Here is a 55,835-nt window from a genome sequence, read left to right on the forward strand (position 1 = left end):
CGGCCGCTGGCCGTCACGCCATTGCCCCCGCCGCTGCGCTCGCCGAGCATGGCTCGGCGCTACCTGACCACCGCCACGGTAGTGACGGCCGCTGGCCGTCATGTGCCCCGCTTACAGCGGCGGCATCCTGTCGATGTCGTCGGCCACCAGTTCGATGGCCATCACCAGCGCATCCTCGCGACCGTCGGCAGCGGGGTAATAACGCGGACGACGACCGATCTCGTTGAATCCTTCGCTGTGGTACAGCGACAGCGCCGGCGTATTGGTCGGCCGGACTTCCAGGAACACGCGCTGCACGCCACGGTCGCGGGCCAGGCGCACGATGGCGCGCAGCAACTGCCGCCCGCGACCGCGTGACTGGTTGAGCGGGTCCACGCAGATGTTCAACAGGTGCGCTTCATCGGCGGCGATGCTCAACAAGGCATAGCCGACCAACAGGCCGTCCTCTTCCATCGCCAGGCCCGGATAGCCCGCACGCAGGCAGTCCAGGAAGATGCCACGCGTCCACGGATACGGGTACCCCCGCTCCTCGATCACCATGACCGCATTGAGGTCGCTTTCACGCAACGCGCGCACGCTGGCCTGCACGGGACGGGCCACAGCGCTCATGCGCCGCGCCCTTTCGTGCGCAACGCACGCAGCACGGGCCACAGCGCACGCTTGGCGGCCGGATCGGAGCGCAGCGTGTCCAGTGGCCAGCTGTCCATCAAGGCCTGTGTTTGCGGATCATTGGGATTGCAGCCCGAGGCACGCAGCAAGGCGATCTGCAGGCGGTCCGGCAGACGTACCGACGGACGGCGCACCGTGCCCGTGCGCGGCGCGCTATCGCTGGCGGAATCGATCGTGTCCACGGCAGCCGGACGCGGTGCAACCGGCGCGCGCGGGGCCGCCGGCGCCTGTCGCGGTACCGCCGGGCGCGATGCCACCGGGGCGACGCTCAGTTCAACCGCAGGAGGCTCGATCGCCTGCGCCATGGCGGCCGCGGCCTCCAGCTCGGCCGCCAACGCGCTTTCATGCAGCACGCTGTAGCCCATCGCCTGCAGCCAGGCCTGCTGGGCCGGTGTCCACAGCACGGGCAGGTCGGCACTCACGCCGCGTCCGGACGCTTGCGCAGGCGCTGCATGGTCCACATGACCAGCCCGGACAGCGCGTAGATGACGCCTACCGCCAGCAACACGCGCGGCAGGTCGATCACCGCAATCGCGATGCCGATCGGCAGCAGAGCCAACACCAGGAACGGCACGCGGTCGGCGCGCGGTCCCTTCGCGCCGCCGCCCTTGAAGCTCCAGAAGCGGATCCGGCTGACCATCAGCAGGGCCGACACCAGGGTCACCCCCAGCGCTACGTAGCGCAGCTGCTCACCGGTCCAGCCGAGGGTGCCGTCAGCGAAAGCCCAGACGAAGGACATCATCAGGCCGGCCGCAGCCGGGCTGGCCAGGCCGACGAACCAGCGCTTGTCCACCACCGCCACCTGGGTATTGAAGCGGGCCAGGCGCAGCGCGGCGCAGGCCGCGTACAGGAAGGCGACCGCCCAGCCGACGCGGCCCAGCAGCTCACCGTCGTACTTCAGCGAGGACAGGGCCCAGTGGTACATCACCAGCGCCGGCGCCATGCCGAAGCTGACCAGGTCGGCGAGCGAGTCGTACTGCACGCCGAACTCGCTGCTGGTGCCGGTCAGGCGCGCGACCCGGCCGTCCAGCCCGTCCATGACCGCAGCCACGAACACCGCGATGCTGGCGTACACGAAATCACCGTTCGCCGCGGCGATGATCGCGTAGAACCCGGCGAACAGGCCCGCCGTGGTGAACAGGTTGGGAAGCAGGTAAATGGTGCGCGAACGCGGCGGCGGCGGTGTGATGGGATCCATCCCCCGAGTTTAATCGACTTGCCAGCCGACGGCTGCGGTGCTGCAATCACGCTTTCCCGCCGGTCAGGCCTGGAGTCTCCATGCGTACCCTGTTCTGCTTGAGTTTCCTGCTGCTGGCCAGCGGGTCGGCGTTTGCCGGTCCGGTTTACAAATGGAAGGACGCCAACGGCGTGACCCAGTATTCGGAGAGCCCGCCGGCCGGCAAGGCCTTTGAAACCCGGCAGCAGACCCGCGACCCGGGCAATCCGCCGGCAGCGGCGGCGACCGAGGCCCCGCTTGCCCCGCAGTGCGTCACCGCGCGGGCCAACCTGGCGCTGCTCGCTGGCAGCGGTCCGGTCATGCAGGACACCAATGGTGACGGCACGGCCGAAACCGCGCTCGACGAGACCCAGCGCGCCAACCAGCGGGCGCTCGCCGAAGCGGCCGCCAAGGCTTACTGCCCGCAGGCCTGAAACCCGCCCGCCGCCCACGACAGGCGCCGGGCTGGCAGAATAACGGCTTCCGCCGTTAGATGATGCCGACGATGCGCCTGTCCCAGTTCCACCTGCACACCACCAAGGAAACCCCCAGCGACGCCGAGCTGACCAGCCACCGGCTGATGCTGCGCGCGGGGATGATCCGCAAGCTCGCCTCCGGCCTGTATATCTGGTCGCCGCTGGGCCTGCGCGTGCTGCGCAAGGTCGAGCGCATCGTCCGCGAGGAAATGGAAAATGCCGGCGCGGTTGAACTTCAGATCCCGACGATCCAGCCGCGCGAGCTGTGGGAAGCCACCGGGCGCTGGGAAAAATTCGGCCCGCAGCTGCTGAAGATCAAGGACCGCAAGGAGCAGGAGTTCTGCTACAGCCCCACCGCCGAAGAAGCGCTGACTGATTTCGCGCGTCAGGAACTGTCCAGCTACAAGCAGCTGCCGGTCAATTTCTTCCAGATCCAGACCAAGTTCCGCGACGAGATCCGGCCCCGCTTCGGGGTGATGCGCGCGCGCGAATTCCTGATGAAGGACGCCTACTCCTTCCACCTGCACGACGAAGACCTGGTCCGCGAATACGAAAACATGAAGGCTGCCTACAGTCGGATATTCACCCGACTGGGACTGGATTTCCGCATGGTACAGGCCGATTCCGGCGCGATCGGCGGTGACGCCTCGCAGGAATTCCATGTCATCGCCGATTCCGGCGAAGACGCGCTGGTGTTTTCCACCGGCTCGGATTATGCGGCGAACATGGAAGCGGCCGTGGCCGCCGAGCCCCCCGCCCGTGCGGCCGCCGGCGAGGCGATGCGCAAGCTTGAAACCCCGACCCAGAAGACCTGCGAAGAGGTGGCCGCCCTGCTCGGACTGGCACTGCAGCGCACGGTCAAATCGGTCGCGCTGATGGCCGGGGAGACCTTCGTGCTGGCGCTGGTGCGCGGTGACCACGAGGTCAACGAGATCAAGCTGGCCAAGGTGCCCGGCCTGTCCGACCACCGGTTTGCCACCGAGGCGGAAATCAGCGAGTACCTCGGCTGCGTGCCCGGATTCCTGGGCCCGGTGGGTCCGGCCAAGGCGATCCGTGTCGTGGCTGACCCGGAGGTGGCCGCACTCGCCGATTTTGTCGTCGGTGCCAATGAGGCAGGTTTCCACCTGGCCGGCGTCAACTGGGGCCGTGACCTGCCGGAGCCGGAAATCGCTGATATCCGCAACGTGCAGGCCGGTGACCGCGCCCGCGACGGCGGCGAGCTGAAGATTGCCCGCGGCATCGAAGTGGGCCACGTTTTCCAGCTGGGCCGCCAGTATGCAAAAGCACTCAATGCCACCGTGCTTGATGAGAATGGCAAGGCCGCGGTGCTGAGCATGGGCTGCTATGGCATCGGCATTTCGCGCATCGTCGCCGCCGCCATTGAACAGAACCACGACGAGGTCGGCATCGTCTGGCCCGAGGCAATGGCGCCGTGGCAGGCAGTGGTGTGCGTCATCAACCCCAAGGGCGACGCCGCCGTGTCCGCCGCCGCTGCCGAGCTGCTGGAATCGCTGCGTGCCGGTGGGCTGGATGCCGCGCTGGACGATCGTGGCCTGCGCCCCGGCGCCATGTTCGCCGACATGGAATTGATCGGCATTCCGCACCGCGTGGTGGTTTCCGAACGCGGCCTGGCCGCAGGTACTTTCGAATATCGCTCACGCAGCGCGAGCGAGGCCGAGAGCCTGGATCGCGACAGCCTGATGCGCAAACTGCTCGGATAAAAGAATAAAAGCCGGGTTAATCCCGGCTTTTCTTTTGCTGTTCACCCCAGAAGTGCTGTTTCCTGTTTGTGCTTGCAGTAAATGCACATTACTCTTGGGCCCGAGCCAAGGACTGGCAGACCCTTTCCATATTGTCTGGAGCACTGCATGAGTATTGATCTGACCGGTCTGTCGGCCCGTGAACTGGGTGCACTGATCCGCACCGCCAAGAAGCAGCAGACCATCGTCGCCAAGCGTCGCCCGATCACCAAGGTCCGCGCCCAGCTGGAAAAGCTGGCCAAGGTCGAGGGCTACAGCATCGAAGAACTGTTCGGCGGCGCACCGGCACCGCGCGCCCGCAAGGCCGCGACCAAGGCACCGTCCAAGACCGCCGGCCGCAAGCTGGGCAAGGTTGCCCCGAAGTACCGCAACCCGGCCAACACCAAGGAAACCTGGACCGGCCGCGGCAAGCAGCCGCGCTGGCTGGCCGAGCTGACCAGCAAGGGCAAGAAGGTGGAGGATTACCTGATCAAGAAGGCCTGAAAACCCTCGCGATCCTGAAGAACGCCGGCTGCGAAGCCGGCGTTTTTTTGTGCCCGCAACAGCGTGACGACCAACGGTCGTCACCCACCACAGCACCCTCTTTTATTTCAACGCGGACCGGCAGCCCCCGGAATGTGTCAGGGCGTCGGGCGGGTGGGGTTTGCAGGACGCTGAGCCGCAGGGATGCGGCGATGCAGCCTACAAGGACGTACTTGCGGCGTGTCCTGCAGACCCCACCCGCCCGACGCCAACGCCGACGCCCTTCGCCAACAACAAACCTACAACGTCTTCCGCGCCGGAATCAGCAGGTTTCCGAACAACAACCCCGCCACCAGCGCCATCACCACGTTCAACACGGTCAGGAACACCCCCTGCCCCGCCCCGACATCCTGCTGCTGCACCAGCGTCAGCACCCCGCGCAGGCTGGTACTTCCCGGCACCATCATGATGATGCCCGGGAGGCGGATGATCGCCCCCGGCCGCTGCACCAGCCGTCCAAACAGGTTGCCCGCCGCCGTCAGCAGCATCGCCGAAAGGAAGATACCCGCCGGCGCACCCCACGCGTGCCCGGCGAATTTGGAAATCGCATAGCCGGCCACGCAGGCCGCCAGCACCCACGGAAAATCGCGTCGACTGGCCTTGAACAGCATCGCGAAGGCGACCGCCGCGATCAGCAGCGCCGACCACTCCACCCACGCGCCCTGCGGCCGCGAGGCGCGCACCACCGGGTCCAGCCCGATCACATCGGCCAGCGTCACCGCGATCATCGCGCCCACCGTCAGCTTCATGATGGTGGTCAGCGCCCCCGCCACCCGCGCCGTGCCGGACACCCAGTGCTGGCTGGCCAACTCGTTCACCGCATTGGTCAGGGACATACCCGGCAGCAGGATCACCAGCGAGGCGATCACCACGGTATTGAGGTTGAGCGCGCCCACGTAGGTGGCCACCAGCGTAGCGACCAGCCCCGCCAACAGCGCCGCCAGCGCTTCACTGGCCTCCTTGGTCGCCGCGCGTTGGCCGGTCCAGCGCCCCAGCAGGCCGATCAGCAGCCCGATCGCGCCAGCGGTGGCGATGTCCAGCCACGGCAGTTTCCACAGACCGGCCACGCCGGCCGCGCCCAGGCTGTAGGACAACACTTCCTTGACCTTTCCGCGCAGCCCGGGATCAGCGTCCAGCTGGCGCAGCGCGGTGTGCCCCTGGGCCAGGCTCATCCGGCCGTTGGCGACATCTTCGGCGATGCGATCTGCGACGCTGAGCTTATGCAGATCGTTTTCGCCAGGTGCCAGCCGGATCACGCGGGTGATGTCGCTGGAGCCAATCGCTTTGGCCGGATCGCTGAAGCTCAGGATGATCCCGGTCGGATTCGACCAGGGCTCGCAATCCAACCCCAACTGCTGGGCCAGGGCCACCACGGCAGCCTCCAGGCGCTGGGCGGTGGTGCCGTAACTGTGCAGGCGCCCGGCGATCTCACAGACGAACGCCACGCGCTGCGCATAGGTGGCGGGGGGCGAGGCTATCGGGGAGGCGTCTACAGGCATGCGCGGTAGTATTACCCAGCCCCGGCCCGTGCAGAAGGACATTCGGACAGGACCTACGCTGCATGCGACATGCACACGCTATGCTGCATCCTTGATGCCGACCATGACCTCCGACCAGAATCCCCGGATCGAACGCGATGCCAATGAACCGGGCCGCATCCGCCTGTCCGGTCGTTGGACACTGCACACCGCCCTGCAGGCCGCCGAGGTGCTGCGCGAGGTCCCGGAGGGACTGACCGCCATCGACGCCACCGGCATCGAACAGCTGGATTCGGCCGGCGTGCTGCAACTGCTGCGCGTGGCCCACCGCGCCGACCTGGGGCAGGACGCGCTGCAGTTCCGCGAAGACCACCAGGCGCTGGTCTGCACCATCGAAGAAGTCGCCGACGACCGGCCCAAGGCGAAACGGGATTTCGGCGTGCTGGCCGCGCTGGACCGGCTTGGCCGCAGCATGCACGCGACCGGCCAGAACATCGTGGCGCTGGCCAGCTTCCTCGGCGAAAGCCTGGTCAAGGGCGCGCGCCTGCTGAAGGAGCCGCGCCGTTTCCGCCTGACCGCCACCGTGCACCAGATGGAGCAGGTCGGGCTGGATGCGGTGCCGCTGGTGGCCCTGCTTTCTTACCTGGTCGGTGCGGTGATCGCCTTCCTCGGTTCGACGATCCTGCGCGACTTCGGCGCGGAGATCTACGTGGTCGAACTGGTCAGCATCGCCTTCCTGCGCGAGTTCGCCGTGCTGCTGACCGCGATCGTGCTGGCCGGCCGTACCGCCAGCGCGTTCACCGCGCAGATCGGTGCGATGAAGGCGCGCGAGGAAATCGACGCGATGAAGACGCTCGGCCTGGATCCGATGGACCTGCTGGTGCTGCCGCGCATCGTCGCGCTGCTGGTCACCCTGCCGCTGCTGACCTTCATCGCAATGGTCGCCGGCCTGGCCGGCGGCATCACGGTGGGCGCGTTCGACCTGGATATCCCGCCGCAGATGTACATCGCTCGCATGTACGACACGATGGAAGTACGCAACATGCTGGTCGGCCTGGCCAAGGCACCGGTGTTCGCGCTGGTGATCGGGCTGATCGGCTGCCTGGAAGGCCTGAAGGTCGAGGGTACCGCGCAGTCGGTGGGCGAGCGCACGACCTCCAGCGTGGTCCAGGCCATTTCCCTGGTGATCATCCTCGACGCCTTCGCTGCGTTGTGGTTCATGCAGATGGGCTGGTGACGGTGAACGACGAACGCACCCACGAAATCCACGACGCCCCCGGCGAGGACGAAGCGAAGCTGGCCATCCGTGTGCGCGGGCTGGTCAACCGTTTCGGCAGCCAGACCGTGCACGAAGGCCTGGACCTGGACGTGCGGCGCGGCGAGATCCTCGGCGTGGTCGGCGGCTCGGGCACCGGCAAGTCGGTGCTGATGCGCTCCATCCTCGGCCTGCGCAACCCCGATGAAGGGCAGATCGAAGTGCTGGGGCGCGATGCGCGCGGTGGCGACAGCGAAAGCCGCCTGCACATCCAGCGCAATACCGGCGTGCTGTTCCAGGATGGCGCGCTGTTTTCTTCCCTGACCGTCGGCGAGAACGTGCAGGTGCCCCTGAAGGAACACCATCGCGAGCTGCCCGAGCGCTGGCATTACGAGCTGGCGTTGCTGAAGGTGAAGCTGGCGGGCCTGCCCGCCGATGCGATCAACAAGCTGCCTTCGCAGTTGTCAGGCGGCATGCGCAAGCGCGCCGGGCTGGCCCGTGCGCTGGCCCTGGACCCGCCGCTGCTGTTCCTGGACGAACCCACGGCCGGGCTGGACCCGATCGGCGCGGCCGCGTTCGACCGCCTGATCAAGACCCTGCAGGAAGCGCTGGGGCTGACTGTCTTCCTGATCACACACGATCTGGACACCCTGTATGCCATCTGTGACCGGGTGGCCGTGCTGGCCGACCGCAAGGTGGTCGCCAACGCGCCGCTGGCCGACATCGAGAAACTGGACCATCCGTGGATCCAGGAATATTTCCACGGACCCCGCGCACGTGCTGCGCGCGGCGAACAGACCGAGAGTGCCTGAGTCATGGAAACCAAAGCCAACTACGTGCTGATAGGCGCGTTCACCCTGATCACCGGCCTGGCCCTGCTGGCCTTCGGCCTCTGGGCAGCCAAGTATTCGTCCGACCGCACCTGGCAGGAATACCGCGTGGTGTTCCGCGAGGCGGTCACCGGCCTGACCGTGGGCAGCCCGGTGCAGTACAACGGCATCGCGGTGGGGTCGATCATCGAGCTCAATCTGGTCCCGGATGACCCGCGTCAGGTGGTGGCCAAGATCCGCCTCAACTCCACCACGCCGGTCAAGACCGATACCCGCGCCAAGCTGGCGATCACCAGCCTGACCGGCCCGTCGATCATCCAGCTCAGTGGCGGTACGCCGCAGTCGCCGACGCTGACCTCGGTCAACCGCGATCCCGCGCCGATCATTCCGACCACGCCTTCGGCCCTGCAGAACATCACCGACGTGGCCAACCGCATCGTCGAGCGCATGGACCAGGTGCTGAGCGACCGCAACGTGGCCGCGATCAATGCCACGTTGGCCAATATCGAATCGATCAGTGGCGGGCTGGCCGACCAGAAACAGGGCACCCAGGCGCTGCTGCTCAGCGCGCGCAATGCCGCGCGTAGTCTGGACGAGACCCTGAAGACCACCAACGGGACCATCCAGCGGCTGGACCAGAACCTGGTACAGGAGCTGCCGGGCATCATCGAAAAGCTGGACGCCACCATGACCAAGATGGATTCGGCGGCCGGCAATGCCAATTCGATCCTCGGCGAGAACCGGGCGGCCATCAACAGCTTCGCCAGCGACGGCCTGGGCCAGCTCGGTCCGACCCTGACCGAACTGCGCGGCCTGATCCGCGACCTGCGCCGGGTCAGTGACCGCCTTGAGAACAACCCCGCGCGCTACTTGCTGGGCCGCGACGCACCGAAGGAGTTCGAACCCGAATGAAGCGCATGCCCTCCCTGTCCGTGACGCGCCTGCTGCTGCCGGCTGCTCTGCTGGCCAGCCTGGCCGGTTGTTCGATCCTGTCCAGCGGCGACCGCAACGCAGTGACGATCTACTCCCCGGCCGTACAGGTGAAGGTGGATCCGTCCTGGCCTACCGTGGCCTGGCAGCTGGTGCTGTCCAAGCCGAGCGCCACGCGCATGGTCGACAGCCCGCGCATCAACGTGCGGCCGCGTCCTTCGGAGCTGGAAATCTACGCTGGCGCGACCTGGGCGCAGCCGGCCACCGACATGATCGAAGACGCCCTGCTGCGCGGTTTCGAGGATTCCGGCCGTATCGCCGGCGTCGGGCGCGCCGCTGCGGGTATCCGCGCTGATTACCGCCTTGCGACCGACATCCGCCGTTTTGAATCGGATTACCGCGGCCAGCCCACGCCGACCGTGGTCATCGAGATCAACGCCAAGCTGATCCACGTGGTGGACCAGCGCGTGGTGATCGACCGGACGTTCCGCCAGGAACAGCCGGTGGGTTCGACCGACGTGCCGGCGGTGACCGCGGCCTTCGAGAAGGGGCTGAATGCCCTGACCGCCGATGTGGTGGGCTGGGCGCTGAGCAGTGGGCAGAAGGATACGGACGGCGGTTCACTGCGCTGATTGGCTGGTGATTCGGTAGTGCCGGCCGCTAGCGCGGTGTAATCAGGCGGAAAGTCAGGTTGATCCGCTCGACCTGTACCCGGGCGCTCTTCGGCAGGGCATGCTGGTAGTGGGCTTGCGTACTGCCGGCCATGACCAGCAGGTCGCCATGGCCGAGCAGGTAGTTGGCCTTGAAGGCGTGGTCATCGCGCCTGCGCAGCAGAAAGCGGCGCGCAGCGCCCAGGCTGAGTGAAGCAATCACCGGCTGCGGCCCCAGTTCCGGCTCGTCATCGCTGTGCCAGCCCATGCTGTCCGTACCGCTGCGATAGCGGTTGAGCAGCACGCTGTTGAGGCGCGTTCCCAGCTCCTCCTGCAATCGGTCACGAACGGGCATCAGCACATCCGCCCACGGATGCGGCAGAAAGTCTGCGCCGGAGTAACGGTAACGCGCATCCGCGTCGCCCATCCAGCAACTCAGCCGCGGTGAATCCACCAACCGCCCGAACATCCGTATCCGGTGCACTTCCCATGGAATGTCCCGCAGCAACGCTGCCTGCAGGGCCGCTGCCTGCGCAGGAGGCAGCCACCCTGCAAGGTGGCGCACATCGGCATCAGGCAGGTCCTGCGGGAACAGCGCGGCCATCAGCTGCGCTTGAACGCCACGCCGGTCTTTTCCACCAGCTCTGCTTCTTCAACGCCCGGTGCGGTTTCCACCAGCACCAGCCCGTCGCCGGTCACATCGAACACGGCCAGATCGGTAATGATGCGATCCACCACGCCGACACCGGTCAGCGGCAGCGAGCATTCCTTGAGGATCTTGTGCTCGCCGTTCCTGGCGGTGTGCTCCATCAGCACCACCACCCGCTGCACGCCGGCTACCAGATCCATCGCCCCGCCCATGCCCTTGACCATCTTGCCCGGCACCATCCAGTTGGCCAGGTCGCCGCTATCGGTCACCTGCATCGCGCCGAGGATGGCCAGGTTGACGTGGCCGCCGCGGATCATCGCGAAGCTGTCATCGCTGCCGAAATAACTGGCGCCCGCACGCGCGGTAACGGTCTGTTTGCCTGCGTTGATCAGGTCTGGGTCGATCTCCGCCTCGGTGGGGAACGGGCCGATCCCGAGCAGGCCGTTCTCCGACTGCAGCCAGACGTCCACGCCCTCGGGAATATGGTTGGCCACCAGGGTCGGCAGGCCGATGCCGAGGTTCACATAGGCCCCATCGGTGAGCTCACGCGCGGCACGGGCCGCCATTTCGTCGCGGGTCCAGGCCATCTCAGTTCGCCTCCTGGCGCACGGTACGTTGTTCGATGCGCTTCTCGGGTGTCGGGTTATGCACGATGCGGTGCACGTAGATACCGGGCAGGTGCACCTGATCCGGGTCGATGCTGCCCACCGGCACCACCTCTTCCACCTCGGCGATGCAGACCTTGCCGGCCATCGCGCAGGCCGGATTGAAGTTGCGCGCGGTACGCCGGAACAGCAAGTTGCCCGCTTCGTCCGCCTTCCACGCTTTGACCAATGCCACATCAGCGCGCAGCGCGGTTTCCATCACGTAGTGGCGGCCGTCGAACTCTCGCGTTTCCTTTCCCTCGGCCACCACCGTGCCGTACCCGGTAGCGGTGAAGAACGCCGGAATGCCGGCCCCACCGGCGCGCAGGCGCTCGGCCAGGGTGCCCTGCGGGTTGAATTCCAGTTCAAGTTCGCCGGCCAGGAACTGGCGCTCGAACTCCTTGTTCTCGCCCACGTAGGAAGAGATCATCTTCCGGATCTGGCGGGTCGCCAGCAGCTGGCCAAGGCCGAAACCGTCCACGCCGGCATTATTGGAAATCACCGTCAGGCCGCTGACACCGCTGTCGCGCAAGGCGGCAATCAGCGCCTCGGGGATGCCACACAGGCCGAAACCGCCAACGGCCAGGGTCTGACCATCGGCGACCACGCCCTGCAGGGCGAGCGCCGCGCTGGCATATCGTTTATCGCGCTTGCTGCCGGTACCGGAACTATCCATTGCGTTGCTGTCCCACGGTAATGATGACGGCATTCTAACGGCACCCCGCCCCCCCGCTGGGGTGCGGCGCAGCATTTGCCGCAGTGGGCACAGCTCGTAAACTGGCGGTCCCGGTCACGCCTGCATCCCGATGTGCGGCCAGATGCCGCCCCGTTGGAAAGATCGCCGATGTCCGTCCTGTTCGATGAAAATGATCTGTATCGCTGGCTCGACGAGCGCACGATCCACAAGGCGGCCGGCTACCTGGCCAGGGTGTATGACCTGCGCATGGAAAGGGACCTCCTGCATGCCAAGGTAGAGGGCACTGCCACCCAGCCTTATCGGGTAACGATCAACCTCAAGGCCAGCCTTCGTAGCCCCCACAGTCGCCTCAACGGCCGCTGCAGCTGCCCGGTGGGCGACAATTGCAAGCATGTGGCCGCGGTCATGATGTGTGCCCTGCACGGGCCTGATGAGGATAGCGAAGACGAGGAAATCGAGGCGACGGTACCGCAGCACGCGCAACCGGTTCGCGCCGAGCTGCTCACCCGTCTGTCTCAATGGCATGCTCAGCACGCTGCACGCACGGGGTCGAGCAAGGGAAAGCAGAACCCGAAAAGCGTTGCGTTCGTGCTTTCCGTATTCCAGTTCCGCCTCGGCATCCATGCGTACAGGATGCGGAAGACGGCCGACGGCGCGCTGGAGCGCGAGAAGCGGTTTGACATCACCCCGGAGCTGGTCATCGACCCGCCCGGCTACGTGTCGCAACAGGACATCGCCGTTCTCGGGCAGCTGTGGTTGCGCCAGCAGCGCAAGGGCGGCCGGCGTGTAGCCGTGCAGCCGTTGCTGGACATGATCCTGGCCTCCGGCCATGGCTGGGTACAGCACCCCGGCACGAGGCAGTTGCTGCCCCTGCGCGCGGGCCCCGCTCGCGCAGGCCACCTGGAGTGGAAGGCGGCCGACAGCCAGCTGGGCGTATGCTCCCTGCCGGTGCTGCAGGTGGACGGGAACGCCGACGGAGCGGTGGAAGATCAGTGCGCCTGTTATCTGGACGAGAGAACCGGTGAGACGGGTCCGCTGCAACTGGCGGTGGCAAGCCCCGACGCCGATGCTTTCCTTGGGCTGCCGCCGTTGCTGCCCGACGAGCATTCCCTTACCGCGCAGATGCTCCAGCGGCTGGATCCTGCCCTGCCCCTGCCGCCGGCCACCGCCGATGCGATGCCCATCGCCCAGGTGGATGGCATGGTCCCGCACCTGATGCTGCATACCGAAGAGCAACCGCAGACGTGGGGCGCGCGAAGAGGTGAGATGCAGCGGCTGGAATTCGCCACGGTCTCTTTCGCCTACGGCGACCATTTCAAGCACCTCGATGACCCCTCGCGCTTCGTGCGGGGTGCGGACGGAACGATCGAGCTGCTGCCACGCGATACGGCCGAAGAGGCCAAGCGGGAAAACGAGTTGCGCAGCAGTGGACTTCACCGCCATCCGCAGTCGGCAGCGCTGCTCAGTGGGGCCGGGCCCCACTTCCACCTGCGCTCCTACGACTGGGGCAGCTTCATGCTGCGCGAGCTGCCCCGGCTGCAGGAACTGGGGTGGGTGGTCACCGTCCCGGAGGATTTCCGGCACCGCATCACCGTGGTGGACAGCGTGCTCTGGGACGTGCAGCCCGATGACACAGGCGCTGGCTGGCTGGACGTAGCGCTGGGCATCGAAATCGATGGCCAGACGGTGCCGCTGGCACCGATGCTGGCGCAATTACTGCAGACCGATCCGCGCTGGACGCGGGGCGCGCTGGATGCCATCGACGACGAAGAGCGCATCCTGATCGCCTCCCCCACGGCAGGAGCGCTGTCATTCCAGGCGGGGCGGCTGAAGCCCGTCGTGACCCTGCTCGGCGACCTGTTTGGCAACGGCGCTGGGCCCCTGCGTGTTTCCGCACGCGACAGGGGACGCCTGCAGGCGCTGCAACAGTCCGGAAGCCTGCAGCTGCGTGGCGCCACCGATACCCGCGCGATGGTGCAGCGGCTGGTGCAGGAACCCACGCCACAACCGGTTGCGGCACCCGTCGGGCTGGCTGCCGCCTTGCGGCCTTATCAGCAGGACGGGCTGGCGTGGCTGCAGTACCTGCGCCAACAGGAGCTGGGCGGCATCCTGGCCGATGACATGGGCCTGGGCAAGACGCTGCAGACCCTGGCGCACGTGCTGCTGGAAAAGGAAGGGGGGCGATTGGACCGGCCCGCGCTGGTGGTCATGCCGACATCCCTGCTGTTCAACTGGCAGCAGGAGGCCGCGCGTTTCGCTCCCGGTCTGCGCGTGCTGGTCCTGCATGGCCCTGCCCGAGAGGCGCTGTTCGAACAGATTCCCGCCCACGACCTGGTGCTGACCACCTATCCGCTGGTGTGGCGGGATGAGGCCGCGCTGCAGGCGCATGCCTATCACCTGCTGATCCTCGACGAAGCCCAGCAGGTAAAGAATGCCAAGGCACGCGCGGCGATCAGCCTGCGCACGCTGCAGAGCCGGCACCGGCTGTGCCTGACCGGCACGCCGCTGGAAAACCACCTGGGCGAACTGTGGACGCATATCGACTTTGTCCTGCCGGGCCTGCTTGGCAGCGAGAAGACCTTCAACCTGCATTGGCGCCATCCGATCGAGCGCAGCGGTGACGGCCAACGCGCGCAGCTGCTGGCCCAGCGCGTGCGTCCATTCCTCCTGCGCCGACGCAAGGACCAGGTGGCGGCGGAGCTGCCGCCCAAGACCGTGATCACCCGCCACGTGTCATTGGAGGGTGGCCAGCGCGACCTGTACGAGACAGTGCGATCGGCGATGCAGGAAAAAGTGCGCGAGGCCGTCGCCGGCAAAGGAATGGCCAAGAGCCACATCGTCGTGCTCGATGCACTGCTGAAGTTGCGCCAGGTCTGCTGCGATCCACGCCTGCTGCCCGGCGAGGCCACGCCGCGCACGCAGGGTTCGGCCAAGCTTGACCTGCTGTTGACGCTGTTGCCGGAGATGGTGGAGGAAGGACGCCGCATCCTGGTGTTCTCCCAGTTCACGCGCATGCTGGAGCTGATCGCGCAGGCCTTGGACAAGAGCGGACTGGCGTTCGTCACCCTGACCGGCGACACCCGTGACCGGGCCACTCCAGTGCGCCGGTTCATGCAGGGAGAGGTGCCCATCTTCCTGATCAGCCTGAAGGCGGGCGGTGTCGGGCTAAATCTGACAGCCGCCGATACGGTCATCCATTTCGACCCGTGGTGGAACCCGGCAGCCGAAAACCAGGCCAGCGACCGGGCGCACCGGATCGGCCAGGACAAACCGGTCTTCGTCTATCGCCTGATCGCTGCCGGCAGCATCGAGGAGCGGATCAGTGAACTTCAGCAGCGAAAGGCAGCGCTGGCCGATTCGATCCTGGAGAATGGCGGTGCGGCGGGACCCGGCTTCAGCGAGGAGGACCTGCAGGCGTTGCTGGAGCCGCTGCCGGGCGTGTCGGCGAAGAAGGGTAAGGCACCAGGCAAACGCGGGGGAAGTTGACCGACTTCAAATCAAGGTGTGAGCTCCCCGATTACCCGCTTGAGCCCTTCCTGCCAATCCGGCAGCAGGATGTCAAAATCCTGCTGCAGTTTGCTGTTGTCCAGTACTGACCATGACGGTCGCTTGGCCGGCGTCGGGTATTCCGAGCTGGCAATCGCTTGCACGCTCGGCACCCTGGGCAGAACGCCACGCGCGAGGGCTTCTGCGAAAATCGCCTCGGCAAAGCCATGCCAGCTGGTCTGGCCAGAAGCGGTGAGATGCCACGTGCCGGACAGGCCACCCGCATGCTGCAGTGCCTGCGCGGTGACGTCAGCAATCAACGCTGCGGGTGTCGGCGTACCAATCTGGTCGGCCACGACACGCAGTGCAGGACGCTCGGTCCCGATACGCAGCATGGTCCTCAGGAAATTGTTGCCGTGTGCGGCATACACCCACGCCGTGCGGAAGATCAGGTGGCGACCGCCGGCCGCACGCACCCGGTCTTCGCCATCACGCTTGCTTGTGCCATATACACCCAGCGGGGCCGTTGGCTGGTCTTCGCGATAGGGTGCGGTGCCTTCACCATCGAACACATAATCGGTGGAGTAATGCACGAACGGCACACCGGCCCGCGAGCACCAGCGCGCGATCACGCCGGGTGCCTCGGCGTTGGCACGGAAGGCAGCTTCAGCGTCCTGTTCCGCCTTGTCCACCGCCGTGTAGGCGGCGGCGTTGACGACGATATCGGGGCGCACGCGGCCCAGCAGCGCAACCAGTGAATCGGGCTGATCGAAGTCCGCAACCTCACAGGTGCTATCGTCCGTCAACGTGCCGCTGCGCGTGGTGGTCACAACCGTGCCCAAGGAAGACAGCGCACGTAGCAGCTCTCGGCCGACCTGGCCGTTGCCGCCGAACACGAGGATCGTCATGCGGCGAAAACCGGCAGCCGCTCTTCCGCGATATCGGCAAGGAAGGGCGCGGATTCATCCTTGGCCGACAGCTGCGGAACGCTGACCGGCCAATCCACTGCGATGTCGGCGTCATTCCAGCGTACGGTGGCGTCGGCGTCGGCGACATACACCTCGGTGCACAGGTAATGGAAAAGCGCGCGCTCCGAAAGCACGGCGAAGCCATGGGCAAACCCCTCTGGTATCCAGAACTGCCGCTTGTTCTCGGCGCTCAATACCACCGCCTCCCATTGGCCAAAGGTGGGCGATCCACGTCGGATATCCACGGCGACGTCGTAGACCTCGCCCTCCAGAACGCTCACCAGTTTTCCCTGTGGACGCGGCCACTGGTAATGCAGGCCGCGCAACACGCCACGCGACGACGATGAGATATTGCTCTGCACGAAGTCCATCGGAAGGCCTTGCGCAGAGAAACGTTCGCGATTCCAGCCTTCGAAGAAGAATCCGCGTGCATCTCCATGCACGTGTGGCTCGATTACCACACAGCCCGCCAGGCGGGTCTCGATGACTTTCATGGAACCGAACCCCTGAGTGCGAGCTGGTGCAGGTATTGGCCGTAGGCATTCTTGATCAGTGGCGCGGCCAAGGCTTCGAGCTGGGCCAAATCTATCCACCCATTGCCCAGTGCGATCTCTTCCGGGCAGCACACCTGCAGGCCCTGGCGGGTCTGGATGGTCTCGATGAAATTGGACGCTTCAAGCAGCGACTGGTGGGTGCCGGTGTCCAGCCACGCATAACCGCGGCCCAGCGGCTCCAGCCGCAATGCACCCTCATCCAGGTAGCGCTGGTTGAGGTCGGTGATCTCCAGTTCGCCACGCGCGGAGGGCTTCAACTCAGCCGCATATTGGCTAGCCTTGCCGTCGTAGAAATACAGACCGGTCACCGCATAGTTCGAACGTGGCGTGGCCGGTTTTTCCGCCAGCCCGATCACCCTGCCGTCCTTGTCGAACTCAGCCACGCCATAGCGTTCCGGATCGTTGACCCAGTAGCCGAACACGGTCGCGCCATTCGCGCGCGCGTCAGCACGCTTGAGCACTTCCGTCAGGCCGTGGCCATGGAATACGTTGTCGCCGAGCACCAAGCAGCTTGGTCTGCCGTCCAGGAATTCGCGTCCGATCAGAAACGCTTGGGCCAGGCCATCCGGGCTCGGCTGGGCGGCGTACTGGATGTCCATGCCCCATTGCGAACCGTCGCCCAGCAGCTGCTGGAACAGCGCCTGCTCATGCGGGGTATTGATGATCAGGACTTCACGGATGCCCGCCAGCATCAGCACGCTGAGTGGGTAGTAGATCATCGGCTTGTCGTACACCGGCAGCAGCTGCTTGCCGACGCCCTTGGTGATCGGATACAGCCGGGTGCCGGAGCCCCCGGCCAGGATGATGCCTTTACGCTGCGTCTGCGTCATGGGTACGTGGTCCTTTGTGGGCTCAGGCGGTTGTGCCGATGCGCTGCAGGCGGTAACTGCCATCCAGCACGCCGTTTACCCATTCCTGATTGTCAAGGTACCAGTCGACGGTGAAGCCGATGCCCTGCTCGAACGTATACGCCGGCTCCCAACCCAGTTCGTCCTTCAGCTTGGACGCATCGATCGCATAGCGACGGTCATGGCCCGGACGATCGGCGACGTAGGTGATCTGGCTGCTGCGCGGCTGGCCGTCTTCGCGCGGGCGACGCGCATCCAGCAATGCGCAGATCGCCTGCACCACTTCGATATTCTGCTTTTCGGAATTGCCACCGACATTGTAGGTTTCGCCGACGCGGCCCTTGGCCAGCACGGTGCGGATCGCTTCGCAGTGATCGGACACGAACAGCCAGTCACGCACCTGCTTGCCATCCCCGTATACCGGCAACGGCTCGCCGGCCAGCGCCTTGGCGATCACCAGCGGAATGAGTTTCTCCGGGAAGTGGTACGGCCCGTAGTTGTTCGAGCAGTTGGTGGTGAGCACCGGCAGCCCGTAGGTGTGGTGGAACGCGCGCACCAGATGATCCGAGGCCGCCTTGGACGCCGAGTACGGCGAGTTTGGCGCGTACGGCGTGGTCTCGCTGAACTTGCCGGTCTCGCCCAACGTGCCGTAGACCTCGTCGGTGGACACGTGCAGGAAACGGAACGCCGCGCCCTTGTCGGCCGGCAGCGCCTTCCAGTAGTCGCGCACCGCTTCCAGCAGGCCGAGCGTGCCGACCACGTTGGTCTGGATGAAGGCGCCCGGGCCGTCGATGGAACGGTCGACGTGGCTTTCGGCGGCAAAGTTCAGGACCGCGTCCGGCTGATGCTCATCCAGCAGCCGCTGGACCAGCGCACTGTCTGCTATGTCACCTTGCACGAACACATGGCCGGGATGGCCTTCCAGGCTGCTTAAGGTCTTGAGGTTGCCGGCATAGGTGAGGGCATCGAGATTGACGATCTTCGCTCCGCGGGTCACTGCGTCGAGGACGAAATTACCGCCAATGAATCCGGCGCCGCCGGTGACAAGCCAAGTGGGCACTACCTAGTTCTCCTGATCCGTGCACTGACTGTGCGTTGAGCCGCAGCCTATTCAGCGCAACAGCATACAACGCGCCCCGCCACGGTCTGGGGATGGACCGTGAATGGGATGCCTGTACCCATGCGGCGCTGCAGCAATGAATTGGCTGCACCATACGCATTCGCATGGTCGGCAATCGCCAGTTAGAATCGGGGTCCCACCCCCGAACCGGTTGCTGTTGCCAGGACCGGACGACCCTCGATATTGAAGGACCCGTACCAGATGAAAATCCTCGTCGCGTACAAGCGCGTGGTGGACTACAACGTCCGCATTCAGGTCAAGCCGGACGGCTCCGGCGTGGTAACCGACGGCGTCAAGCTGTCGCCCAATCCCTTTGATGAAATCGCCTTGGAAGAAGCCCTTCGCCTGCGCGACAAGGGCATCGCCAGCGAAGTCATCGTCGCCACCATTGCCCCGGCCGACGCCCAGGCACACCTGCGTAACGGCTTGGCCATGGGCGCCAACCGCGCCATCCACATCGTGACCGACGAGGCCATCCAGCCGCTCACTGCCGCGCGTGCCCTGCTCAAGCTGATCGAAAAAGAACAGCCGGAGCTGGTCATCCTGGGCAAGCAGGCCATCGATGACGACGCCAGCCAGACCGGCCAGATGCTGGCCACGATCTGGGGCCGCCCGCAGGCGACCTTCGCCAGCAAGCTGGAAATTTCCGATGGCAAGGCCACGGTGATCCGTGAAGTCGATGCCGGCCTGGAAACGCTGGAAGTGGACCTGCCTGCCGTGGTCACCACCGACCTGCGCCTGAACGAGCCGCGCTTCATCAAGCTGCCCGACATCATGAAGGCCAAGGCCAAGCCGCTGGAGACCCTGCAGCTGGCGGACCTGGGGGTTGATGCCGTGGATACCCTGAAGACCACCACCTATGCCGCACCCGGCAAGCGGAGCAAGGGCGTGATGGTCAAGGATGCCGCCGAACTGGTGGCCGCACTCAAGCAGAAGGGGTTGCTGTAATGAGCACGATTCTCGTCATCGCCGAGCACCACGACGGCAAGCTCAACGCCGCCACCGCCAAGACCGTCAGCGCAGCGTCCGCGATCAGCGGCGCCGAAGTGCACGTGCTGGTGCTGGCTGCCGATCCGGCCGCCGTTGCGGCCGAGGCGGCAAAGATCAGCGGTGTCAGCAAGGTGCTGACCGTGGCCAATGCCGCCAACGCGAATCCGATCGCGCAGGTGCTGGCACCGCAGATCGCCAAGGCCGCCGCCGGTTACAGCCACGTGTTCGGTCCGTCCACCACCTTCGGCAAGGACCTGATGCCCTGCGTGGCCGCCCTGCTGGGCGTCGCCCAGGTGTCCGACCTGATGACCGTGGAAGGCAGCCATACCTTCAAGCGCCCGATCTACGCCGGCAACGCGATCATCACCGTGGAGGCCCCGGCCGACCAGACCGTGGTCGCCACCGTGCGCAGCGCCTCCTGGCCTGAAGCCGCCCAGGGCGGCAGCGCCAACGTGGAAGCGCTGAGCATCGATGGCACCTTGCCGACCCACACCCGCTTTGTCGGCCTGGCCGCCGCCAGTAGCGACCGTCCTGACCTGCAGAGCGCCAAGCGCGTGGTCTCCGGTGGCCGCGGCGTCGGTTCGGAAGAGAACTTCAAGGTCATCTACCAGCTGGCGGACAAGCTGGGCGCTGCCGTCGGTGCCTCGCGCGCCGCCGTCGATGCGGGCTATGTACCCAATGAGCTGCAGGTCGGGCAGACCGGGAAGATCATCGCACCGGAACTGTATGTGGCGATCGGCATCAGTGGTGCCATCCAGCACCTGACCGGTATCAAGGATGCCGGCACGATCGTGGCGATCAACAAGGATCCGGATTCACCGATCTTCGAGATCGCCGATATCGGGCTGGTGGGGGATCTGTTTACCTTGCTGCCGGAGCTGGAAGCCGCACTGAGCTGAGCGAGGCACCCAGACGCTGGATAATCAATGGGTTATCCAGCGTCATTGGTCGCGGGACATCTTTCGCAAGCATACGGCCTGTATCACCCGTCCTTGCGGAAGCTATCGTTATAATCACGGGTCAACTCCGTGAGGACTGCATTGATGACCCTTCCGTGCTTCAAAGCCTATGACATCCGTGGTCGCGTTCCGGATGAACTGGACGCGGCTCTCGCCCGCCGCATCGGTGCCGGCACGGCCGCCCTGCTGGGCCCGGGTCCCGTTGTCGTGGGTCATGACATCCGACTCAGCAGCCCGGAGCTCCACGCTGCGGCGATCGAAGGGCTTACCGCCAGCGGCCGCGACGTGGTCGACATCGGGCTGTGCGGGACGGAGGAAGTCTATTTCCAGACATTCCATCGCAAAGCAGCCGGCGGCATCATGGTCACCGCCAGCCATAACCCGATGGACTACAACGGCATGAAGCTGGTCCGCGAGGACGCCAAACCGATCAGCGGTGACACCGGGCTGTTCACCATCCGCGATTTCGCCGCCTCCGATGCGCCGCTGGGCACCGGCAAGGGCCGTGTCACGCGGGATGGTGACAAGTCCGCCTACATCAAGCACCTGCTCGGTTATGTCGATGTCAGCCAGCTCAAGCCATTGAAAATCGTGACCAATGCCGGCAACGGCGGCGCGGGCATCGTCATCGACGAGCTGGCCCCGCACCTGCCTTTCGAGTTCATCAGCATCCAGCACCAGCCTGATGGCAGCTTCCCCAACGGCATCCCGAATCCGCTGCTGCAGGAAAACCGTGCCGCTACGCGTGACGCGGTGCGGGAGCACGGCGCCGACTTTGGCATCGCCTGGGACGGCGACTTCGACCGCTGCTTCTTCTTCGACGCCGAAGGCAGCTTCATCGAAGGCTACTACCTGGTCGGCCTGCTGGCTTCCACATTGATCGCACGCAGCCCCGGCGGCAAGGTCATCCATGATCCACGCCTGACCTGGAATACCGTGGAGATGGCCGAACAGGCCGGTGGCGTTCCGATCATGAGCAAAACCGGCCATGCCTTCATCAAGGAGCGCATGCGCGCGGAAGACGCGATTTACGGCGGCGAGATGAGCGCACACCATTATTTCCGCGAATTTTCCTATTGCGATTCAGGCATGATTCCCTGGCTCTTGATCGCCGGCCTGGTCTCCAGCACCGGCAAGACGCTGGGCGAACTGGTCGCCGACCGCATGCAGGCATTCCCCTGCAGCGGAGAGATCAACTTCCGCGTCGATGATGCCAAGGCCACAGTCGCACGGGTAATGACGCACTACGAGAGCCAGCAACCGGCCATCGACAAAACCGACGGCATCAGCGCCGAGTTCGCCGAATGGCGCTTCAACCTGCGCAGCTCCAATACTGAACCGCTGCTGCGGCTGAACGTTGAAACCCGTGGTGACGCCGCGCTGCTGCAGTCCCGTACCAATGAACTGACCGCCCTGATCGGCGGCAGTCCAGCCAATCACTGATTCAGGAAGAAACAACATGCTGCCCATTGTTCCCGTGATCCTTTCCGGCGGTTCCGGCACCCGCCTCTGGCCGCTTTCGCGCGAGGCATATCCGAAGCAGTTCCTCCCCTTGGTCGGTGATGACACCATGCTGCAGGCGACGTGGAAGCGTGTTGCCTCCATTGCCGGGAAGCCGCCGATCGTTGTGGCCAACCAAGAACACCGCTTCATGGCAGCCGAGCAACTGCGTGAGTGCGATGCCTCGCCGCAGGCGCTGATCCTTGAGCCGATAGGGCGAAATACCGCCCCGGCAATCGCCATCGCTGCGCTGCAGGCACTGTCCGCTGGCGATGATGCGCTGCTGCTGGTACTTCCGTCGGACCACGTTGTCCGCAACGAGCCCGCGTTCCACGCGGCGGTGCAGCAGGCCGCCGTCGCGGCGGATGCAGGCAAACTGGTCACGTTCGGCATCGTGCCGACCACGCCGGAGACGGGATATGGCTACATCAAGGCGGTGAGTGGTGACGGCGTCCGCGCGGTCGAGCGCTTCGTGGAGAAGCCCGACCTGCAGACTGCGGAGCAGTATGTCGCCTCGGGCGAGTACTACTGGAACAGCGGCATGTTCCTGTTCAAGGCCTCCCGCTACCTGGCTGAACTGGAAGCATTGCAGCCGGCGATCCTCGCTGCCTGCCGTGCGGCGTTGGACAAAGCCAGCCGGGACAGCGATTTCGTCCGTCTGGATGCCGATGCCTTCGCCGCCAGCCCGAACGATTCGATTGACTACGCTGTCATGGAAAAAACCGCCGACGCCGCCGTCGTGCCGCTTGATGCAGGTTGGAACGACGTAGGCTCGTGGTCTGCGCTGTGGGACGTTTCCGACAAGGATGCGGAAGGCAACGCCTATCACGGCGACGTCATTGCATTGGATTGCAAAGACAGCTACGCCTACGGCAGCCGCCTGATCACCATGGTGGGGCTGCGGGATGTAGTCGTCGTCGAAACTGACGACGCCGTGTTCGTCGGCCACAAGGATCGCGTTCAGGACGTCAAGGAGATCGTCGGACAGATCAAACGGGATGGTCGAAGCGAGGCGGCGGCGCATCGCAAGGTCTATCGTCCGTGGGGCGCGTATGACTCCATCGATAACGGCGCGCGGTTCCAGGTCAAGCGCATCACGGTCAAGCCCGGCGCGACACTGAGCCTGCAGATGCATCATCATCGCGCAGAGCACTGGATCGTGGTCAGCGGGACCGCCGAGGTCACCCGTGGTGACGAGGTCATCCTGCTGAGCGAGAACCAGAGCACCTACATCCCGCTGGGCGTGACGCACCGGCTGAAGAATCCGGGCAGGCTGCCACTGGAGCTGATTGAAGTACAGTCCGGAAGTTACCTGGGCGAGGACGATATCGTGCGGTTCGAGGACAGCTACGGCCGCGCTTGATTCGACTCGAACGGTGATACTGAAAGGGCCGGGTTGCGATACCCGGCCCTTTCTTTCTTGCCCGTCAGGCAATCAATACATCCGTCAGTTGTCACCGAAGAGATCGCGCGTGTAAACCTTGTCTGCGACATCGACGAGCGCATCCGCCATCCGGTTGCTGATGATCACGTCCGACTGCGCCTTGAAATCAGCCAGATCGTTCACGACCCGGGAATTGAAGAATTCCTCGGCATCGAGTGCGGGCTCGTGCACGATCACCTCGATGCCCTTTGCCTTGATCCGCTTCATGATTCCCTGGATGCTCGAGGACCTGAAGTTGTCCGACCCGGCCTTCATGATCAGTCGATAGACGCCAACAACCTTCGGATTGCGGGCCAGGATATCCGCAGCAATGAAGTCCTTTCGAGTCGTATTGGACTCGACAATGGCGCGGATCAGGTTCTGCGGTACAGCCTGGTAGTTGGCCAGCAGCTGCTTTGTATCCTTCGGCAAGCAATACCCGCCATAGCCGAACGAGGGATTGTTGTACCCTCCCCCAATCCGCGGGTCCAGCGAAATTCCTTCGATTATCTGTCGACTATCCAGTCCATGGGTCTGGGCATAGGTATCCAGCTCATTGAAGTAGGAAACGCGCATCGCCAGGTAGGTGTTGGCGAACAACTTGATCGCTTCTGCTTCGGTCGAATCCGTGAAAAGTACCGCGACATCCTTCTTTTCAGCACCTTCCTGCAACAGCGATGCGAACGTCTTCGCTGCCTCGGTGTGGTCTCCCACGATGATGCGGGAAGGATGGAGATTATCGTGCAGCGCACGGCCCTCGCGCAGGAACTCCGGCGAGAAGATGATGTTGCGGGTGCCGAATTGTTCGCGCGCCTTGGAGGTGAAGCCCACCGGAATGGTCGACTTGATGATCATCGTCGCAGCCGGATTGATCTCCAGGACCTGCGCGATGACGGATTCGATCGAACGCGTATTGAAGTAGTTCGTGACCGGGTCGTAATCGGTCGGCGTCGCGATGATCACGAAGGCTGCACCTTCGTACGCATCACGCGGGTCCAGCGTGGCGCGGAAGTTGAGCTTTTCACCGGCGAGCGCCTTCTCGATATCCGCATCGACAATGGGCGACTGCCCCCGATTAAGCTTTTCGACCTTTTCTGCGATCAGGTCGAGGGCAACCACTTCGTGGTGCTTGGCGAGAAGCACACCGTTCGAAAGGCCAACATAACCGGTACCCGCGATTGCAATTTTCATCGTGCCTCGATTCAAACCATGATGTAGTAATAGCTCGTGCGTGGTCGGGCCGCGCGCGTAGGAGGCTGCTGCCGTACCGTCCCGAACTCATTGCCTCAGCGAACAGCGCACCGGGATGCGTCCGCAGCGTCAGTGAACCGCAACCGAGCGCTCACTGCCACCCACTGGAACGGTGGTAGGGACGAGACCATGATCGTGCAACCACGCACGGCCTTCGAGCACCGCACTGATTCCGATCTGCTGCCCAGCGGCGGCCTCCGGTATCAGGAACGATACCTCACGGACCTCCTGGGGCCCGAGAATCCCGGAACCGGAAAGGTCGACACGCGTAGACCATGCCCCCGGATCCAGAAGAGCGCCGTCGCGGGAAAGTTGCCAGGACAGCCGTAGCGGTTGCGGAAGCCCATCCTGAGTATTCAATGCCATCGCAGTATTGTTGATTACCCGAACTGATACGAGGTAACCGCCCGCAGGACTCTGGCTCATGGAAGCAACCTGAATGGACACACCGGCAGCATTGGCCAGGTCGAGTACCTCGCCGGCGTGCACCTTGCAGGACAGCGGATCCAGTACCACGATGTTCTCCAATGCACCCACCGCCGCCTTGTCCGCCTCAGCTACTCCCCCATTGCCGGTGGCAGCGGTAATACGATACAACGCTTGGACGCAGGGCGCGACATTATCGCGCGCATGGTATCCCGGCGCGATGTTGCCCGAATAGCCATTCAGAGTGGGCCTGCCGAGATCCTGAGCCAGGATGACACCGTCCAGCTCGGAGACAGCCGGGTTGACCCCCGGTCCCGCAGGATTGAACAGGATGGCGTGGTCCGGCATCGCAGAGGGAAGCCGGCCGCGCAGCGCTTCGATGCGCTCGATGGCCTGAGCCCTGCCGAACTTATCGGTGCGCAGCGTTGCGGCTTCCACCACCATCATCAGCGCGAACATCGCAGCGACGATCTTCCATGCCAGTGCGCCGGTACGAACTGACTCAACCCCCAGTGCCACCAGCAACGACAGCGGCAACACCAGCACAAGGCCTATGCGGGCCATTGCACGGATAGAGCCGATTCCCGGCAGCTCAGCCAGGAACAGATACAACGAATGGCCGCCGACTGCCATCGTGAGAAGCATCAGTATCACGACAGATGAAACGGCGACCCAGCGCACGCGCGACCCGGAATGCAGCAAGCCAAGCGCCGCCAATCCGAGGATGCCCAAACCAAAGAATATCTGCTGCTCGTGGCGCATCGGGACGTCATGCCCGATCCAGCTGCTTGGCACATGCCAGAGCGCGGAGTAGTCCGCCAGCAGGTAGCTCTGCGGTCTTGGCAGCAGCGACAACACCTCTTCCACGCCACGGCCGAATCCATACAACTTCGAGTAATGAAGGTAGGGATACATCAGCGCGACCATCGCTGCAGCCGCGACCAAGAGGGTGACCACCACCAGAACAAGCTCGCGGCGGACGGATGCCTGCCTCCATTGCAACAGCTGAGCCATCCAGCGACGCGGCCCCACGCCCTCGATCGCCCATTGAGCCAGGCACCATGCCACCAGCAGCAGCAGGGTGAAATATCCCAGATAGATCGACGCGTAGAACTGGGCGACCACCGCAACGGCCAGCCCGGCAATCCAGCGCCAGCGTCCGTCCACGGAAAAACGCTGCCACAACAGCAGCGCAACGGGCATCAGGAAACGATAAGTCAACTGAGCATGACCGTGCCGGGCAAGTACCGGCATGGCAAAGGTGAAGGCAAACGCCGCGACCGCACTGGCCAGGGGGGAGAACCGCATCCGGCGGAAAACAAGATGGCAGACCACGTAGTTCGCGACGAAACCTGTCAGGTACCAGAGGTCGAACGCCTGGTACCGGTCCCAACCCAGCGCCCTGTATACAGAGTAGATCCACGCCGTTCCCCAGTGGTTGTCGGAGAACGTGAGCGCCCCCGGGACCGGGTAGAAGAACGAAGGACTGAGCAGGCTGGCGTCCAGCCCGATCAACCAGCGATAGAAGTGCTCGAGCACCACGCCATTGAATCGAGCGTCTGCCATGTCACCCGGCACGCAGGACAGCTGGCATGTATGCGCCCATGGAACCAGGATGAATCCCACGGCGAACAGCAACAGGGGGGCCAACCAACGCGAAGCGACGGTGGAGTGCGGGCGTGCGCCTGCAGGAGGATCGGAGATCGACATTCTTTTCGGTCCGGCTACTCAATGGCACCGATAGTCTGACGACATTCGGCTGTTCCTGAACGGATCGGTCAGGGCGTCGGTGTATTGACCCATAAGCAGGCGATGCGTAGGCAGGAGATTCTGACGATAGAAACGGCTGAAACCAGCCAGACGCTTGCCACGCGGGGTGAGCTTCACGCAGCCGGACTGTATCTCGATGGTCCCGGACTGCAACTGTTCGGTGAGACGGACCTCGACCAGGTGATGCTCCCGGACATACTCTTCGGTGAATACCTGCCGAAACGCATCTTCGCGAATACCTCCCCCCCGCTGGTCAAGCTTCTCCAGGATGTAGAAAGAAAGCGATCGATCGATCACGGTGGGAATGGATATCGCGAAAAGATAACCGCCCAGCAGCCAGATCACCGTCAACTGGATCAGTTCGAGCCGGCTGAAATCGCGAAACCATTTCAGCAGGTACAGGCCGGCAAAGACCACCACAAGCGCAACAATGGCATCCAGGATGCTGGCGTACAGCACCACATTTACCCGCAGGTAACGCATGTGTACGTAGTAAATCAGCAGCAATGCAACGACGAAGATCGCAGTCGCAAGAAATGCGCGCAGGTACTTGTTCATTTGAACACCAGGAATTTGTTGGCGAGGAAGCTCAGCACCATCTGCATGCCGGTGGCCAGCAGGAAGCCGATCCGGTAGTCCATGCCCAGATGATCGGCCCAGACATACATGACAGTGGCGTGCAGCAGTGCAATAAGCACATAGACCATGATGAAGTGCGCCCCCTGCTTCACGACGCTCGACTGCTGGCCCCGGAAGACGAAATAACGGCTGCCAATGAACGAAACTGTGATGCCGAACACCGCTGCGATGGCGTTGGCCACACTCGCCAACTGGATGTTCAGCACTTCGATGTTGAACTGCAGCACGCCATAGTGGACGACTGTCGCAACAACTCCGTTGATCAGATACCGCACCACCTGCCCGCCCAGCACACCGTCAACGGCGGCGGGCATGACGCACCTCCTCCACGAACTCATGGTAGCTGCCTGTGCCCAGCACGCCGCCGCTGCGCAACATGCCTGACAGCAGCAGGATGATCAGAGTCAGCGCGGCTGTCTGCAGGAACACAAGCAACAGGATTCCGAACGCGAGCGAGAACCAGCCCGGGGTTGCAAAGCCCAACGCCTTCAGCAGCATCGCGATGACCCCGCCGGCGACCGAAAGCCCTGCCACCAGGGTGCACGCAATCCCCACCCGTACCAGCACGTCTTCGGCGAACACCATCAGGGCGCGGAAGCCGTGCAGCGCAAGCCCCACGAAGTTCATCTTGCTACGACCGGCATAGCGGGAACCGCGGTCGAGCGCACAGGTCTGGATGCGCAGCTTGGAACTCAGCACTGATGCCGCCACATGAGTCCAGGTCTCCTGCATGGAAGCCAGGCGACGGACCGCCGGCATTTTCGCCGCCATGAAATTGCCGAAGCTGATATGTCGACCACTGAGCAGCGAGAACAGCCATTTGTAGACGATATAGAACGCCTTGAACTTGAGCGACTCCACGCGACTTCTGCGCGTTGCCACGACGACGTCGACATCATCGGATGCAAGCCCCTGAACCAGTTGGGAAATGCTTTCCGGTGTGTCCTCTCCATCAGAATCCATGGCGACCACGATGACATCTTCACCGAATGTCTCGGCGACGTAGCTGAGGCCGATGGCAATCGCGCGCTGGTGCCCGACATTGCGACGCAGGCGTACTACAACACCCTCCAAGCCCGCCGCCTCGATCGCCGATGCATCCAAGGGGCGACGAACGGAACCATCATCGACGGCCACGACATAGGTATCCAACCCTTGGCTGGCCGCCAGATTCCGGAACAGGATGGAAGATGCTTCCACATCTTCATACACCGGCATCACCACGACGGTCCGCATCATCTTCACGCTCACCCCTGCAAACGATGGCGGAAGTAAGCGATGGTTTCCTTGAGGCCGTCCTCGAGGCCAACCTTCGGCTCCCAGTCGAAGGTCGCCTTGGCCAGGCGGATGTCCGGCTGGCGCTGCTTCGGATCGTCCGAGGGCAGCGGACGATACTCGATTTTGGAGGTTCCGCCGACCAGCCGCAACACGGTTTCCGCAAGCTCAAGCATGGTGAATTCCCCCGGATTGCCAATATTCACGGGGCCAGTGAAGTCGGCCGGGCTATCCATCAACCGTAGCATGCCTTCGATAAGGTCATCGACATAGCAGAAGCTGCGGGTCTGCGTACCATCACCGTAGATGGTAATGGGCTCGCCCTTCAGCGCCTGCACGATGAAGTTGCTCACTACCCTGCCGTCATTCGGGTGCATCCGCGGGCCGTACGTATTGAAGATACGCATGACCTTGATCTCCAGCTGATGCTGGCGCCAGTAGTCGAAGAACAATGTCTCGGCACAGCGCTTACCCTCGTCGTAACAGCTGCGGATGCCAACCGGATTCACGCGTCCCCAGTAACCTTCAACCTGCGGGTGGATTTCAGGGTCACCGTAGACCTCGCTGGTACTGGCCTGAAGGATGCGTGCGCCCACCCGCTTGGCGAGACCCAGCATGTTGATCGCACCATGCACGCTCGTCTTGGTCGTCTGCACCGGATCATGCTGGTAATGCACAGGAGATGCCGGACAAGCCAGGTTGAAGATCCGGTCCACCTCGACATACAGCGGGAAGGTCACATCATGCCGCATGAGCTCGAATCGCGGATGCTTCAGCAGGCCGTCGACGTTGGCCTTGCTGCCCGTGTAGAAGTTATCAACGCAGAGCACGTCATGCCCTCCGTCAACCAGGCGATCACAGAGGTGAGATCCCAGGAAACCGGCTCCGCCGGTCACCAGTACGCGTTTTTGATCCTGAGCCATGTCTGATGCATTCCTTGGAATAGGTGATGGCGGCCCGACGCAGTGCATAGCCGCAGCCACGCCGCCCAGTCAATTGGAGTGATTGTAAACCAGGTATCTGTTTCTAAACGGCGTGCAGCGCCTTACCCGGCAGCTGCTGAGGCCGCCAGCATCCATTCCAATGTCTGCTCGAGAGGGGGTGTTTCCCAGTCGCCAATCAGGCGCAGCAGACGCTGGTTGTCCCCGACCAGGATTTTTACTTCGTTTGCACGCACGAAAGCCGGGTTGATGCGCACCTCCAGCGAATGCCCGCTCAGCTCCGCGCACAGCTCGATGATGTGCGCCAGCGTATGGCCGTTTCCGGTACAGATATTTACAATCTGCCCGACCGAATCAGGCGACTGCAGGAGTTGCCGATACGCCCGGACCACCGCTCTCACGTCACCGAAATCGCGGGATACCTCGATGTTGCCAAGCTCCATCACCGGCGCCCGGCGGGCGAAATGCGAGACAATCTTGGGTACCAGGAACTGTTCCCCTTGGCCCACACCGGTGTAGTTGAACGGCCGGGTGATGACAACAGGCAACCTGTCCCGCCACAGTCCCGCGACATGCTCCATGGCCAGCTTGCTGACAGCATAGTCATTTGCAGGCGAGGGCGGCGTGCTCTCGTCAAGCGTTCCTGCAGAACGGTTGCCGTAGATGTTCGCGCTGCTGGCCAGCAGGATCTTCTCTACCGGATGCTCACATCGTTCCAACGCAGACAACAGGTTTCGCGTACCCAAAAGATTTACGTTGTAGAAATCTTCCGCGTTGCCGTGCGCGACAAAGGCGACGGCGGCAAGATGCACCACCATGTCAGCGCGCGCGGCGCTGACAGCAGCGGCCAACGCAGCCTCGTCCCTGAGATCGGCCTCGACGAACTCACCCAGGTCATCCGGACCACGTCGTGACCCCTGACCAATGACCTGACAGCCTTGCGCGCGCAGCTCGGCAACCATGTAGCGCCCGGTGAAACCGGACGCTCCAGTGACCAAAACACGCTTGCCTTGCAGGTCAGAACGAGAATCCACGCTCGTTCCTCTTGAGATCGGCCTCAACCATCATCTGGCAAAGCTGTTCAAGCGTCGTCTGCGGCTTCCAGCCGAGAATCCGCTCGGCCTTTTCCGGGTTGCCGATCAGCAGATCGACTTCGGCGGGGCGGTGGAACTTCGGGTTGATCCGCATGACGGTCTTGCCGGTCGACGTGTCCACCGCGACTTCGTCAATGTCCTGTCCCTTGAACTCCACCTCGATGCCTGCACCCTTGAAGGCCATGCGGACGAAATCGCGCACGGTTTCGGTCCGATTGGTTGCGAGCACAAACGTGTCAGGTTCATCGGCCTGCAGCATACGCCACATGCCCTCGACGTATTCCTTGGCGAAACCCCAGTCGCGCTTTGCGTCCAGATTTCCCAGCTCCAGAACGTCCAGCTGTCCCAGCTTGATCTTGGCCACGGAATCGGTAATTTTGCGCGTGACGAATTCACGGCCGCGCAGCGGACTCTCATGATTGAAGAGGATACCGCTCGAACCGAAGATATCGTAGCTCTCACGATAGTTGACGGTGATCCAGTGGGCGTAGAGCTTTGCTACACCGTACGGACTCCGGGGATAGAAGGGAGTCTCTTCGATCTGCGGAACGGCCTGCACCTTGCCAAACATCTCCGACGTCGACGCCTGATAGAAGCGGATCTTCGGATTGACGAGGCGGATCGCCTCAAGCAGATTGAGCGCGCCAACCCCCGTGATCTGGGCAGTGGTGCTCGGCTGGTCAAAACTGACGCCGACGAAACTCTGCGCGGCCAGGTTATAGATCTCGTCCGGCTGGATCCTCTGCACCATTGCCAGCGACGTACCCAGATCGGTCAGGTCGTACTCGACCAGCTCAAGATTGGGGTGGTTGGTAACACCCACTTCGTCAAGCCGCCAGAAATTGACCGAACTCGTACGCCGATAGGTCCCATAGACTTTATAGCCCTTCTCCAGCAACAACTGGGTCAGGTAAGCACCGTCCTGACCGGTAACGCCCGTGATGATTGCCTTCCTGATGCTCATTGCCACTTCACTCGGTTAGTTAAGAAAATCGTGCGTCCCGCACTGTCCTCGTGGCGATCCACGTTGACCCCTCTCCCCCGGGGCCAGACAGACAAATGATCATACCGCATCTGTCCCACCCGGATCCGGGCCTGCTCGCTGTTGCCCGCGGGTGCGGAATTTTGCGCTGAACCGCCTGCCGATGCCCCTGCATCAGTAGTCCCACCCGCCGTTAAGCAGCAGCCGCATGAATCTGGATGCCGATTCACGCCACGTCAGTCCAAGGTCGACAGGGGCTGCAGGCGGGATCGGTGAGCCGAGCAGCCCTGCCAGTGACTCAGGCCCCTCCAGCGTGAAGTACGCCGCGTGCTCTCTGGCCACCTCGCGGAACACCGGGATATCACTGAGCAACAGGGGAAGGCCGTGCCTGGCTGCCTCGACGATCGGCAAGCCAAAGCCCTCAGCGGACGATGCCTGCAGCAACGCCACGGCGGAGGCGTAGGCATGCTCAAGGTCAGCATCGCTCACTGCCTCAAGCCAGAGCAGGCGCTTTCCCGCCTCGGGATGGCCGCGCAACCTGGATGCCAGGCCCTCCACGTTCCAGCCCTTCTTGCCGATGATCACCAGCATCAGGCTGGATCCGCGCTTCCAGGCCAGCTCAAATGCATCAAGGGCAAGCCCATGACCCTTTCGTGGTTCGACCGTACCCACCATCAGGACGGCCGGTTTCGCAAATGCATTGCGGACAGAGCGTGCAGGCTCGCCTGCAGCCCCCCGCTCGACCAGATCGCTGCCCAGATGGACATGCCCGATACGCTGGCCGACGCGCTGTTGGGGCGCGACTTCCTGGATCCAGGCCTGCAGGTCATCGGCCACGGCACGGGAGATGCAGACGATCACGTCGCAGTTGCGTACGACGTAGCGCAACCACTCCTCGAACACCGCCGGCATGAAATCCACGCAGTGCTGCGGATGGCGCAACGGAATGAGGTCATAGACCATCGCTCCCACACGCCCCCCTGCACGATGCGCATTGGCAATCGAAGCGTCAAAACGCTCGGTCTTGTCCCAAGCCGAGTCAAGCAGAAACAGTACGTCTCCTGTCCGCATGTCTGATACCGGGCTGCGGCCTGCGTCGGGTACGCCGAGCACGTCACGGGTGAATGATTCGGCTGACACCATCATCCCGTCCGCCGCATGCGCTACGGGATGCACCATGAGCCGGGTAGGCTGCTCGCCAAGCAGGCATTCGCGAGCCAGATTGCGCACTACGCGGTGCACGCCGGTTCCATAGTCGGAATGGACCACTTCACTAAGATCCAAGAACAGACGCGGGGTCCCTTGCGCCTGCAACGCACTGGCCACCGACGTCTCAAGTGCATGGTATTCACGGTCTGTTGGAGAGACCTCTTCGAACACGTCCGCCAGACATTTGGCCAACAGGCTGCCGCTTCGTATCTTCGCCGTCTGTCCCGACGACCAGAGCGCATCCACATACGTCCTGGCAGTCAGATCCGGATCATGGTGACGGCGGATTTCCCCACGGGCACCTGTCCCCAACGATCTGCAGGCCGCTTCACTTGAAAGCAGCAAGGACAGTGCCTCGGCGAGCTCATCGATGTCGGGCTGGGCTGAGACTTTGCGTACCGCCAGCGGGGAAAGCTCTCGGAATCCAGCGTAGTCGTTGACGATGGTGGGAACGCCATACGCCATACAGTCATACACAGCCTTGGAGGTCTCACCACGACTCTCCGCCCTGAGCTGGACAGCGACATCGGCCGCGACCAGATAGCGTCGATAGGTATCTTCGGCGACGAATCCGGAGATCTCCACGCGGACCTCCTTACCCAGCTGCTGGATCCTGCGCTGGATCCGCTCGCCGTACTCGCCACCGTCGGCTCCACCGACGAATATCAGGCGCACATCGGACCGGCAATCGGTGGGCAGGCTGGCGACCGCATCAAGCAACACATGATTCAGCTTGGTATCGGCCATGAACCCGAAGCTGACGATCACCTGCTCGGCGGGCGCGATTCCAAGCTCCGTTCGCGCGAGGGACTTTCCTTCCTGGCCAACGTCTTCCGGGAGGCGCAACGGCATCGGCGCGCGGGTGATCATCGCCCGCGAGGCGCCAGGATAGAACGAATCCACCACCTCGGCCGAATGTGAGGAGTGGACGAGAATGCCAGCGGCGCCCTCGATCACCCCGAGCGATGCAGGGAACTGCAGCCGCGCCTCGAGCGGCCCCTCCGCTCTCAGTACCTCCAGGGCGGATCTGCCGTGCGACGTCAGCAGTGCCTTCCTGAAAGCGTCGGGATAGCCGCCATGGCTTTCCATGTACCAGAACATGGAGCTGAGATACACATCGTGGAGGACAACCAGCCCGGGATATTTCCGCAGCAGCTCCACCATGTGCATGTGGAAAGGCGAGTTTCCGAACTGATAGACGATATGCGCGTAACGGCCCGCACTGCGATCCAGATCTCGCCAGTGATGGATTCTATAGCGGAAACGGAGGTCCCCGGTCTCGGCAATATCCGCATCGGTATACAGATCAATATCGACGTAGCGCGACAGCGGAGCCAGCAGCTCGGCAACGTAGTCCGCGATACCACTCTTCTGCGGCGGCAGCGGCGTGACCATGGCGATGCGCTGGCGGACTCCCTGCCCCATGCGCGGCCCCCGCAGCGCCTTCGCCTTGCGCTCCATTGCCTCGCGCCAGGCCTGCTCGCACAGCGACGCGGAACGATCCCACGTGTACTCCGCTGCCCTCCTGATGCCGAACTCACGCAGCTCCCCGCGGTACTGCTGGTCGTTCAGTGCGCGACCGAGAAGGCGTGCCGCCCCCTCGGGATCGGACGCATCGAATGTTGCGTCCTTGCGCGCCATCACTTCACCCAGGCTCGAGTTATCGGCACATATGGTCGGCGCGCCACACGCCATGGCCTCAAGCACTGGCAGGCCGAACCCTTCATACAGCGACGGGAAGAAGAACGTCTCGCAGGACCTGAACAGGCCGACCAGATCGGCATCACTGACTTTTCCCGTGATGACCAGATCATTCACGGACAGGCCCGCATGTTGTGCAAAGGCACGCAGCGCCTGCTCGTCGCCGACTTGATTCAGAACCAACTGCACGCCGACGCGCTCGGCTGGCGGAATTCTCGCAAACGAATCAACGGCGCCGACCAGGTTCTTGCGGAAATCGCCGTTGCCCGTGTAGATCACGAAGCGGTCACGGATTCCAAACCGCCTCAGGAGGCTCTCACGTTCTACAGTCTCCAGCGCCCTGGCGGTGAACTCTCTGCCAACTCCAGCATGGATCACCGCAAGCCGTTCGGCAGGGATGCCCAGCAAACGCATCGCATCCCGACGCGTGGCCTCGGAAATGCAAAGCATGACATCGAAACGCTGCAGGGCCTGGAGCCGGGCTTGGTACCACGAGCGATAACTCGCGTTGTCGAGGTACTGCTCTGAAAAGACCAGCGGGATGAAGTCGTACAGCGTCACCGAGCTGATTGCGCCCGGCACCTGGGCCAGCCCCGCCACCCCGCCAGCATGTTCCACGAAACCCTCGAACAGGCTGTTTGCATGCACGATGTCCGGCGCGAGACCGGCATAGTGGTTCATGCAAAGCACCTCCGCAGCAGGCCGGAGACAGTCGCCCGGATGGCCATGCGGCTGCGTCGGCCCGGCGTAGTAGTAGCGCGACCATTTGTCGCGCGGCAACCGTCCTTCCAAGGCAGACATCACTTCGTTCGCTTCGCGTGGATACGTGCCGTCGAGACCGATGGAGTAATCGGCACCTTGAGCACCAGACAACAGCGCGCCGGTGAGATCGAGCGTGTAACGCCCGATACCGCGATGGCGGGATGCCGTCTGGCACGCCTGCAAATCCAATGCTATCCGCATGATGTACATCCTAGTTGATTGGTGCCGGACACCTGCTGTCACCGCTGACGCGCGACCGCCTTGATGCTCGTGGTCATCTCATCTCTCATCTGATGACCACTGCCCCCACGCGGGTGCACCAACCGACCGAAACGCGCCTGAGCGACAACGTCCTGCACGAAACACAAAACTGATTCAGCGCTGATCCGAATGCCGCAGATCGCTATTACGAGGTCTTCCGGGAGATCACTGCGTAGTCCAATGGCGCCCTAAACTGCTCGATGATCCGGTTGATCGAGTTGGATCCCGGCTGGCTCTCATCGAGCAGTTCCGGAAACACGACGTCACGCGCCTGGGTAAGTCGATCAATCCGCACGTCCGCGAAGCCACGAGAACGTGTGAGCCACAACAACAGATCCGGCGGAATCGGGTTGCGATGGGTCGGGTCCATGTAGAAGGAGAAAGCACCAACGCTCAGGTTCTCTGGATTGGGCGTTTCGAGAATCAGCATGCCGCCAGGACGCAGAACGCGATGACACTCGTCGATCAGAGCGATCATTGTTTCAAACGCAAGATGCTCGACCAGGTGCATCGAGGTAATGACTGAAGCAGAGCCCGCAGGCATCCCGCGCAGGACCTCGAACGCATCGCCGTGTACGACGTCCAATCCCATCGCGCGACAGGTCTGGACGAACATGCCATTCATGTCTATCCCGCGCCCGGGATATCCGGCGTCGCGAACCAGCTCCAGCCATTCCCCGCGACCGCAGCCTATATCGAGCACCAGAGCGCTGCCCGGATCGGCACCACAAACCAGTTCTACATCATGCAGATACGGACGGACACGCTCCTTGACCAGCTCGCGCGAACCACGGAATGAATCCTCCAACGCGGCGTACATGACATCCATGTCCGACGCCGCCGACACGGATCCATGCACCTCCGGACTTGGCAGGGCAGCGCCGCTGGCGGATGCCGCATTCGCGACTTGAGACCTGCCACCCAGCTCCAGGACGTCCAGGCGACCTTCATCTCGGCTCTGCCGCGCATTGATCGCACTCATGTCAAGGTTGAACCGGGCATGGTGATCACGCCCCGCTGCAGCACTTTCCTCGACAGCGACACGCAACGCCTCAAGGCGCTGCTCGTGCTCGCCCGCGAATGACCTTGCCATATCCAGCTGGCCCCTCAACTGCCGCAGTTCTGCCGCGTCATCTTCCAGTCGCTGCTCCAGCAGGCTCATCCTCACTAACATGCTCGGCCTGCGGGTGGCAGCAGGTTCAGCGGGGTCCACCCCTGCCGCCGTCGCCTGCAGCACTTCCGGGCCGAACTCGGATTGGACGATCATCTCAAGGGAACCAAGGCGCGCATCGTGTGCCTCATCGCGCACCCCCGAGCGGGACTCGGCCAACTGCAACTGGGTCGTGAGCTCCGCCAACTGACGCTCGAGCTGGGCGCAACGGCTACTGGCGAGGTTCGAAACTTCATTCAGGAGCTCGCCGATCCGCTGGGTCTCGCGAACGCTGCGGGCGTGGTTCAGTGACTCGGTGCGGGCCGTGCGCGGCAGGCGGATGGCAGCATGGGCCCATTCGATGACAGGACCCAGAAGACGCTTGCGCTTCCAACGTTGCAGTGTCCACAGAAGGCGCAGCCGATGGATGCGGGTACCGCGCTGCTCGCCCTCCAGCGACCAGCGCAGGGCACCCAGCACCTCCAGCTTGGTTATGCTGCCGTCACGCAACCGCTGCGTATACATGGCCAATGCATCCTGGTCGACGGGTCGACCGAGCATTGCACGGTAAGCATTGTCGACGAAGTCTACATCCTCGTACTGCAGCAGTTCCTGCAGCGTGTATTGGTGCTTATCGGCGATCTGCCCGGTGTCCGGCAACCAGTGCGGCGCCTGCTCCCAGCTTTGCTGCGCATCGCCACTGCGTTGGGCAGATCGCGTTGCGAGCTCATGACGCACCTGTTGCATCAATGCCCCTGCCCTCATCTCATGCGGAGACGTCATTCCATGGTCCTCACTTCAATTGCCCCATCCGTAGCCTCTTCCTGCCATTCAATACGTGATGGCAACCAGGCTGAACCGACGAAATGCTGGTGGGTGATGTTCGCAACCTGAAAAACCGTGGCCAGATCACGCCACTGGAAATTCTTCACAAGGTGGGTTTCTGTACTCGACAAGGCTACCGAAACGGAATAGCTGCCTGGCCCCAGGTTGATATGGAACGATACGCTGAAGCGGAGCCGCTGACCCGGCGACAGGTCCCCAAGGACCTGCTCCGAGTAGTGCGTGTTGGTACCGTAGATCGGCTGCCCGAGTCGATCTCTGATCATGTAACCGAACACCAACCTTTCGATCGGCTCGTGGATTTCAACCGCGACGTCCAGTGACACCGCCTCTCCAACGCCCACGTATTCAACGGCCTCGCCAGCGGAGTTACGCAGGGTGATCGACCCGAAGCTGGCCTCGCCGGTGCCTGAGACCGTCTGCACAGGCCCGCCCTCTTCCCGGACGGTCAACAGCTTGCTGTTTTCCTTTTCAGCGATCAGGGCATTGTAGTAATCAAACACCTCACGGGGCTCTCCATCGAGCACTTTTTTGCCGGCGACGAGCAGGATGGCGCGGTCGCACAGCGCCTGCACGGCCGTTGGGTCATGCGAGACGAATAGCAACGTGGTGCCGGCAGCACGGAAGTCACGAATCCGCTGAAAGCATTTATGGACAAAGTAGGCATCGCCCACCGACAACGCCTCATCCACGATAAGGATGTCCGGACGGGTCGCGGTTGCAACACTGAAGGCGACGCGTACCTGCATACCGCTTGAATAAGCGCGTACCGGCTCGTCAAAGTAAGACCCGATCTCCGCGAACTTCTCCACTTCCGGAACGATCCGCTCGATGTCCTCCCCCGAAAAGCCAAGCAGCCCGGCGGCATGGCGGACGTTCTCGCGCCCACTCAGCTCCGGGTTGAAGCCCATGCCGAGCTCAAGGATGGCGGCCACCCGTCCAGTCAAGTGGATTTCACCCTCGGTCGGACGCGCAGTGCCGGTTACCAGCTTCAGCAACGTGCTCTTGCCTGCGCCGTTCTGCCCGATGATGCCTACGGCTTCGCCGCGGGCAACCTTGAAATCGATGCCGCGAAGCACCCAGGTTTCAGAGTCCGGCTTCGGGTTGGCCCCAAACCATTTTGCAAAGCGCTTCCACTCGCTACCCCAATGACGATACGCCTTGCCGACACCGGAGACGATGATTTCGCCACTCATAGCATGTCCACCATTTCTGCATTTGCCTTGCGGAAAACCACCAGCGCCGCCACGCCCATGATGACCGAAGCCAACGCCAGCCACCCCAGGTCACTCCAGTAGGGGTCGCGACCGTAGACGAGAACGTTCTGATAGCTAGCGATCAACGGGTGTAGCGGATTCAGACGGAACCAGGCCTGTGTGCTGGCCGGCAGGATCTCCAGGCTGTAGACGATCGGAGTGAACCAGAAAAGTGCCTGCAGCACGACGGGGACGACCTGACCGATATCGCGCACGAACACATTGAACACACCAAGCAGGGTGCCCAGCGAGAGCGACAGTACCAACGTGATCAGGATCAGCACCGGCAACCAGAGCGCATGCGCATCGGGGAAGTGCCCCAGCGCCGCAAAGACCAGAAAAATGGCGAGTAACAGCAAGGCGTTCTGCACCAGCATCGTGCCGGCAAGGATGATGGGCAGGCAGATCCGTGGAAATGCCATCTTCTTCATCAGGTTCGCGTTGTCGATGAACAGGCTGACTGATTTCGTGATCGTCTCGGCGAACAATGTCCAGCCCAACGTGCCTGCCATGAGATAAAGCGCGTAGGCGTACTTGTTGTCAATCCCCGGAAGCTTGGCGGAGAGCACTTCCGAAAGAATCAGGGCGAAAATGAGGACTTGCGCCAGTGGATGAATGATCATCCACATAGTGCCCAGCTTGCTGCGCAGGAACCTGATCTTCAGATCACTGCGAATCGAGGAAAGGATGAAAAAACGGTATGCCCATATCGAGCGCATCATGTCACCCATGGTTCTCACCTGCGTAGTTCATTTCTTCCTTGATTTCCCTGACTCGATTCAAGATGATTCGCGCCGCGTTTTCGGGCGACAGGCGCGCCAGTACGGCGGTGCGCGCGCGGGCACCCAGCCGGGTTGCCGCGACAGGGTCGTCGGCGAGTTTCCGCATGGCAGCGGAGGCGGCGCCAACGTCTGCCTCTGCCCACTCAGCCCCATCGGGGTGGGGATAGTCCCCATCCCTCACGGGTATCCTGCGGAATCCAACCAGCAGTGCGCTTTCGGAATCCATGAACTCCAGATTGCCGGACCACCCCGTCGCAATGACAGGCTTGCCCAGCGCCATGCACTCCGCAAGCCCGAGACCGAAACCCTCTGCACGGTGGAGTGACACGTAGGCATCACAGCAACGCTGCAGGGCGTTCAGGTGGGCACGATCAATGACGTCGTCGCGGATGATGATGCGATCGTCTCCCTCACCTGCACTCAACAACGCCCGGAACTTGTCCGGATGGCGGAAACCATTGCTGGATTTCACCAGCAGGCGGACGTCGTCACGATCTGCAGGGAACGCGGCGCGGAAGGCCGAGAGGACCGCGAGCGGGTTTTTCCTTTCAATCCAGGAGTTGAAATCAAAGGTGGCAAGGAAGGTGAACTTCCCCTCTTCCAGACCGAAATCCTGACGCTGCAGGCCGCTATCGGGCAGGGCGCTCAATGGGAGAGGGACACGCAGCACGGGTTTTTCGGTGACGCGTCGGAAAGCGTCCTCAACGAATTTGCTGGCCACCATGATCTCATCCACCAAGGCCAGTGCATCAAGCCACTCGTCGGGAATCTTCTCCAGCTCCCAGAACCAGCAGGCGACCAGATAGCGACCTCGCAGCCTTGCCTCGCCGATCTGTTCCAGGGCCGGCTTCAAATAATCAGGATTGACGAAGATAATGCTGATTTCATGCGGCACAACCGTGCCAATCCACGCATCCAGGCTGGTATCTTCCCAGCCATGCGGAAGCGCCAGGTCGATGTCGTACAGCGCGACATCCGCGCCGGAATCAATCAATGCGCGTGCATACAGTCGAGCACTTTCAGCCAGACCGAACTGGCCACGCATGTACCCCAAAAGGTTGAGACCCGGACCACCCACATGTGGCGGCATCTTGACGGAGTCGTGAGCTAAGCGATCCGGACTCAGGTCCCAGCGTGGAGTGCGCGGGAATCGGGCGCTTGCACTCGCACGCGAGGCGAGCAGGGACGATGCCCAGTTGCGCCATCGCGGAGGAAGCTGGCGGTAAACAAGCTGCAGTACACGCTGCCCCCTGATCCAGGCCGACAGGTTCAGCAGGTGCAGGCCCGGCCTGGCGCCTTGACGGTGTGTCAAACGGTCGGCCTCGTTACTCATGGAGCGAAAGCGCCCGTTCCAGATCCACCATAAGATCCCCCAACTCCTCAACCCCGACACTCAACCGCACCAGCCCCGCACTGATCCCAAGCTTCTCCCTCCGTTCAACCGGAATGGAAGCATGCGTCATCACCGCAGGATGGTTCACCAGGCTTTCCACCCCGCCCAGCGACTCGGCCAGCGTAAACAGCTCCGTGCGCTCGCAGAACACCTTCGCCGCCTCGAACCCGCCCTTCAGCACGATCGACACGATACCGCCGTAGCCGTTCATCTGGCGCGTGGCCAGCTCGTGCTGCGGATGACTCTTCAACCCCGGATAGATCACCTTCTCCACCGCAGGCTGGGTTTCCAGCCACTGCGCCAGCGCCATCGCATTGGCGCAGTGCGCCTTCATGCGCAGCGGCAGCGTCTTCAGCCCACGCAGCGCCAGGAAGCTGTCGAACGGGCCCTGCACGCCACCGATCGAGTTCTGCAGGAAGGCCATCTGCTCGGCCAATCCCGCGTTGTCACCCACCACCACCATGCCGCCGACCATGTCCGAATGGCCGTTGAGGTACTTGGTGGCCGAGTGCAGCACCAGGTCCGCGCCGAGTTCCAGCGGGCGCTGCAGCATCGGCGAGGCGAAGGTGTTGTCGACCACGATGACCAGGCCGTGCTTCTTCGCGATCGCTGCAACCGCGGCGATGTCGACGATCTTCAGCATCGGGTTGGTCGGCGTTTCAATCCAGACCATCTTCGTGGCCGGGGTGATCGCCGCTTCGAACGCGGCGAGGTCGGTCAGGTCGACGAAGCTGAAATCCAGGCCGGCGGTGCGGCGACGCACGCGCTCGAACAGGCGGAAGGTGCCGCCGTAGATGTCATCCATCGCCACCACGTGGCTGCCCGCATCCAGCAGCTCCATCACCGTGGAGGTGGCGGCCATGCCGGAGGCGAACGCGAACCCACGCGAGCCGCCTTCCAGTGAGGCCACGCAGCGCTCGTAGGCAAAGCGGGTCGGATTGTGGGTGCGCGAATACTCGAAGCCCTGGTGCTCGCCCGGGCTGCTCTGCGCATAAGTCGACGTGGCGTAGATCGGCGGCATCACCGCGCCGGTGCTGGGATCGGGCGACTGGCCGCCGTGGATGGCCAGCGTGGCCAACGAAAGCGCGCGCTCGTGGGCCGGCTTGGAAGAATCAGACATATAAGGAGTTCCTGCTGGGCGCCCAAGTCGGTCGCCATTGAAGGGTCGGGAGTCTATCAGCGCGGCCTTAATGACCTTTGACGCGGATAAATACGGATTCAGAACATAAAATCTGCGAACGTCGCCTTACTGAACGCGACGACGCAGATAGTTCAGCAGGTCGATACGGGTGATCAGCCCCAGGAACGTATCGCCGTCCATGATGATCGCCACCTGGCCGCGGTCGAACACCGGCAACAGCGCTTCGATCGGCGACTTCACGTCCAGCCGGTCCAACTTGCTGACCATCGCGGTGGACACGGTATCGCGGAAGCGCGCTTCATCGCCGTACACATGCAGCAGCACGTCGCTTTCATCGACGATGCCGACCAGCGTGTCGCCGTCGACGACCGGCAGCTGGGACACGTCATACAGCTTCATGCGCTGGTAAGCGGTGGTCAGCAGGTCGTTCGGGCCGATGACCACGGTGTCGCGCTGGCCGTACGGGCGCAGGATCAGGTCGCGCAGGTCGCCGTGCTGCGGGCGCTCCAGGAAGCCGTTGTCCAGCATCCAGTAGTCGTTGTACATCTTAGACAGGTACTTGTTGCCGGTGTCGCATACCAGCACCAGCACCCGCTTCGGCGTCGTCTGCTCCTTGCAGTACTTCAGCGCCGCCGCCAGCAGGGTGCCGGTCGACGAGCCGCCCAGGATGCCTTCCTTGCCCAGGAGTTCGCGGGCCGTGTGGAAGCTTTCGGCGTCGGTGATGGCATAGGCCTTCTTGACCCGGCTGAAGTCGGAGATCGACGGCAGGAAGTCCTCGCCGATGCCTTCCACCAGCCAGCTGCCGGACTTGTCATTGAGCACGCCGTCGTTGATGTATTCGGCCAGGATCGAGCCCACCGGATCGGCCAGCACCAGCTCGGTCTTCGGCGACAGGGTGGAGAACGCGCGCGACAGGCCGGTCATCGTGCCCGAGCTGCCGCAGCCGAAGACGATCGCGTCCAGCTCGCCGCCCATCTGCTCCAGGATTTCCGGGCCGGTACCGAACTCGTGCGCTGCCGGATTGTCCGGGTTGCCGAACTGGTTGATGAAATAGGCGCCGGGGATCTGGTCGGCGATGGTCTTGGCCAGGTCCTGGTAATACTCCGGATGGCCCTTGGCCACGTCCGAACGGGTCAGCCGCACTTCGGCGCCCATCGCCTTCAGGTTGAAGATTTTTTCCCGGCTCATCTTGTCGGGAACCACAAGCACCAGCTTGTAGCCCTTCTGCTGGGCCACCAGCGCCAGACCCAGGCCGGTATTGCCCGCGGTGCCTTCCACCAGCGTGGCGCCCGGCTTCAAGTCGCCGCGCTTTTCCGCCGCCTCGATCATCGACAGGCCGATACGGTCCTTGATCGATCCGCCCGGGTTGGCGCTTTCGAGCTTCAGGAACAGCTCGCAGACACCGGTATCCAGGCGCTGGGCCTTGACGATGGGGGTCTGGCCAATGAGGTCGAGGACGGAAGCATGGATGGGCATTCGGGGGAACTTCGATTCGCGCCGCGCAGGGCCGGACATTGGATTATCCGCTGTATGGGCGTGAAGATGGTAGGCCTTGCGGGCCGGCCGCTGGCTCGAAGAATGCGCCGGGGCCAAGTGGCGCGGACGACATGGACCGACGAGGAGGTCCACGCCGCCCGCGACAGGGAACGGGTTGAAGCAGCCCGGGCACCACGGCGTGCGGTGCCCGGGCGGTGTCGGCCTCAACGGCGCGCCGACACGACGGCCGTTACTGGCCGGAGCGCCCGACGGGGCGCGGATGCGTCAATGCGAGGGGGAGGAGTGAGATTGCGATTGCGATTGCGGGGCAGTCTCGAGCATGCGCAGGAGACGTTGCTTGGCCAGCAGTTTTTCCCGCTTCATCCGGCCCAGGGTGACATCACTCACGGCGAACACGCCGAGTTCGGCATCCATGCACTGGCGATTCAACTTCCGGTGTTCGTCATGCAGGGTCCGGAATTCCGGATCGCGCGCGCGGCGGGCCTCGATCTCGCTCTGGGACTGATCTTCAAACATGATGTACCTCCTTCAGCAGAAACACGAACGCCCCGGCCTGGCGGCACGGGGCGTCTGTCGGGAGAAGAAGGGCGCGGTCCGCGCGCAGGGCGGCGTTCCGTCCGGCATTCCACACTGGCCCGTGGATGATTGCCTGCTTCGGTTCGTGCCCAGATTGCATCGGCCCGGCCCTCCCGTCGTCCGGTCCGCACGATGCGTCCCGGACGATTGACCCTACGCTTGCCCGAGGGGGGCTACAAGCCCCATGCGACAAAAAACCCTGTTGCGGCGACGAGTGGTTCAGGCAAGTGAGAACGGACGCTCATTTATTAACGAAAACAATACTTTAAGGTGAAACGATCACCTCTGCCGAACGGGCGCGCGTGGACGCCGCCTTCTTGCCGGCGACCTGGATGCGGTTGCTGGCAACCCCGGCCGCGACAAGTGCGTCGCGCAGCGCTTCGGCACGCCGCTGGCCGACGCCGTTGGCACTGTCATACGCCTCGATCCGCACCCGCCCCTTGCGACCGATGTTCAGGTACTCGCCGAGTGCCTTGGCCTGGTTCTTTGCCGTGTTGGACAGGGCCACCTGGCCATTGGCGTAGGCATCGCCCCCCAGCGTGAACACTTCCCCACGGCTGTCGAACCGGCTGCCCGGCAGCTTCTGCCCGGAGACCAGTTCGGCCTCTTCGCGGGCCAGCTTGGCGGCATTCTGCTGGGCTGCGCTCAGACGCTGCTGCTGCTTGCCGGCCACGCTGGTCAGCGCGTTCTCCGCGTCCTGGCGGGCCAGCGCTTCGCTTTCGGCAGCCAGGCGCAGGCGCTCGGACTCTTCAGCCTGGATCTGTGCCTGCACGCGCAGGCGCTCGGCCTCCTGGCGCGCGCGCGCCGCCTCGCGGCGGCTGGCCTCGATCAGCAGATCGCTGCGGGTGCGCTCCAGCTGGTCGACCTCGCGCTGGGCCAGGGCGGCACGCACGGCGGTCTCGGCGATCTCCACCCGGCGCTCGGCCAGGTAGCGGGTCAGCTCCTGGTCGCGGCGCTTGGCGTTGCTGAAGGTGCTGATCGCCTGCTGTGCCTGCATCCGTTCAAAGGCGCCCAGGTTGGCCGTGTCCGGGTTGGCCGAGATCGCCATCAGCCGCTGGTTGAGCTGCAGTACCAGCGGGTCATCGGCGGCGACGGCCAGCAGCGGCAGGGCCAGAAGACCGGCAGCGAGATAGATCGAACGTGCACGCATCAGCGGTTTTCCCCGGTTTCGAGCTGGCGCTGCAGCTGGTTGACTTCATTGCGGCGCAGCTGCAGCTGCGAGGTCGCGGTGGCTTCCTCGCTGCGTGCGCGGGCCAGGTCGGCGTCGGCGGCAGCGCGCAGGGCCATGGCCGGCGCGTTCTTGCGCTCGCGGCGATCGTCGGCGGCACGCTGGGCCTGCTGCAGCCCTTGCCGGGCCATGCCGATCAGGTCCGGCGCGTACTGGTCGGCGTCTGCCTGGGTGGCCCGGTCCACCGCCTGGCGGGCCTGGGACAACTCAAGCGCACCGTCCTGGGCGAAAGCCGGGGCGGGGGCGGAGAGTGCGAATGCCAACGCCATCACATACAGGCCATGGCGCATTTGTGCGAAGCTACGTCGATTCATTTGGGGAGGCCGTGCCGGTTGTTGTGCACGGCCATTGTCGTCATGCCGACGCCATGCATGCAACTTGAGCCGTCGGCGACTCGTTTTTGGGGAAAAACGCGATGGATATCGGCTACTTCCTGAAGCTGATGACCGAAAAGAACGCTTCGGACATGTTTTTGACGACCGGCGCGCCGGTGTACATCAAGATTGAAGGCAAGCTCTACCCGCTGGGCAACACCGGCCTGCCGCCGGGGATGGTCAAGAAAATCGCCTATTCGCTGATGGACGAAGGCCAGGTGCCCCAGTTCGAACGCGACCTGGAGCTCAACATGGCGATCGCCCTGGCCGACACCGGGCGCTTCCGCGTGAACGTGTTCAAGCAGCGCGGCGAAGTCGGCATGGTCATCCGCGCCATCCGCAGCCGGATCCCCAGCATCGAAGAGCTGAACCTGCCGCAGGTGCTGAAGGACGTCATCATGACCCCGCGGGGCCTGGTGCTGGTGGTGGGGTCCACCGGCTCGGGCAAATCGACCTCGCTGGCGTCGATGATCGACCACCGCAACAGCACCACGACCGGGCACATCCTCACCATCGAGGACCCGATCGAATACCTGCACAAGCACAAGATGTCGATCGTCAACCAGCGCGAAGTCGGCCTGGACACCCACGCCTTCCACAACGCGCTGAAGAACGCGATGCGTGAAGCGCCGGACGTGATCCTGATCGGCGAAATCCTGGATGCGGAGACGATGGAGGCGGCCATCGCTTTCGCTGAAACCGGGCACCTGTGCCTGGCCACCCTGCACTCCAACAACGCCGACCAGACGATCGAACGCATCCTCAACTTCTTCCCGGAAAGCGCGCATCGCAACGTGCTGATGAACCTGTCGTTGAACCTGCGCGGCGTCATCAGCCAGCGCCTGGTCAAGGGCCACGATGGCCGCCGCCTGCCGGCGACCGAAGTGCTGATCAACACGCCGATGATCCGCGACCTGCTGCGCCGCGGCCAGGTGCACGAGATCAAGGCCGCGATGGAAGCTTCGCTGGAAGAAGGCATGGAAAGCTTCGACCAGTGCCTGTTCCGGATGGTCAAGGACGGCATCGTCGACATCGAAGAGGCGCTGCGCGCGGCCGATTCACGCGACGGGCTGGCACTGAAGTTCCGCCTGTCCGAAGGCAGCAGCGGCGAGCACGATCCCTACGCGGACTTCTCCGCCGGCCAGCCGAGCATCTCGCACGGCTTCTAGAAAAAGGGGACGGAGGGGATTAAGTCGTTTTCGACCGGTCGGGTGGAAAACGACTTAATCCCCTCCGTCCCCTTTTTCGTCAGGCGGCGTCGGGCTGGTTCTCGGGGCGGGCGGCATCGAAGGCCGGCAGCGCCAGGCAGGCCGCTTCGATGCGGCGCAGGATGGGGTAACCGGCCAGGTCCAGTCCGAAGCGATGCGCGTTGTACAGCTGGGGCACCAGGCACGCATCGGCCAGGCCGGGTCGGACACCGTGGCAGAACGTGCCGGTGTCCGGGTTGGCGGCCAGCATCGTCTCCATCGCCGACAGCCCTTCGGCCATCCAGTGCAGGGTCCACTGCGTGCGCGCATCCGCGGCCAGCTGCAACGGCCCCTCCAGGTACTGCATCACCCGCAGGTTGTTGAGCGGGTGGATATCGCAGGCCACCAGCTGGGCCAAGGCACGCACCCGTGCGCGCCCGGACGGGTCGGCCGGCAACAGCGCGTGGTCGGCGAACACCTCGTCCAGATACTCCAGGATCGCCATCGACTGGGTCAGCACCTGCCCACGATGCTGCAGCGTCGGCACCAGCTCCTGCGGATTCAACCGGTGATAGCTGTCCCGATGCTGCTCACCGCCGCCGCGCACCAGGTGTACCGCGTGACCCTGCCAGACCAGGCCTTTCAGGTTCAGCCCGATGCGCACGCGGTAGGCCGCGCTGGAACGCCAATAGGTATGCAGGACGATCTCGCCCTGCCCGCCCGGCGCAGGCGCCGATGCGCCGCTCACGGCGTGGCGGCCTGCTCGATGCGCTGTTCGATGGCACCGAAAATACTGGCCCCGTTGGCGTCCAGCATCTCGATGCGCACCACGTCGCCGAACGACATGAACGGCGTGCTCGGCTTGCCGTCGCGCAGCGTTTCCACCGTGCGCAGCTCGGCGAAACACGACGCCCCCTTGCCGGTGTCCTCGTTGGCGATGGTGCCCGAACCGACGAGGGTGCCCGCGCCCAGTGGACGGGTCTTCGCCGCGTGCGCCACCAGCTGGCCGAAGTTGAACTGCATGTCCACGCCGGCTTCCGGCGCACCGAACCAGGCGCCGTTGACATGGGTCACCAGCGGCAGATGCAGCTTGCTGTCCTGCCACGCATCACCGAGCTCATCGGGAGTGACGAACACCGGCGACAGCGCCGAGCGCGGCTTGGACTGCAGGAAACCGAAGCCCTTGGCCAGCTCGCCCGGGATCAGGTTGCGCAGTGATACGTCGTTGACCAGCCCGATCAGCTGGATGTGCGTGGCTGCCTGTTCCGGGCTGACGGCCATCGGCACGTCATCGGTGACCACGACGATCTCCGCTTCCAGGTCGATGCCATGGTCTTCGCTGACCACCTTCACCGCATCGCGCGGAGCATAAAAACCGGCGCTGGTCGCCTGGTACATCAGCGGATCGGTATAAAAGCTGTCGGGCACCTCCGCGCCGCGCGCCCGGCGTACCCGTGCCACGTGCGGCAGGTAGGCACTGCCATCCAGGAATTCATACGCACGCGGCAGCGGCGAGGCCAGCGCCTGCATATCGATGTCGAACACCCCATCGGCATCACCGGCATTCAGCGAATCCGACAACGCCTGCAACCGCGGCGCGCTACGCGTCCAGTCTTCCAGCGCCGCCTGCAACGTCGCGGCGATGCCCGTGGCGCGCACCCCGCGCTGCAGGTCACGCGAAACGACGACCAAGGTGCCGTCGCGGCCGCCTTCCTTCAAAGAACCAAGCTTCATGGGCACATCCGGCTGAGGTGGCAAACAAGTTTCAAGTGTAATCAAACCCCCGCGACAGCGGAAAGCTGCGCCGCCGCATGGCAAGGAGTGTATGCCGAGCACGCCGATCATCCGCCCCCCCTCGCGCCCCCGCTTTCCGCCGAGCACGGCTCGGCGCTACCCCCGCTCTCCAGACGCCACGGAGCGTGTGTCAGGAGCCGGGCGGGGAGGGTTGGCAGGACGCTGAGCCGCATGGATGCGGCGACGCAGCCTACAAGGACGTACTTGCGGCGTGTCCTGCCGCCCCCCCCCCCCCCCCCCCCCCCCCCCCCCGGCCCCAACCCGGATCCGGCTTGTACACGCAGCCAACCTGAACACGCACCTTTGCGCCGGATCTCATTCTTCGGTTAGACTTCGCCGGTCTGCAGCGGCCGTCCGTTTCCCTCCGGGATCGCCGGCGAGCCAGGTCACCCGACCCCTCGCCCGCCCCCACTCCGGCGCCGTTCGTCACGCATTCCAGCCTGCGCTCTCCGCGCCGGCTGCACCCAATTTCTCGCAGCGCGGTTCACGGGAACGCTCCGAGTCAGCCGATCTCATCGATCTGCCCCCGCTTGGCCATTCGGCCAGGCGTTCTCTGTTTTTGGAGCTTTCTCGAATGTCTTTTGAATCCCTGGGCCTTGCGCCCTTCCTGCTGCGTGCGCTTTCCGAGCAGGGCTATGAAACCCCCACCGCCATCCAGGAGCAGGCCATCCCGCTCGCCCTGGCCGGCCGTGACCTGCTGGCCGGCGCACAGACCGGCACCGGCAAGACCGCCGCCTTCGGCCTGCCGCTGCTGCAGCACCTGGCCACCAATTCGCAGGAAGTGTCCAACGGCGGCCCGCGCAAGCCGCGCGCCCTGATCCTGACCCCGACCCGCGAACTGGCCACCCAGGTGCACGACAGCCTGCGCGGCTACAGCAAGTACCTGCGCATCCCGAGTGCCTGCATCTACGGCGGCGTCGGCATGGGCAACCAGTTGGACATCCTGCGCCGTGGCGTGGACCTGCTGGTGGCCTGCCCGGGCCGCCTGATCGACCATATCGAGCGTCGCAGCATCGACCTGTCCGGCATTGAAGTGCTGGTGCTGGACGAAGCCGATCGCATGCTCGACATGGGCTTCCTGCCGTCGATCAAGCGCATCCTGGCCAAGCTGCCCAAGCAGAACCGCCAGACCCTGCTGTTCTCGGCGACGTTCGAAGAGAGCATCAAGCAGCTGGCGATGGAGTTCATGCGCAACCCGGAGCAGATCCAGGTCACGCCGAAGAACACCGTCGCCGAACTGATCACCCACCGCGTGCACCCGGTCGATGGCGGTCGCAAGCGCGACCTGCTGCTGCACCTGCTCGCCCAGGACAGCCGCGAGCAGACCCTGGTCTTCGCCCGCACCAAGCACGGCAGCGACAAGCTGGCCGCGTTCCTGGACAAGTCCGGCATCAAGACCGCCGCGATCCACGGCAACAAGAGCCAGGGCCAGCGCCTGCGTGCACTGGCGGACTTCAAGGCCGGCCGCGTGACCGTGCTGGTGGCCACCGATATCGCCGCGCGCGGCATCGACATCAACGAGCTGCCGAAGGTGATCAACTTCGACCTGCCGATGGTCGCCGAAGACTACGTGCACCGCATCGGCCGTACCGGCCGCAACGGTGCCACCGGCGAAGCGATTTCGCTGGTTGCCCAGGATGAAGTGAAGCTGCTGCGCCAGATCGTGCGCCTGCTCGGCCGCGACATGGACATCCGCGACGTGCCGGGCTTCGAGCTGCAGGTGCCGATCCGCTGGGGCAACAGCGCCCCGGGCAAGGCTGACAGCGATATGGGTGACCGCAGCGTGCGCAAGACCTCGCATGCCCGTCGTCCGCACGGCGATGCCCCGCGTCACGCCCATGCAGGCCCGAAGAAGACCGGCGGTGGTCGTCGCGAAGGCGGCGGTGGTGCCGGCCAGGCGCGTGCTGCGCAGGGCCAGGGCCAGCGCCGTGGTGGCGGTGGCCGCAGCCAGGGCAGCGGCAGCCGCGCGGTCTGATCCGCGCCATGCGTAGCTGACGACCTTGGTCGTCCTGCCTGAGTGAAAGAGGGACGGAGCGCGAGCTCCGTCCCTTTTTCGTTTGCGTCCGCCGAGCATGGCTCGGCGCTGCCAACGGGCTGTGTCAGAAGCTGTAGGCCACGGTCACGCGGGCGTTGCGGCCCGGCTCGCTGTAGCGGCCGATGCCCTGCTCGTTGACGTAGCCGTACAGCGTGTTGGTGCCCTCATAGATGCCGCGCACGCGCTGCCACAGGTAGTACTCACGATCGGTCAGGTTGTACACGCCCGCGCTGACCCGCAGCTGTTCGGTGACGTTCCAGCTGCCCACCAGGTCCAGCACGGTGTAGCCATCGGCCTTGCCGACCCAGTCGGGCGTCTCGCGCGTGCCGTTGGCCAGCGTGGTGTAGGCATCATCGGCATTCTTGCCCCACGCATGGGTCAGGTTGGCGGTGACATTCCAGGCCGGCGACGGCGCGTAGCGCAGACCGACCACCACGCTGGCCGGCACGATGCTTTCCAGCGGATCGCCATTGGCCTTCTCGCCTTCGCTGTAAGCGGCGGCAATGCGAGCTGACCACGCATCGCTGAACTGCCAGCGCCCTTCCAGCTCGGCGCCCTTCACCGTGACCTTGCCGGCATTCATCGGCATGGTGGCGTTGTAGCTGTACTGGATGGGCGCGGCTGCGGTGGTGCGGTAGCCGTTGGGGTACGCCTGTGCGATGGTCACCGTCTCGATGAAGTTGCTGTAGCGGTCGCGGAACAGCGAGAAACCCAGCTGGCCGCGCTCGCTGCTCCAGCGGTAGCCCAGTTCTACGTTGAGGCTCTTTTCCGCGTCCAGCTCCGGGTTGGACGAGGACGTATCGAACTGCACCTGGGCACCGGTGACGGCATCAAAGGCAAGCGTGCTGCCGGTCGGTGAGTACAGATCGGCCACGCTCGGCGCGCGGAAACCGCGGCCGACCTGGGCCCAGACGGCGTGGTCGGGCAGGAAGCGGAACTCGGCACCGAGCTGCCAACTGGGCGCGGAGAACCGCAGGTCATGCACGCTGCCGGTCGGATCGACGAAGGTCGCGTCCACTGTCGGCGAGTAGTCATATCGGTCATAGCGTGCGCCGCCACTGAGCACCAGACGCTCCTCCATCAGGGTGACGCTGTCACGCAGGTACAGGTTCCAGTTGCGTGCATCGGTCTTCGGCACCTGGCGTGGATCCTGCTCCACGGTGGCGATGTCGCCGGCCGCGTTCCAGCGCGTATCCACGGCGGTGAAGTCGACGTCGCGGGTCTGCCAGGCCAGGCCGTAGACGATGTCATGGCGCGCGCCGGCGTTGTCCAGCAGCTTGCTGAAATCCAGCGCTGCACGGTCGAGGGTCTGCTCGGTGGAGCGGTTCTCGCTGCGCAGGCAGGGCACGGTGCGGCCCGGGCAGCCACTGCCGGCGAGGATGGTGGTCAGGCCGCGGCTTTCGGTGACCTGGCGGTCCAGCTGCGCCTCCATGCTGTCCAACAGCGCATTCTGCGGGCGGTACTGCCAGCGCACGCCGTAGCGGTCACGGTCGTTGCGGTCGTCACCACGGCGCTCCAGGTAGCCTGGCGAATAGACCCGCGACAGGTTGTCCACTTCATTGCGGGCGCGGCCGCGCTCGATCATGAAGCCCAGCGTGTTGCGCTGGTCCAGCTGCAGGTCCAGCTTGCCCAGCAGGTTGCCACGGGTACTGTCCACCGGGTCCGGCGTGCGCCGCCCAACGCCGATGCGGTCCACCGTAGTGTCGTACCAACTCTCCGACTCATGGCCTTCGCGGCGGGTGTAGACCAGCATCGATTCGGCGATGCCGCTGCGGTTGGCGAAGGTCAGCGTGCCCATCGCTTCATCGTTGGAACCGCTGTAGCCGAACTTCATGCCGACGTGCGTGTCGTTGCCCGCCGCCTTCAGGTAGTCGGCCGGGTCCTTGGTGGTGAACACCACCGCGCCGCCCAGCGCTCCGCTGCCGGCGGTGATGGAGTCGGCGCCCTTGATCACCTGCAGGCTCTTCAGGGTGTCGATGTCCACGTCGCCACGGCCACCGCGGAAGAACTCGTAGGAACGCGCGGTCTCGACTGATTCGCCCAAGCTCAGCCCGTCGACGGTGATCGCCACGCGATCGCTTTCCAGCCCACGGATGTTGAAGCCGTTGTCACCGAAGCGGCCCATGTCGACCACGCTGACTCCCGGGATGTAGCGGATCGCCTCTTCCATGTTGTTGGCCATTTCCGCGTCCAGGTCGGCAGCGGTGAGGACGGTGACGTTCTGGTTGCGCGAGGTGCTCTTCTTCGCGCGCTCGGCTTCCACGCGCACGGTATCGAGGGTACCGGCATCAGCCGGTGCGTCGGCATGCGCGATCGGTATCGCGGACAGGCTGGCGAGCACCGCCAACGAGAGCAGGGAAAGGGACAGGTTCATCGGGAAAGCTCCGCAGGGAGAAAGGGCTGGACGTACGCCGTTCCTGGCTGTCGGCGCGCTGGACGCCGGTGCGGGCTGGGAGGTCGTGGAAATTGGTGTTCCGGGCGCGCCACGAGCGGTCGCGACACGGTGGTGCCGGCGGCATGCCGGCACCGGCGTCGATCAGGGTTTGGCGACCGGTTCCGGGTCGCGCGCATCGACGATATGATCGCCGTTGGTATCGGCGCGCTCGAACAGGCGCTTGCCCGACACCTGGTATTCGGCGAACGTCATCTGCCCGTCCTTGTCGGTGTCCAGCGCACCGAAGCGAACACCTGCCTGGCGGGCACCGGCTTGGCGCACCTTGGCGCGCTGCGCATCCAGGCGACCGGCGAATTCAGCGGTGTACTCGGCCAGATCCAGCTGGCCATCCCCGTTGGAGTCGGTTACGGCGAAGGTCGCCGCGCGCACGGCATCGAATTCGGCCCGGTCGACCACGCCGTCGCTGTTGCGGTCATACAGTTCCAGCATCCCGTTGGCGGTGTGCGAAGTCGGCATCTTCAGTGCATCGCGGTTGCTCGCCGCCGCACTCTCGCGGGTCGCTTCCTGGCTCTTCAGGTAACCGGCCCAGGTGCGTTCACCGGCCGCGTCGAATTCCTCGCGGCTGATGCGGCCGTCATTGTTGCGGTCCAGCGCGTTGAAGCGCGTATCGGTCTGCCGCAGGTGGCCTGCGCGGGCTTTGGCCAGGCGCTCGTCGAAGCGCTGCAGGTATTCTTCGATGTATTCCTGCTTGTCGACGCTGCCGTCGCGGTTGCGGTCGGTGGCGTCATAGCGGGCGCGACGGAAGGTCGCGAACTGCGCCCAGCTGACCGCGCCGGTGTCCTGCGGATCAAACTGTTCAAGGAAGTCGGCGGCCGCAGAGGATGGCGCCTTCGGGCCGCTTTGGGGCGCCTGTGCGGCAGCGCCGGTGGTCGTGGCCAGCAGGGCCATGAAGATCACGCTCTTGTTCATTCGGGTGAGCCTTGGAAGGAAGGTTTAGGGTTCCAGCACGCGGAAGCTGAGCGTGTAGTTGTTGCCGTACTGCGGTGCGGCCGCGCCTTCGGGTGCCGCGCCGCGGTAGCGGATCAGCGCCAGGTAGGCGCCGGCATGCTGCAGCGGCAGGTTGGCCTTGCCGGCGGCATCGGTGGTCAGCACGATTGGTGCCGGCTGCGCCTGTCCATCGCCGAGCGCGCGGTTGACTTCGACCTTCTGCGCCGGCAACGGCTTGCCGTCGTAGCGCACTTCGAACTGGAAGTGTTCGCCGACATACAGGTCGCTCGGGTGGGTTACCGGCACCAGCTCCAGGCCCTTCCCATACGGTGCGAGCGCTTCGGTGGTCGGCGCGCCGGCGGTCAGGTACACCTCCGAACGTGACAGGCTCTGATAATGCGAGACGATCTTCGCGCCCACCGGCAGCGGCTGCGAAGGATCGCGGCTGCTTTCCACCTTGCCGTTGACCTCAAAAGTGCGGAACACCGCACCCAGGCGGTTGCCGGTGCTGAAGCGGTAAGTACCCTTCTTGCCGGGCAGGCGCTGTTCCACCACCGCGCGGGTCTTGAGCAGGTGCACGGTATCCGGCGCGTGCTGCATCCCATCCGGATCGGTCACCACGAAGGTGCTGTTGTCGAACACCACTTCGGGCACGAAGAAGGTTTCGGCAAAGCTGGCATCCAGGGTCACCAGGCTGGTGGGCTGGATCTGGAAGGTCGCAGGCGCCAGGTACGGCGTATGCGCATGGGCAGGCATCACGGCGGCGCCCAGTAACAGGCCGGCCAGCAGGCAGGTTTTCATCGGCATCTCGAGTGGAAGGCACCGGCCCCAGTCCGGCGGCGCACACTCTATGCCTATTGAGAATGATTCGCAATACGATTTTGGTGCTGCGAGCGGCGGAGCCCCTCGCGGCGGGTGGTTTAGAGCAGTTTGCTGGTTTGGCGCCGGGCGGTAGGGCTGGTCGGGGGACGGCAAAAACTGCATCCATGCGGGCCTCGTTTCGCGCCATCCATGGCGCTCAACGCCCCCCCCCCCCCCCCCCCCCGGGCGCCCTGACAGGTTCCGGTGGCTACCGCCGCGTATAAAAAAAATGAAAAGCGGTAAAAGCAGGGGTCAGAGTCCTTTCGCGCAGCGAAAGGACTCTGACCCCATCTTCCTCCACCTCTTCCAACCCCTGCCTTGTCCATGGCCACCATGGACCTGTCGAAGGTGGGGGGGGGGGGGGGGGGGGGGGGGGGGGGGGGGGGGGGGGGGGGGGGGGG

Annotated in this window: 47 protein-coding genes and 1 pseudogene; 14 read left to right on the plus strand and 34 right to left on the minus strand. The window is 64.0% G+C overall.

Features of this window, described 5'->3' with window-relative positions; genetic code table 11:
• Positions 1 to 111: 111 nt before the first annotated feature.
• From rimI to pssA, 3 genes are read right to left on the minus strand one after another with little or no spacing between them, the layout of a single operon-like run.
• Entirely contained in the window at positions 112 to 609 is a 498-nt protein-coding gene (rimI, locus tag H9654_RS13820; RefSeq protein ID WP_191771301.1) for a ribosomal protein S18-alanine N-acetyltransferase, read from the minus strand.
• Positions 606 to 1,091, minus strand: a complete 486-nt coding sequence (locus tag H9654_RS13825; RefSeq protein WP_191771302.1) for a hypothetical protein — start codon at positions 1,089 to 1,091, stop codon at positions 606 to 608. Before H9654_RS13825 ends, rimI begins: the two co-directional genes overlap by 4 nt.
• The gene (gene pssA / locus H9654_RS13830) at positions 1,088 to 1,867 is read right to left on the minus strand and encodes a CDP-diacylglycerol--serine O-phosphatidyltransferase (RefSeq protein WP_101100291.1); all 780 of its coding nucleotides are present in this window, start codon (positions 1,865 to 1,867) and stop codon (positions 1,088 to 1,090) included. The genes H9654_RS13825 and pssA overlap by 4 nt, the downstream gene beginning before the upstream one ends.
• An 80-nt stretch (positions 1,868 to 1,947) precedes the next feature.
• On the opposite strand from pssA, the gene H9654_RS13835 reads away from it, so the two are divergent.
• The 3 genes and pseudogenes from H9654_RS13835 to H9654_RS13845 form a co-directional block, all read left to right on the plus strand.
• A complete protein-coding gene (locus H9654_RS13835) occupies positions 1,948 to 2,319 on the plus strand; it encodes a DUF4124 domain-containing protein (RefSeq protein WP_191771303.1) in 372 nt (123 codons plus the stop codon).
• 71 nt (positions 2,320 to 2,390) lie between these two features.
• Positions 2,391 to 4,082 carry a proline--tRNA ligase gene (locus H9654_RS13840; RefSeq protein ID WP_191771304.1) on the plus strand — a complete coding sequence of 564 codons (1,692 nt, stop codon included), beginning with the start codon at positions 2,391 to 2,393 and terminating at the stop codon, positions 4,080 to 4,082.
• A 147-nt stretch (positions 4,083 to 4,229) separates the two neighbouring features.
• Positions 4,230 to 4,598: pseudogene (locus tag H9654_RS13845) on the plus strand (H-NS histone family protein); the annotation flags it as partial.
• 284 nt (positions 4,599 to 4,882) lie between these two features.
• Here H9654_RS13845 and H9654_RS13850 read toward each other — a convergent pair.
• A complete protein-coding gene (locus tag H9654_RS13850) occupies positions 4,883 to 6,142 on the minus strand; it encodes a threonine/serine exporter family protein (protein ID WP_101100192.1) in 1,260 nt (419 codons plus the stop codon).
• A gap of 103 nt (positions 6,143 to 6,245) precedes the next feature.
• Between H9654_RS13850 and H9654_RS13855 the strand changes: the two genes are divergently transcribed.
• The 4 genes from H9654_RS13855 to H9654_RS13870 are packed head-to-tail and all read left to right on the plus strand — an operon-like array spanning position 6,246 to position 9,768.
• Positions 6,246 to 7,358: an ABC transporter permease gene (locus H9654_RS13855; protein ID WP_191771305.1), complete on the plus strand. Its 1,113-nt coding sequence runs from the start codon at positions 6,246 to 6,248 to the stop codon at positions 7,356 to 7,358.
• 2 nt (positions 7,359 to 7,360) lie between these two features.
• On the plus strand, positions 7,361 to 8,188 hold the full coding sequence (locus H9654_RS13860; RefSeq protein ID WP_191771306.1) for an ABC transporter ATP-binding protein: 828 nt from the start codon (positions 7,361 to 7,363) through the stop codon (positions 8,186 to 8,188).
• Between the two features lie 3 nt (positions 8,189 to 8,191).
• Positions 8,192 to 9,118 (plus strand): MlaD family protein, encoded by a 927-nt coding sequence (locus H9654_RS13865; RefSeq protein WP_042613801.1) that lies wholly within the window; start codon positions 8,192 to 8,194, stop codon positions 9,116 to 9,118.
• A 5-nt stretch (positions 9,119 to 9,123) separates the two neighbouring features.
• Positions 9,124 to 9,768: an ABC-type transport auxiliary lipoprotein family protein gene (locus H9654_RS13870; RefSeq protein ID WP_191771307.1), complete on the plus strand. Its 645-nt coding sequence runs from the start codon at positions 9,124 to 9,126 to the stop codon at positions 9,766 to 9,768.
• A gap of 28 nt (positions 9,769 to 9,796) precedes the next feature.
• On the opposite strand, the gene H9654_RS13875 is transcribed toward H9654_RS13870, so the two are convergent.
• The 3 genes from H9654_RS13875 to H9654_RS13885 are packed head-to-tail and all read right to left on the minus strand — an operon-like array spanning position 9,797 to position 11,755.
• Positions 9,797 to 10,390, minus strand: coding sequence for an alpha-ketoglutarate-dependent dioxygenase AlkB family protein (locus H9654_RS13875; protein WP_191771308.1), 594 nt, complete (start codon positions 10,388 to 10,390; stop codon positions 9,797 to 9,799).
• A complete protein-coding gene (locus H9654_RS13880) occupies positions 10,390 to 11,022 on the minus strand; it encodes a CoA transferase subunit B (protein ID WP_101100188.1) in 633 nt (210 codons plus the stop codon). The genes H9654_RS13875 and H9654_RS13880 overlap by 1 nt, the downstream gene beginning before the upstream one ends.
• Position 11,023: 1 nt before the next feature.
• Positions 11,024 to 11,755, minus strand: coding sequence for a CoA transferase subunit A (locus H9654_RS13885; protein ID WP_191771309.1), 732 nt, complete (start codon positions 11,753 to 11,755; stop codon positions 11,024 to 11,026).
• 168 nt (positions 11,756 to 11,923) lie between these two features.
• Between H9654_RS13885 and H9654_RS13890 the strand changes: the two genes are divergently transcribed.
• Positions 11,924 to 15,262 carry a DEAD/DEAH box helicase gene (locus tag H9654_RS13890; RefSeq protein ID WP_191771310.1) on the plus strand — a complete coding sequence of 1,113 codons (3,339 nt, stop codon included), beginning with the start codon at positions 11,924 to 11,926 and terminating at the stop codon, positions 15,260 to 15,262.
• Between the two features lie 11 nt (positions 15,263 to 15,273).
• On the opposite strand, the gene rfbD is transcribed toward H9654_RS13890, so the two are convergent.
• From rfbD to rfbB, 4 genes are read right to left on the minus strand one after another with little or no spacing between them, the layout of a single operon-like run.
• Positions 15,274 to 16,170: a dTDP-4-dehydrorhamnose reductase gene (gene rfbD / locus H9654_RS13895; protein ID WP_191771311.1), complete on the minus strand. Its 897-nt coding sequence runs from the start codon at positions 16,168 to 16,170 to the stop codon at positions 15,274 to 15,276.
• Positions 16,167 to 16,724 (minus strand): dTDP-4-dehydrorhamnose 3,5-epimerase, encoded by a 558-nt coding sequence (rfbC, locus tag H9654_RS13900; RefSeq protein ID WP_191771312.1) that lies wholly within the window; start codon positions 16,722 to 16,724, stop codon positions 16,167 to 16,169. The genes rfbD and rfbC overlap by 4 nt, the downstream gene beginning before the upstream one ends.
• Complete coding sequence (gene rfbA, locus H9654_RS13905) at positions 16,721 to 17,614, minus strand: glucose-1-phosphate thymidylyltransferase RfbA (protein ID WP_191771313.1); 894 nt, start codon at positions 17,612 to 17,614, stop codon at positions 16,721 to 16,723. Before rfbA ends, rfbC begins: the two co-directional genes overlap by 4 nt.
• A 22-nt stretch (positions 17,615 to 17,636) precedes the next feature.
• Positions 17,637 to 18,692: a dTDP-glucose 4,6-dehydratase gene (rfbB, locus tag H9654_RS13910; protein WP_191771314.1), complete on the minus strand. Its 1,056-nt coding sequence runs from the start codon at positions 18,690 to 18,692 to the stop codon at positions 17,637 to 17,639.
• Between the two features lie 261 nt (positions 18,693 to 18,953).
• On the opposite strand from rfbB, the gene H9654_RS13915 reads away from it, so the two are divergent.
• The 4 genes from H9654_RS13915 to H9654_RS13930 all read left to right on the plus strand — a co-directional run bounded on the left by H9654_RS13915 (position 18,954) and on the right by H9654_RS13930 (position 23,564).
• On the plus strand, positions 18,954 to 19,700 hold the full coding sequence (locus tag H9654_RS13915; protein ID WP_191771315.1) for an electron transfer flavoprotein subunit beta/FixA family protein: 747 nt from the start codon (positions 18,954 to 18,956) through the stop codon (positions 19,698 to 19,700).
• Positions 19,700 to 20,641: an electron transfer flavoprotein subunit alpha/FixB family protein gene (locus tag H9654_RS13920; protein ID WP_191771316.1), complete on the plus strand. Its 942-nt coding sequence runs from the start codon at positions 19,700 to 19,702 to the stop codon at positions 20,639 to 20,641. Before H9654_RS13915 ends, H9654_RS13920 begins: the two co-directional genes overlap by 1 nt.
• 144 nt (positions 20,642 to 20,785) lie before the next feature.
• Entirely contained in the window at positions 20,786 to 22,144 is a 1,359-nt protein-coding gene (locus tag H9654_RS13925; protein ID WP_318241144.1) for a phosphohexomutase domain-containing protein, read from the plus strand.
• Positions 22,145 to 22,160: 16 nt separating this feature from the next.
• The gene (locus tag H9654_RS13930) at positions 22,161 to 23,564 is read left to right on the plus strand and encodes a mannose-1-phosphate guanylyltransferase/mannose-6-phosphate isomerase (RefSeq protein ID WP_191771318.1); all 1,404 of its coding nucleotides are present in this window, start codon (positions 22,161 to 22,163) and stop codon (positions 23,562 to 23,564) included.
• Between the two features lie 84 nt (positions 23,565 to 23,648).
• Here the strand turns inward: H9654_RS13930 and H9654_RS13935 are convergent, their stop codons facing one another.
• From H9654_RS13935 to H9654_RS14020, 18 genes are all read right to left on the minus strand, one after another.
• The gene (locus H9654_RS13935) at positions 23,649 to 24,815 is read right to left on the minus strand and encodes a nucleotide sugar dehydrogenase (RefSeq protein ID WP_191771319.1); all 1,167 of its coding nucleotides are present in this window, start codon (positions 24,813 to 24,815) and stop codon (positions 23,649 to 23,651) included.
• A 129-nt stretch (positions 24,816 to 24,944) separates the two neighbouring features.
• Complete coding sequence (locus tag H9654_RS13940) at positions 24,945 to 27,011, minus strand: DUF6311 domain-containing protein (RefSeq protein ID WP_191771320.1); 2,067 nt, start codon at positions 27,009 to 27,011, stop codon at positions 24,945 to 24,947.
• Between the two features lie 18 nt (positions 27,012 to 27,029).
• Positions 27,030 to 27,629, minus strand: a complete 600-nt coding sequence (locus tag H9654_RS13945; protein ID WP_191771321.1) for a hypothetical protein — start codon at positions 27,627 to 27,629, stop codon at positions 27,030 to 27,032.
• Entirely contained in the window at positions 27,626 to 28,024 is a 399-nt protein-coding gene (locus H9654_RS13950; protein ID WP_225212072.1) for a GtrA family protein, read from the minus strand. The genes H9654_RS13945 and H9654_RS13950 overlap by 4 nt, the downstream gene beginning before the upstream one ends.
• Positions 28,008 to 28,946, minus strand: coding sequence for a glycosyltransferase (locus tag H9654_RS13955; protein ID WP_191771404.1), 939 nt, complete (start codon positions 28,944 to 28,946; stop codon positions 28,008 to 28,010). The genes H9654_RS13950 and H9654_RS13955 overlap by 17 nt, the downstream gene beginning before the upstream one ends.
• 11 nt (positions 28,947 to 28,957) lie before the next feature.
• On the minus strand, positions 28,958 to 29,908 hold the full coding sequence (locus tag H9654_RS13960; protein ID WP_191771323.1) for a UDP-glucuronic acid decarboxylase family protein: 951 nt from the start codon (positions 29,906 to 29,908) through the stop codon (positions 28,958 to 28,960).
• A gap of 122 nt (positions 29,909 to 30,030) precedes the next feature.
• On the minus strand, positions 30,031 to 30,960 hold the full coding sequence (locus H9654_RS13965; protein WP_191771324.1) for an NAD-dependent epimerase/dehydratase family protein: 930 nt from the start codon (positions 30,958 to 30,960) through the stop codon (positions 30,031 to 30,033).
• Positions 30,944 to 31,984: a GDP-mannose 4,6-dehydratase gene (gmd, locus tag H9654_RS13970; protein WP_191771325.1), complete on the minus strand. Its 1,041-nt coding sequence runs from the start codon at positions 31,982 to 31,984 to the stop codon at positions 30,944 to 30,946. Before gmd ends, H9654_RS13965 begins: the two co-directional genes overlap by 17 nt.
• 192 nt (positions 31,985 to 32,176) lie before the next feature.
• Complete coding sequence (locus H9654_RS13975; RefSeq protein WP_191771326.1) at positions 32,177 to 35,884, minus strand: glycosyltransferase; 3,708 nt, start codon at positions 35,882 to 35,884, stop codon at positions 32,177 to 32,179.
• A 196-nt stretch (positions 35,885 to 36,080) separates the two neighbouring features.
• Positions 36,081 to 37,832 carry a class I SAM-dependent methyltransferase gene (locus tag H9654_RS13980; protein WP_191771327.1) on the minus strand — a complete coding sequence of 584 codons (1,752 nt, stop codon included), beginning with the start codon at positions 37,830 to 37,832 and terminating at the stop codon, positions 36,081 to 36,083.
• A 32-nt stretch (positions 37,833 to 37,864) separates the two neighbouring features.
• Positions 37,865 to 39,124 (minus strand): ABC transporter ATP-binding protein, encoded by a 1,260-nt coding sequence (locus H9654_RS13985; RefSeq protein ID WP_191771328.1) that lies wholly within the window; start codon positions 39,122 to 39,124, stop codon positions 37,865 to 37,867.
• The gene (locus tag H9654_RS13990) at positions 39,121 to 39,915 is read right to left on the minus strand and encodes an ABC transporter permease (protein WP_191771329.1); all 795 of its coding nucleotides are present in this window, start codon (positions 39,913 to 39,915) and stop codon (positions 39,121 to 39,123) included. The genes H9654_RS13985 and H9654_RS13990 overlap by 4 nt, the downstream gene beginning before the upstream one ends.
• Positions 39,908 to 41,299, minus strand: coding sequence for a glycosyltransferase family 4 protein (locus H9654_RS13995; protein ID WP_191771330.1), 1,392 nt, complete (start codon positions 41,297 to 41,299; stop codon positions 39,908 to 39,910). Before H9654_RS13995 ends, H9654_RS13990 begins: the two co-directional genes overlap by 8 nt.
• On the minus strand, positions 41,292 to 42,479 hold the full coding sequence (locus H9654_RS14000; RefSeq protein WP_191771331.1) for a cystathionine gamma-synthase: 1,188 nt from the start codon (positions 42,477 to 42,479) through the stop codon (positions 41,292 to 41,294). The genes H9654_RS13995 and H9654_RS14000 overlap by 8 nt, the downstream gene beginning before the upstream one ends.
• Positions 42,480 to 42,605: 126 nt before the next feature.
• Positions 42,606 to 43,976: a pyridoxal-phosphate dependent enzyme gene (locus tag H9654_RS14005; RefSeq protein WP_101100167.1), complete on the minus strand. Its 1,371-nt coding sequence runs from the start codon at positions 43,974 to 43,976 to the stop codon at positions 42,606 to 42,608.
• Between the two features lie 285 nt (positions 43,977 to 44,261).
• The gene (locus tag H9654_RS14010; RefSeq protein ID WP_191771332.1) at positions 44,262 to 44,513 is read right to left on the minus strand and encodes an HP1242/YdcH family protein; all 252 of its coding nucleotides are present in this window, start codon (positions 44,511 to 44,513) and stop codon (positions 44,262 to 44,264) included.
• A 325-nt stretch (positions 44,514 to 44,838) separates the two neighbouring features.
• Positions 44,839 to 45,723, minus strand: a complete 885-nt coding sequence (locus tag H9654_RS14015; RefSeq protein WP_191771345.1) for an OmpA family protein — start codon at positions 45,721 to 45,723, stop codon at positions 44,839 to 44,841.
• Entirely contained in the window at positions 45,723 to 46,091 is a 369-nt protein-coding gene (locus tag H9654_RS14020; RefSeq protein ID WP_191771406.1) for a DUF4398 domain-containing protein, read from the minus strand. Before H9654_RS14020 ends, H9654_RS14015 begins: the two co-directional genes overlap by 1 nt.
• 125 nt (positions 46,092 to 46,216) lie before the next feature.
• Here H9654_RS14020 and H9654_RS14025 point away from each other — a divergent pair, with 125 nt between their 5' ends.
• Positions 46,217 to 47,344: a PilT/PilU family type 4a pilus ATPase gene (locus tag H9654_RS14025; RefSeq protein ID WP_191771347.1), complete on the plus strand. Its 1,128-nt coding sequence runs from the start codon at positions 46,217 to 46,219 to the stop codon at positions 47,342 to 47,344.
• 79 nt (positions 47,345 to 47,423) lie between these two features.
• On the opposite strand, the gene maiA is transcribed toward H9654_RS14025, so the two are convergent.
• Together maiA and H9654_RS14035 are read right to left on the minus strand one after the other, a co-directional pair.
• The gene (gene maiA, locus H9654_RS14030) at positions 47,424 to 48,110 is read right to left on the minus strand and encodes a maleylacetoacetate isomerase (protein ID WP_318241145.1); all 687 of its coding nucleotides are present in this window, start codon (positions 48,108 to 48,110) and stop codon (positions 47,424 to 47,426) included.
• Complete coding sequence (locus H9654_RS14035) at positions 48,107 to 49,096, minus strand: fumarylacetoacetate hydrolase family protein (RefSeq protein ID WP_191771357.1); 990 nt, start codon at positions 49,094 to 49,096, stop codon at positions 48,107 to 48,109. Before H9654_RS14035 ends, maiA begins: the two co-directional genes overlap by 4 nt.
• A gap of 634 nt (positions 49,097 to 49,730) precedes the next feature.
• Here H9654_RS14035 and H9654_RS14040 point away from each other — a divergent pair.
• Positions 49,731 to 51,131 carry a DEAD/DEAH box helicase gene (locus tag H9654_RS14040; protein ID WP_191771359.1) on the plus strand — a complete coding sequence of 467 codons (1,401 nt, stop codon included), beginning with the start codon at positions 49,731 to 49,733 and terminating at the stop codon, positions 51,129 to 51,131.
• Positions 51,132 to 51,255: 124 nt separating this feature from the next.
• On the opposite strand, the gene H9654_RS14045 is transcribed toward H9654_RS14040, so the two are convergent.
• From H9654_RS14045 to H9654_RS14055, 3 genes are all read right to left on the minus strand, one after another.
• Positions 51,256 to 53,565, minus strand: a complete 2,310-nt coding sequence (locus H9654_RS14045; protein ID WP_191771361.1) for a TonB-dependent hemoglobin/transferrin/lactoferrin family receptor — start codon at positions 53,563 to 53,565, stop codon at positions 51,256 to 51,258.
• A 162-nt stretch (positions 53,566 to 53,727) separates the two neighbouring features.
• A complete protein-coding gene (locus H9654_RS14050; RefSeq protein ID WP_191771363.1) occupies positions 53,728 to 54,555 on the minus strand; it encodes an EF-hand domain-containing protein in 828 nt (275 codons plus the stop codon).
• A 24-nt stretch (positions 54,556 to 54,579) separates the two neighbouring features.
• The gene (locus H9654_RS14055) at positions 54,580 to 55,374 is read right to left on the minus strand and encodes a DUF4198 domain-containing protein (RefSeq protein ID WP_191771365.1); all 795 of its coding nucleotides are present in this window, start codon (positions 55,372 to 55,374) and stop codon (positions 54,580 to 54,582) included.
• Positions 55,375 to 55,835: the final 461 nt, after the last annotated feature.

Source organism: Stenotrophomonas lacuserhaii (assembly GCF_014836545.1).
Classification (GTDB): Bacteria; Pseudomonadota; Gammaproteobacteria; order Xanthomonadales; family Xanthomonadaceae; genus Stenotrophomonas; species Stenotrophomonas lacuserhaii.

Coding starts and splice junctions, on each gene's coding strand:
- H9654_RS13950 (WP_225212072.1), bottom strand. CDS start 28,024: ATGCCCGCCGCCGTTGACGGTGTGCTGGGCGGGCAGGTGGTGCGGTAT.
- H9654_RS13850 (WP_101100192.1), bottom strand. CDS start 6,142: ATGCCTGTAGACGCCTCCCCGATAGCCTCGCCCCCCGCCACCTATGCG.
- H9654_RS13890 (WP_191771310.1), top strand. CDS start 11,924: ATGTCCGTCCTGTTCGATGAAAATGATCTGTATCGCTGGCTCGACGAG.
- rfbC (WP_191771312.1), bottom strand. CDS start 16,724: ATGAAAGTCATCGAGACCCGCCTGGCGGGCTGTGTGGTAATCGAGCCA.
- rfbA (WP_191771313.1), bottom strand. CDS start 17,614: ATGACGCAGACGCAGCGTAAAGGCATCATCCTGGCCGGGGGCTCCGGC.
- rimI (WP_191771301.1), bottom strand. CDS start 609: ATGAGCGCTGTGGCCCGTCCCGTGCAGGCCAGCGTGCGCGCGTTGCGT.
- H9654_RS13920 (WP_191771316.1), top strand. CDS start 19,700: ATGAGCACGATTCTCGTCATCGCCGAGCACCACGACGGCAAGCTCAAC.
- H9654_RS13885 (WP_191771309.1), bottom strand. CDS start 11,755: ATGGATAGTTCCGGTACCGGCAGCAAGCGCGATAAACGATATGCCAGC.
- H9654_RS13985 (WP_191771328.1), bottom strand. CDS start 39,124: ATGAGTGGCGAAATCATCGTCTCCGGTGTCGGCAAGGCGTATCGTCAT.
- H9654_RS14000 (WP_191771331.1), bottom strand. CDS start 42,479: ATGTCTGATTCTTCCAAGCCGGCCCACGAGCGCGCGCTTTCGTTGGCC.
- H9654_RS13995 (WP_191771330.1), bottom strand. CDS start 41,299: ATGAGTAACGAGGCCGACCGTTTGACACACCGTCAAGGCGCCAGGCCG.
- H9654_RS13960 (WP_191771323.1), bottom strand. CDS start 29,908: ATGGCTCAGGATCAAAAACGCGTACTGGTGACCGGCGGAGCCGGTTTC.
- H9654_RS14045 (WP_191771361.1), bottom strand. CDS start 53,565: ATGAACCTGTCCCTTTCCCTGCTCTCGTTGGCGGTGCTCGCCAGCCTG.
- H9654_RS13930 (WP_191771318.1), top strand. CDS start 22,161: ATGCTGCCCATTGTTCCCGTGATCCTTTCCGGCGGTTCCGGCACCCGC.
- H9654_RS13855 (WP_191771305.1), top strand. CDS start 6,246: ATGACCTCCGACCAGAATCCCCGGATCGAACGCGATGCCAATGAACCG.
- pssA (WP_101100291.1), bottom strand. CDS start 1,867: ATGGATCCCATCACACCGCCGCCGCCGCGTTCGCGCACCATTTACCTG.
- H9654_RS13935 (WP_191771319.1), bottom strand. CDS start 24,815: ATGAAAATTGCAATCGCGGGTACCGGTTATGTTGGCCTTTCGAACGGT.
- H9654_RS14035 (WP_191771357.1), bottom strand. CDS start 49,096: ATGAAGCTTGGTTCTTTGAAGGAAGGCGGCCGCGACGGCACCTTGGTC.
- H9654_RS13865 (WP_042613801.1), top strand. CDS start 8,192: ATGGAAACCAAAGCCAACTACGTGCTGATAGGCGCGTTCACCCTGATC.
- H9654_RS14015 (WP_191771345.1), bottom strand. CDS start 45,723: ATGCGTGCACGTTCGATCTATCTCGCTGCCGGTCTTCTGGCCCTGCCG.
- rfbD (WP_191771311.1), bottom strand. CDS start 16,170: ATGACGATCCTCGTGTTCGGCGGCAACGGCCAGGTCGGCCGAGAGCTG.
- H9654_RS13915 (WP_191771315.1), top strand. CDS start 18,954: ATGAAAATCCTCGTCGCGTACAAGCGCGTGGTGGACTACAACGTCCGC.
- H9654_RS13870 (WP_191771307.1), top strand. CDS start 9,124: ATGCCCTCCCTGTCCGTGACGCGCCTGCTGCTGCCGGCTGCTCTGCTG.
- H9654_RS13955 (WP_191771404.1), bottom strand. CDS start 28,946: ATGCGGACCGTCGTGGTGATGCCGGTGTATGAAGATGTGGAAGCATCT.
- H9654_RS14025 (WP_191771347.1), top strand. CDS start 46,217: ATGGATATCGGCTACTTCCTGAAGCTGATGACCGAAAAGAACGCTTCG.
- H9654_RS14010 (WP_191771332.1), bottom strand. CDS start 44,513: ATGTTTGAAGATCAGTCCCAGAGCGAGATCGAGGCCCGCCGCGCGCGC.
- H9654_RS13835 (WP_191771303.1), top strand. CDS start 1,948: ATGCGTACCCTGTTCTGCTTGAGTTTCCTGCTGCTGGCCAGCGGGTCG.
- H9654_RS13980 (WP_191771327.1), bottom strand. CDS start 37,832: ATGCAACAGGTGCGTCATGAGCTCGCAACGCGATCTGCCCAACGCAGT.
- H9654_RS14050 (WP_191771363.1), bottom strand. CDS start 54,555: ATGAACAAGAGCGTGATCTTCATGGCCCTGCTGGCCACGACCACCGGC.
- H9654_RS13925 (WP_318241144.1), top strand. CDS start 20,786: ATGACCCTTCCGTGCTTCAAAGCCTATGACATCCGTGGTCGCGTTCCG.
- H9654_RS13875 (WP_191771308.1), bottom strand. CDS start 10,390: ATGGCCGCGCTGTTCCCGCAGGACCTGCCTGATGCCGATGTGCGCCAC.
- H9654_RS14040 (WP_191771359.1), top strand. CDS start 49,731: ATGTCTTTTGAATCCCTGGGCCTTGCGCCCTTCCTGCTGCGTGCGCTT.
- H9654_RS13975 (WP_191771326.1), bottom strand. CDS start 35,884: ATGTACATCATGCGGATAGCATTGGATTTGCAGGCGTGCCAGACGGCA.
- H9654_RS14055 (WP_191771365.1), bottom strand. CDS start 55,374: ATGAAAACCTGCCTGCTGGCCGGCCTGTTACTGGGCGCCGCCGTGATG.
- H9654_RS14020 (WP_191771406.1), bottom strand. CDS start 46,091: ATGCGCCATGGCCTGTATGTGATGGCGTTGGCATTCGCACTCTCCGCC.
- gmd (WP_191771325.1), bottom strand. CDS start 31,984: ATGAGCATCAGGAAGGCAATCATCACGGGCGTTACCGGTCAGGACGGT.
- H9654_RS13880 (WP_101100188.1), bottom strand. CDS start 11,022: ATGGCCTGGACCCGCGACGAAATGGCGGCCCGTGCCGCGCGTGAGCTC.
- H9654_RS13945 (WP_191771321.1), bottom strand. CDS start 27,629: ATGAACAAGTACCTGCGCGCATTTCTTGCGACTGCGATCTTCGTCGTT.
- H9654_RS13840 (WP_191771304.1), top strand. CDS start 2,391: ATGCGCCTGTCCCAGTTCCACCTGCACACCACCAAGGAAACCCCCAGC.
- H9654_RS13990 (WP_191771329.1), bottom strand. CDS start 39,915: ATGGGTGACATGATGCGCTCGATATGGGCATACCGTTTTTTCATCCTT.
- H9654_RS13940 (WP_191771320.1), bottom strand. CDS start 27,011: ATGTCGATCTCCGATCCTCCTGCAGGCGCACGCCCGCACTCCACCGTC.
- H9654_RS14005 (WP_101100167.1), bottom strand. CDS start 43,976: ATGCCCATCCATGCTTCCGTCCTCGACCTCATTGGCCAGACCCCCATC.